At 73.9% G+C, this 50,305-nt stretch carries 48 protein-coding genes (1 of these 48 cut by a window edge); 27 read left to right on the forward strand and 21 right to left on the reverse strand.

The genetic code is table 11. From position 1 onward, the window contains the following. A protein-coding gene (locus ACFVFQ_RS23390; protein ID WP_383419140.1) for a 2-oxoadipate dioxygenase/decarboxylase family protein crosses the window boundary here: on the reverse strand, nucleotides 1-741 show its 5' portion. 678 nt of this gene lie to the left of the window's left edge; the window shows 741 of its 1,419 coding nt (coding positions 1-741); the start codon lies at nucleotides 739-741; its stop codon lies beyond the left edge, outside the window. A gap of 22 nt (nucleotides 742-763) precedes the next feature. Next, a complete protein-coding gene (locus tag ACFVFQ_RS23395; RefSeq protein ID WP_383419142.1) occupies nucleotides 764-1,960 on the reverse strand; it encodes an NAD(P)/FAD-dependent oxidoreductase in 1,197 nt (398 codons plus the stop codon). A 211-nt stretch (nucleotides 1,961-2,171) separates the two neighbouring features. On the opposite strand from ACFVFQ_RS23395, the gene ACFVFQ_RS23400 reads away from it, so the two are divergent. Continuing rightward, nucleotides 2,172-3,146 (forward strand): LysR substrate-binding domain-containing protein, encoded by a 975-nt coding sequence (locus ACFVFQ_RS23400; RefSeq protein ID WP_383419144.1) that lies wholly within the window; start codon nucleotides 2,172-2,174, stop codon nucleotides 3,144-3,146. A 21-nt stretch (nucleotides 3,147-3,167) separates the two neighbouring features. Here ACFVFQ_RS23400 and ACFVFQ_RS23405 read toward each other — a convergent pair whose 3' ends face one another. Continuing rightward, complete coding sequence (locus ACFVFQ_RS23405; RefSeq protein ID WP_383419146.1) at nucleotides 3,168-3,578, reverse strand: STAS domain-containing protein; 411 nt, start codon at nucleotides 3,576-3,578, stop codon at nucleotides 3,168-3,170. Nucleotides 3,579-3,915: 337 nt separating this feature from the next. Here ACFVFQ_RS23405 and ACFVFQ_RS23410 point away from each other — a divergent pair, with 337 nt between their 5' ends. From ACFVFQ_RS23410 to ACFVFQ_RS23425, 4 genes are all read left to right on the forward strand, one after another. After that, complete coding sequence (locus ACFVFQ_RS23410) at nucleotides 3,916-4,677, forward strand: DeoR/GlpR family DNA-binding transcription regulator (RefSeq protein WP_383419148.1); 762 nt, start codon at nucleotides 3,916-3,918, stop codon at nucleotides 4,675-4,677. Between the two features lie 102 nt (nucleotides 4,678-4,779). Next, nucleotides 4,780-6,165 carry an ABC transporter substrate-binding protein gene (locus ACFVFQ_RS23415; protein WP_383419150.1) on the forward strand — a complete coding sequence of 462 codons (1,386 nt, stop codon included), beginning with the start codon at nucleotides 4,780-4,782 and terminating at the stop codon, nucleotides 6,163-6,165. Continuing rightward, nucleotides 6,146-7,057, forward strand: a complete 912-nt coding sequence (locus ACFVFQ_RS23420) for a carbohydrate ABC transporter permease (RefSeq protein WP_383419152.1) — start codon at nucleotides 6,146-6,148, stop codon at nucleotides 7,055-7,057. Before ACFVFQ_RS23415 ends, ACFVFQ_RS23420 begins: the two co-directional genes overlap by 20 nt. Beyond that, nucleotides 7,054-7,902 carry a carbohydrate ABC transporter permease gene (locus ACFVFQ_RS23425; protein WP_383419154.1) on the forward strand — a complete coding sequence of 283 codons (849 nt, stop codon included), beginning with the start codon at nucleotides 7,054-7,056 and terminating at the stop codon, nucleotides 7,900-7,902. Before ACFVFQ_RS23420 ends, ACFVFQ_RS23425 begins: the two co-directional genes overlap by 4 nt. Nucleotides 7,903-7,958: 56 nt before the next feature. Here the strand turns inward: ACFVFQ_RS23425 and ACFVFQ_RS23430 are convergent, their stop codons facing one another. Both ACFVFQ_RS23430 and ACFVFQ_RS23435 read right to left on the reverse strand, forming a co-directional pair. After that, entirely contained in the window at nucleotides 7,959-8,453 is a 495-nt protein-coding gene (locus tag ACFVFQ_RS23430) for an NUDIX domain-containing protein (RefSeq protein ID WP_383419156.1), read from the reverse strand. A gap of 8 nt (nucleotides 8,454-8,461) precedes the next feature. Then, nucleotides 8,462-9,997, reverse strand: coding sequence for an ATP-dependent DNA ligase (locus ACFVFQ_RS23435; protein WP_383419158.1), 1,536 nt, complete (start codon nucleotides 9,995-9,997; stop codon nucleotides 8,462-8,464). Nucleotides 9,998-10,080: 83 nt separating this feature from the next. Between ACFVFQ_RS23435 and ACFVFQ_RS23440 the strand changes: the two genes are divergently transcribed. Together ACFVFQ_RS23440 and ACFVFQ_RS23445 are read left to right on the forward strand one after the other, a co-directional pair. After that, nucleotides 10,081-10,791: a histone deacetylase gene (locus ACFVFQ_RS23440; RefSeq protein WP_383419160.1), complete on the forward strand. Its 711-nt coding sequence runs from the start codon at nucleotides 10,081-10,083 to the stop codon at nucleotides 10,789-10,791. Nucleotides 10,792-10,877: 86 nt separating this feature from the next. Continuing rightward, a complete protein-coding gene (locus ACFVFQ_RS23445; protein ID WP_383419162.1) occupies nucleotides 10,878-12,197 on the forward strand; it encodes a phosphoribosyltransferase family protein in 1,320 nt (439 codons plus the stop codon). A gap of 100 nt (nucleotides 12,198-12,297) precedes the next feature. Here ACFVFQ_RS23445 and ACFVFQ_RS23450 read toward each other — a convergent pair whose 3' ends face one another. Then, nucleotides 12,298-13,413 (reverse strand): chemotaxis protein, encoded by a 1,116-nt coding sequence (locus ACFVFQ_RS23450; protein WP_383419164.1) that lies wholly within the window; start codon nucleotides 13,411-13,413, stop codon nucleotides 12,298-12,300. Between the two features lie 348 nt (nucleotides 13,414-13,761). On the opposite strand from ACFVFQ_RS23450, the gene ACFVFQ_RS23455 reads away from it, so the two are divergent. Beyond that, on the forward strand, nucleotides 13,762-14,196 hold the full coding sequence (locus ACFVFQ_RS23455) for a CBS domain-containing protein (protein ID WP_383419166.1): 435 nt from the start codon (nucleotides 13,762-13,764) through the stop codon (nucleotides 14,194-14,196). Nucleotides 14,197-14,323: 127 nt separating this feature from the next. Here ACFVFQ_RS23455 and ACFVFQ_RS23460 read toward each other — a convergent pair whose 3' ends face one another. After that, complete coding sequence (locus tag ACFVFQ_RS23460) at nucleotides 14,324-15,190, reverse strand: 3-hydroxybutyrate dehydrogenase (RefSeq protein ID WP_383419169.1); 867 nt, start codon at nucleotides 15,188-15,190, stop codon at nucleotides 14,324-14,326. 159 nt (nucleotides 15,191-15,349) lie between these two features. Between ACFVFQ_RS23460 and ACFVFQ_RS23465 the strand changes: the two genes are divergently transcribed. Further along, nucleotides 15,350-15,886, forward strand: coding sequence for a hypothetical protein (locus ACFVFQ_RS23465; RefSeq protein WP_383419171.1), 537 nt, complete (start codon nucleotides 15,350-15,352; stop codon nucleotides 15,884-15,886). A 40-nt stretch (nucleotides 15,887-15,926) separates the two neighbouring features. Here the strand turns inward: ACFVFQ_RS23465 and ACFVFQ_RS23470 are convergent, their stop codons facing one another. The 3 genes from ACFVFQ_RS23470 to ACFVFQ_RS23480 form a co-directional block, all read right to left on the reverse strand. After that, on the reverse strand, nucleotides 15,927-16,421 hold the full coding sequence (locus ACFVFQ_RS23470; RefSeq protein WP_383419173.1) for an NUDIX domain-containing protein: 495 nt from the start codon (nucleotides 16,419-16,421) through the stop codon (nucleotides 15,927-15,929). A 51-nt stretch (nucleotides 16,422-16,472) separates the two neighbouring features. Further along, nucleotides 16,473-17,087, reverse strand: coding sequence for a hypothetical protein (locus ACFVFQ_RS23475; protein WP_383419175.1), 615 nt, complete (start codon nucleotides 17,085-17,087; stop codon nucleotides 16,473-16,475). A gap of 66 nt (nucleotides 17,088-17,153) precedes the next feature. Beyond that, nucleotides 17,154-17,951 (reverse strand): glutamate racemase, encoded by a 798-nt coding sequence (locus ACFVFQ_RS23480; protein ID WP_383419177.1) that lies wholly within the window; start codon nucleotides 17,949-17,951, stop codon nucleotides 17,154-17,156. Between the two features lie 135 nt (nucleotides 17,952-18,086). On the opposite strand from ACFVFQ_RS23480, the gene ACFVFQ_RS23485 reads away from it, so the two are divergent. Next, nucleotides 18,087-19,235, forward strand: a complete 1,149-nt coding sequence (locus ACFVFQ_RS23485) for a glycosyltransferase (protein WP_383419265.1) — start codon at nucleotides 18,087-18,089, stop codon at nucleotides 19,233-19,235. Between the two features lie 31 nt (nucleotides 19,236-19,266). Here ACFVFQ_RS23485 and ACFVFQ_RS23490 read toward each other — a convergent pair whose 3' ends face one another. Further along, nucleotides 19,267-20,694, reverse strand: a complete 1,428-nt coding sequence (locus tag ACFVFQ_RS23490; RefSeq protein WP_383419179.1) for a TerD family protein — start codon at nucleotides 20,692-20,694, stop codon at nucleotides 19,267-19,269. A gap of 254 nt (nucleotides 20,695-20,948) precedes the next feature. Here ACFVFQ_RS23490 and ACFVFQ_RS23495 point away from each other — a divergent pair, with 254 nt between their 5' ends. From ACFVFQ_RS23495 to ACFVFQ_RS23520, 6 genes are all read left to right on the forward strand, one after another. Continuing rightward, nucleotides 20,949-21,401, forward strand: coding sequence for a DUF6643 family protein (locus tag ACFVFQ_RS23495; RefSeq protein ID WP_383419181.1), 453 nt, complete (start codon nucleotides 20,949-20,951; stop codon nucleotides 21,399-21,401). Nucleotides 21,402-21,442: 41 nt separating this feature from the next. Beyond that, complete coding sequence (locus ACFVFQ_RS23500; RefSeq protein ID WP_383419183.1) at nucleotides 21,443-22,267, forward strand: MOSC domain-containing protein; 825 nt, start codon at nucleotides 21,443-21,445, stop codon at nucleotides 22,265-22,267. A 119-nt stretch (nucleotides 22,268-22,386) separates the two neighbouring features. Further along, nucleotides 22,387-22,968 (forward strand): MEDS domain-containing protein, encoded by a 582-nt coding sequence (locus ACFVFQ_RS23505; RefSeq protein ID WP_383419185.1) that lies wholly within the window; start codon nucleotides 22,387-22,389, stop codon nucleotides 22,966-22,968. Continuing rightward, nucleotides 22,962-23,420, forward strand: a complete 459-nt coding sequence (locus ACFVFQ_RS23510) for an ATP-binding protein (RefSeq protein WP_383419187.1) — start codon at nucleotides 22,962-22,964, stop codon at nucleotides 23,418-23,420. Before ACFVFQ_RS23505 ends, ACFVFQ_RS23510 begins: the two co-directional genes overlap by 7 nt. A gap of 233 nt (nucleotides 23,421-23,653) precedes the next feature. Further along, the gene (locus tag ACFVFQ_RS23515) at nucleotides 23,654-24,256 is read left to right on the forward strand and encodes a hypothetical protein (RefSeq protein ID WP_383419189.1); all 603 of its coding nucleotides are present in this window, start codon (nucleotides 23,654-23,656) and stop codon (nucleotides 24,254-24,256) included. Nucleotides 24,257-24,422: 166 nt separating this feature from the next. After that, complete coding sequence (locus tag ACFVFQ_RS23520; protein WP_383419191.1) at nucleotides 24,423-26,849, forward strand: right-handed parallel beta-helix repeat-containing protein; 2,427 nt, start codon at nucleotides 24,423-24,425, stop codon at nucleotides 26,847-26,849. Here ACFVFQ_RS23520 and ACFVFQ_RS23525 read toward each other — a convergent pair. Beyond that, nucleotides 26,819-29,239: a hypothetical protein gene (locus tag ACFVFQ_RS23525; protein ID WP_383419193.1), complete on the reverse strand. Its 2,421-nt coding sequence runs from the start codon at nucleotides 29,237-29,239 to the stop codon at nucleotides 26,819-26,821. The two genes, ACFVFQ_RS23520 and ACFVFQ_RS23525, sit on opposite strands and share 31 nt — an antisense overlap. A 257-nt stretch (nucleotides 29,240-29,496) precedes the next feature. On the opposite strand from ACFVFQ_RS23525, the gene ACFVFQ_RS23530 reads away from it, so the two are divergent. Both ACFVFQ_RS23530 and ACFVFQ_RS23535 read left to right on the forward strand, forming a co-directional pair. After that, nucleotides 29,497-30,345 (forward strand): DeoR/GlpR family DNA-binding transcription regulator, encoded by an 849-nt coding sequence (locus ACFVFQ_RS23530; protein WP_383419195.1) that lies wholly within the window; start codon nucleotides 29,497-29,499, stop codon nucleotides 30,343-30,345. Between the two features lie 80 nt (nucleotides 30,346-30,425). Then, the gene (locus ACFVFQ_RS23535) at nucleotides 30,426-30,899 is read left to right on the forward strand and encodes an SRPBCC family protein (RefSeq protein ID WP_383419197.1); all 474 of its coding nucleotides are present in this window, start codon (nucleotides 30,426-30,428) and stop codon (nucleotides 30,897-30,899) included. Nucleotides 30,900-30,927: 28 nt separating this feature from the next. Here the strand turns inward: ACFVFQ_RS23535 and ACFVFQ_RS23540 are convergent, their stop codons facing one another. Further along, the gene (locus ACFVFQ_RS23540) at nucleotides 30,928-32,034 is read right to left on the reverse strand and encodes a PLP-dependent cysteine synthase family protein (RefSeq protein ID WP_383419267.1); all 1,107 of its coding nucleotides are present in this window, start codon (nucleotides 32,032-32,034) and stop codon (nucleotides 30,928-30,930) included. A 297-nt stretch (nucleotides 32,035-32,331) separates the two neighbouring features. Here ACFVFQ_RS23540 and ACFVFQ_RS23545 point away from each other — a divergent pair, with 297 nt between their 5' ends. Both ACFVFQ_RS23545 and ACFVFQ_RS23550 read left to right on the forward strand, forming a co-directional pair. Further along, nucleotides 32,332-32,619 carry a hypothetical protein gene (locus ACFVFQ_RS23545; protein WP_383419199.1) on the forward strand — a complete coding sequence of 96 codons (288 nt, stop codon included), beginning with the start codon at nucleotides 32,332-32,334 and terminating at the stop codon, nucleotides 32,617-32,619. A gap of 175 nt (nucleotides 32,620-32,794) precedes the next feature. Then, nucleotides 32,795-33,295, forward strand: coding sequence for an ATP-binding protein (locus tag ACFVFQ_RS23550; protein WP_383419201.1), 501 nt, complete (start codon nucleotides 32,795-32,797; stop codon nucleotides 33,293-33,295). Nucleotides 33,296-33,307: 12 nt separating this feature from the next. Here the strand turns inward: ACFVFQ_RS23550 and ACFVFQ_RS23555 are convergent, their stop codons facing one another. Beyond that, the gene (locus ACFVFQ_RS23555; RefSeq protein ID WP_383419203.1) at nucleotides 33,308-33,637 is read right to left on the reverse strand and encodes an SHOCT domain-containing protein; all 330 of its coding nucleotides are present in this window, start codon (nucleotides 33,635-33,637) and stop codon (nucleotides 33,308-33,310) included. A gap of 225 nt (nucleotides 33,638-33,862) precedes the next feature. On the opposite strand from ACFVFQ_RS23555, the gene ACFVFQ_RS23560 reads away from it, so the two are divergent. The 3 genes from ACFVFQ_RS23560 to ACFVFQ_RS23570 are packed head-to-tail and all read left to right on the forward strand — an operon-like array spanning nucleotide 33,863 to nucleotide 36,146. Next, complete coding sequence (locus ACFVFQ_RS23560) at nucleotides 33,863-34,507, forward strand: TetR/AcrR family transcriptional regulator (protein ID WP_383419205.1); 645 nt, start codon at nucleotides 33,863-33,865, stop codon at nucleotides 34,505-34,507. A 23-nt stretch (nucleotides 34,508-34,530) separates the two neighbouring features. After that, a complete protein-coding gene (locus ACFVFQ_RS23565; protein ID WP_383419207.1) occupies nucleotides 34,531-35,118 on the forward strand; it encodes a DUF4865 family protein in 588 nt (195 codons plus the stop codon). Beyond that, nucleotides 35,115-36,146, forward strand: coding sequence for a phosphotriesterase (locus ACFVFQ_RS23570; protein ID WP_383419209.1), 1,032 nt, complete (start codon nucleotides 35,115-35,117; stop codon nucleotides 36,144-36,146). The genes ACFVFQ_RS23565 and ACFVFQ_RS23570 overlap by 4 nt, the downstream gene beginning before the upstream one ends. A gap of 366 nt (nucleotides 36,147-36,512) precedes the next feature. Here ACFVFQ_RS23570 and ACFVFQ_RS23575 read toward each other — a convergent pair whose 3' ends face one another. Next, nucleotides 36,513-37,067 carry a phenolic acid decarboxylase gene (locus ACFVFQ_RS23575; protein ID WP_383419213.1) on the reverse strand — a complete coding sequence of 185 codons (555 nt, stop codon included), beginning with the start codon at nucleotides 37,065-37,067 and terminating at the stop codon, nucleotides 36,513-36,515. A gap of 104 nt (nucleotides 37,068-37,171) precedes the next feature. Here ACFVFQ_RS23575 and ACFVFQ_RS23580 point away from each other — a divergent pair, with 104 nt between their 5' ends. Further along, nucleotides 37,172-37,603 (forward strand): MarR family winged helix-turn-helix transcriptional regulator, encoded by a 432-nt coding sequence (locus tag ACFVFQ_RS23580; RefSeq protein ID WP_383419216.1) that lies wholly within the window; start codon nucleotides 37,172-37,174, stop codon nucleotides 37,601-37,603. Between the two features lie 722 nt (nucleotides 37,604-38,325). On the opposite strand, the gene ACFVFQ_RS23585 is transcribed toward ACFVFQ_RS23580, so the two are convergent. From ACFVFQ_RS23585 to ACFVFQ_RS23595, 3 genes are all read right to left on the reverse strand, one after another. Next, nucleotides 38,326-39,723 carry a transposase gene (locus tag ACFVFQ_RS23585; RefSeq protein WP_383419218.1) on the reverse strand — a complete coding sequence of 466 codons (1,398 nt, stop codon included), beginning with the start codon at nucleotides 39,721-39,723 and terminating at the stop codon, nucleotides 38,326-38,328. Nucleotides 39,724-39,866: 143 nt separating this feature from the next. Continuing rightward, a complete protein-coding gene (locus tag ACFVFQ_RS23590) occupies nucleotides 39,867-40,556 on the reverse strand; it encodes a hypothetical protein (RefSeq protein WP_383419220.1) in 690 nt (229 codons plus the stop codon). A gap of 386 nt (nucleotides 40,557-40,942) precedes the next feature. Beyond that, nucleotides 40,943-42,154 carry an ROK family protein gene (locus ACFVFQ_RS23595; protein ID WP_383419222.1) on the reverse strand — a complete coding sequence of 404 codons (1,212 nt, stop codon included), beginning with the start codon at nucleotides 42,152-42,154 and terminating at the stop codon, nucleotides 40,943-40,945. A gap of 17 nt (nucleotides 42,155-42,171) precedes the next feature. On the opposite strand from ACFVFQ_RS23595, the gene ACFVFQ_RS23600 reads away from it, so the two are divergent. Both ACFVFQ_RS23600 and ACFVFQ_RS23605 read left to right on the forward strand, forming a co-directional pair. After that, nucleotides 42,172-43,539, forward strand: coding sequence for an MFS transporter (locus ACFVFQ_RS23600; protein ID WP_383419224.1), 1,368 nt, complete (start codon nucleotides 42,172-42,174; stop codon nucleotides 43,537-43,539). A 161-nt stretch (nucleotides 43,540-43,700) separates the two neighbouring features. Further along, nucleotides 43,701-44,450 (forward strand): maleylpyruvate isomerase family mycothiol-dependent enzyme, encoded by a 750-nt coding sequence (locus tag ACFVFQ_RS23605; RefSeq protein WP_383419226.1) that lies wholly within the window; start codon nucleotides 43,701-43,703, stop codon nucleotides 44,448-44,450. Between the two features lie 492 nt (nucleotides 44,451-44,942). On the opposite strand, the gene ACFVFQ_RS23610 is transcribed toward ACFVFQ_RS23605, so the two are convergent. The 3 genes from ACFVFQ_RS23610 to ACFVFQ_RS23620 all read right to left on the reverse strand — a co-directional run bounded on the left by ACFVFQ_RS23610 (nucleotide 44,943) and on the right by ACFVFQ_RS23620 (nucleotide 48,248). Next, nucleotides 44,943-45,608, reverse strand: a complete 666-nt coding sequence (locus ACFVFQ_RS23610; protein ID WP_383419228.1) for a response regulator — start codon at nucleotides 45,606-45,608, stop codon at nucleotides 44,943-44,945. Beyond that, nucleotides 45,605-46,852 (reverse strand): sensor histidine kinase, encoded by a 1,248-nt coding sequence (locus tag ACFVFQ_RS23615; RefSeq protein WP_383419230.1) that lies wholly within the window; start codon nucleotides 46,850-46,852, stop codon nucleotides 45,605-45,607. The genes ACFVFQ_RS23610 and ACFVFQ_RS23615 overlap by 4 nt, the downstream gene beginning before the upstream one ends. A gap of 112 nt (nucleotides 46,853-46,964) precedes the next feature. After that, nucleotides 46,965-48,248 (reverse strand): geranylgeranyl reductase family protein, encoded by a 1,284-nt coding sequence (locus ACFVFQ_RS23620; protein ID WP_383419232.1) that lies wholly within the window; start codon nucleotides 48,246-48,248, stop codon nucleotides 46,965-46,967. Nucleotides 48,249-48,428: 180 nt separating this feature from the next. On the opposite strand from ACFVFQ_RS23620, the gene ACFVFQ_RS23625 reads away from it, so the two are divergent. Further along, a complete protein-coding gene (locus ACFVFQ_RS23625) occupies nucleotides 48,429-49,784 on the forward strand; it encodes a dipeptidase (RefSeq protein ID WP_383419236.1) in 1,356 nt (451 codons plus the stop codon). Nucleotides 49,785-50,305 lie beyond the last annotated feature (521 nt).

Consider the following 50,305-nt stretch of genomic DNA (forward strand, 5'->3'; position numbering starts at 1 on the left):
GTCGATCATGGTGATGCCGCGCTCCCCCATCCGCCGGTAGAGGGCGTCGATGTCCAGGACGCGGGGCGTGAGGTGGTTGATGTGGGTGCTGGTGACCCCGCCGATGTCGGCGGCGACCGCGGAGATCCGCTCCAACTCGGCGTACCAGGCGCGGTCCACGGGCTCGGTGGCGAGGGTGAACGCGTCGACGGCGAGGGCGAGGAAGCGTGCGGCGTCCGACTCGGCCAGGCCGCCCTCGCGTTCGGCCCGTTCGGCGAGCCGGAGGAGTTCGGGCGGGAAGAGTTGCCGACGGGCGAGGAAGGCGGTCAGCCGGGCCTGAAGCTCCGGGTCGAAGAAGCGGCGGTCGCCGGTGGTGAGGAGGGAGGTGAAGACGCGGAAGGGGTTGCGGTCGAGTTCGACGGGGTCGGTGGGGCGGAAGGCGGTGGAGACGACGGGGACCGCGCCGATGTCGCCGTCCCGCAGGTCGTAGAAGCCGACGGGGTGCATGCCGAGGGCGGCGAAGATCTGGGCGGCCTGGCGGAGTTCGGCGGGGGTGCCGACGCGGATGGCGCCGTGGCGTTCGGCGGTGACCCGGTCGATGCTGCCGAGCCGGCCGGCGTCCGGGTCGCGGCGGGCGACCTCGTCGTTGATCTGCCCGGCGACCTCCAACAGCGTGGTGTAGGCGGGGACTTCGGTGCCGTACATGGCGGAGAGCCGGCGGGCGAAGGCGGCGCGCAGTCGCCAGGTGGGGACGTGGGGCATGGGTCGCTTCCTTAGGGGCGGGTCAGATGATGTGGGCCTCGGGGCGGGCGGCCGGGCGGCCCTCGAAGCGGGTGGCGGCGAGCGGGCCGACGTCGAGGAACGGTTCGCGGCGCAGATAGAGGTCGCGGACGATCTCGCCGACGGCGGGGGCCTGGAGGAAGCCGTGGCCGGAGAAGCCGGTGGCGTAGAGGAAGCGGCCGGGGTGCGGGGCCTCGCCGATGAGGGCGTTGCGGTCGGGGGTCATCTCGTAGAGGCCGGCCCAGCCGCCGGTGATCGGCGCCGTTGCGAGTTCCGGGGCCCGGCGGGCCGCGGCGGCACGGAAGGGGGCGAGCCATTCGCGGCTGAACTCGCGGTCGAAGCCGGGGGGTTGGGCGGGGTCGGAGAGGCCGAGGAGCAGGCCGTCGGCGCCGTCGTTGTGGAAGTAGAGGGTGGAGGCGTAGTCGAGGGTGAAGGGGATGCGGGGCGGGCGGGGGCGCAGCGGGCCGGTGAAGGCGATCTGCCGGCGCAGCGGGGTGACCGGGAGGGCGACCCCGGCCAGCGCGGCGACCTGCCCGGACCAGGCGCCGGCACAACAGATCACGGTGCGGGTGCGGACGGTGCCGTGCGGGGTGCGGACGGCCTGGAGATGGCCGTCGTCGGTGACGTCGAGGGCGGTGACCGGGCAGCGGGTGCGGACGGTGACGCCGAGCCGGCGGGCCGCGCGGAGGTAGCCGTTGACCGCGGCCTTCGGTGTGGCGTAGCCGTCGGTGGGCGAGAAGGCGGCGGCGACGAGGGTGGTGGGGTCGAGGTAGGGGCAGAGGTCCTGGGCGGCCCGCGGGGTGATCAGGCGGCTGGGCACGCCGTGGGCGTTCTGGATCTCCACGCCGCGGGCGAAGGTGTCGCGTTCGGTCTCGCTGCCGAGGAGGAAGAGGTAGCCGACCGGGTCCAGTCCGACGTCGGCGCCGGGGCGGCGGGCGAAGTCCCGCCAGGCGGCCAGACTGCGTTGCCCGAGGCGGATGTTGAGCGGGTCGGAGAACTGCGCGCGGACGCCGCCGAGGGGCTTGCCGGAGGAGCCGGACGCCGGCAGGTCGCGCTCCAGCAGCAGTACCCGGCCGGCGTCCGCCTCGGCCAGGTGGAAGGCGATGCTGGCGCCGATCACCCCGCCGCCGATGACCACGACGTCGGCGGAGGCGGGGAGCGGGACGGGCGGGGGGTCGGTGACGGGGGGAGCCGAAGTCATGGGGTGGGCCATCCGGGCCGCCTTCCCTGTCGCGTCGACGCGTGGGACGTCCGGCCTCGGCAAGGCCGCCGGGCCGGTGCCCTTCGATGGTGACCGTCGGGCCGTCGCCCGTCCATGCAGCGTCGTTGGAGGTGATCTATCAGGAGGTGTGCGGCCGCGGGGGTTTGCGGCGGCGGGGATGGCTTCGGCGAGGGGTGGGTAGGGTCCCGCCGTGGAATTGCCGGGGGTGCAGCTGCGGACGCTGTTGGAGCTGACCCGGAGCCGCACGATGACGGCCGCCGCGGTCGCGCTGGGCTACACGCCGGGCGCGGTCTCCCAGCACGTCGCCGCGCTGGAGCGGGCCACCGGCACCGAGTTGGTCCGCCGGGCCGGCCGCCGGATGGAGCTGACGGACGCCGGGCAGACGCTGGCGGAGCACGCCGAGCGGATTCTGGGGGCGCAGGCCGAGGCGGTGGCGGCGCTGGAGCGGTCCCGCGGGAAGGTGGCCGGGCGGCTGCGGCTGGGCGTCTTCGGGACGGCGGCGGCGATGCTGCTGCCGCCGGCCCTGCGGCGGTTGGCCGCGCAGCATCCCGCGGTGCGGGTGGTGGGCCGCGAGGTGGACGTGGACCAGGCGTACGGGGAGGTGCGGGCGGGGCGGGTGGACGTGGCGCTCGGCCTCGACTACCCGGACGCGCCGCTGGACCGGGATGGCGCGGTGGAGTTGGTGCGGCTGCGGTCGGAGCGGTTCTCGCTGGCGGTGCCGGCCGGGCGGGCGCCCCGGGAGGGGGAGCGGCTCCCGCTGACGCTGGCCGGGGCCGCGGGGCACGACTGGATCCTGCCGCCGGCCGACTCGTATTACGGGCGGGCGATCCGAACGGCCTGCCGGCGGGCGGGCGGTGAGCCGCGGGTGGTGCACGAGGTGACGGACACCGCGACGTCGCTGGCGATGGTGGGGGCCGGTCTGGGGGTGGCGCCGCTGACCGCGCTGATGCTGCGGCTGCGGTCGGAGGGCATCGTGGCGGTGCCGCTGCGGGAGACCGTCGAGCGGCACATCGTGGTCGCGGTCGGCGCGGCCGCGCGGGGCCGGCCGTCGGTGACGGCGCTGATCGCGGCGCTACGGGCGGAGGCGGAGCCGGGGACGGGCGCGGGGAACGTCACACGCAGGAGTCAGACCGGCCGGTCGGCGGCGCTTCGCTCGCAGGCGTGAGTCCACGGCTCGGTGGCCGGGTCAGTCCGCGACGTCGGCGTCCTGGGCCGGTGGCCACGCGGGGCGGCTGGCGGCGGGGACCGCGGCCAGCGCGTGGCCGACCGTCGGGTAGCAGGAGAAGACCCCCAGCGACTGCGTGCCGACCAGCAGCTTCAGCATCCGTACGCCCAGGGACGCCAGCAGCAGCCGGCCCTCCAGGCGCCGGCAGAGCCACTCCAGGGCGAGCAGGCAGCTCAGGCCGCGGGAGTCGCAGAACCGCAGCGCGGTCAGGTCCAGCACGAGGAAGCGGTGCCCGGCCGAGACGACGGACCGGGCCTCGGCGAGGAACGTCTGCTCGGTGCGGAGGTCCAACTCCCCGCTGACCCGCAGCACCGCGCACTCGTCCTCCTGGACGAGTGCGGTGACCGCCAACGACCGCATCTCCGAGCTCATGGCGTCCAGCCTAAGCGCCGTCGTACCCCGCACCACCGGTGTGGCACCGGCGTGCGCTGGCCGGCCCGGGGCGCGGCGACGGGCGCACGCAGGGGCGGAAACGGGCCCGGCACCCGCGCCGGGGCCCGCAAAACGGCCTTCGGAAGCGGGCAAAAACGGGCGGCTTTGGTTCCGTAACGGGCGGCGGCGGGCAGGTGATCTGTTGCTATAAACCTGGCTGCGGGCAGAAACGGGCGCCGCTGTGACCGAACGGAAAGCGATCCGCACAGGACGCGACCGTTCGGAAGCGGGCGGACGGAGCGCGGCGGGCGGATCCCGCCAGGGGCAGGAGTGAGCGATGAGGGCCGAGGAACGCCAGAGCCGCCTGCTGGTGCTCGCCCGGCAGTCCGGGCGCGTGGAGGTGGCCGAGGCGGCCGAGGCGTTCGGGGTGGCCCGCGAGACCGTCCGGCGCGATCTGCGGGAGCTGGAGCGGCGCGGGCTGGTCCGGCGCACGCACGGCGCGGCCTACCCGGTCGAGAGCGCGGGCTACGAGACCACGTTGGCGCGGCGGGAGACCCAGCAGGTGCCGGAGAAGCGGCGGATCGCGGCGGCCGCGGCGCAGCTCGTCGGCGAGGCGGAGACGGTCTTCGTCGACGAGGGGTACACCCCCGAGCTGGTCGCGATGCTGCTGCCGACGGACCGGCCGCTGACCGTGCTGACCGCCTCGCTGCGCACCGCCTCGCTGGTGGCGGCGTCCGACACCACGACCGTGTTGCTGGCCGGCGGGCGGGTGCGGGCCGGGACCCAGGCGACGGTCGGGCCGTGGTGCCGGGACATGCTCGCCGGCTTCGTGGTCGACCTGGCCTTCCTCGGCGCCAACGGGATCTCCCGCGAGCACGGCCTGACCACGCCCGATCCGGCGGTCGCCGACGTGAAGGCGCAGGCGGTGCGCTCGTCGCGGCGGCGGGTGTTGGTCGGGGTGCACAGCAAGTTCGGGGCCAGCAGCTTCTGCCGGTTCGCCGCGATCGGCGACGTCGACGCGATCGTCACCGACACCGGGCTCTCCGCGCCGGAGGCCCACCGCTACTCCCTCCTGGGGCCGCAGGTGCTCCGGGTCTGACTCCGACACCCCTCCCCCCTCACCGCCGCCGGCCCGGCCGGCAGCACATCTGGCATGCCCATGCCCGTCCCTCGGGCCGAACCACCCGGAAAGGCAGGAGCCGTGCGCGCACGATCCCCCGGAGCCCCCGGCGGCGCGGGCCGCCGCCTGAGGCGGCTGGCCGCCCTCGCGGCCGCTCTGTCGCTGACCGCCACCGGCTGCTACCGCGGCGCCGGCGGCACCGACGACGGCGGTCCGCACACCCTCAACGTGCTGATGGTCAACAACCCGCAGATGGTGGACCTCCAGCGGCTCACCGCCGAGCACTTCACCAAGGAGACCGGCATCCGCGTCCACTTCACCGTGCTGCCGGAGGACGACCTCCGCGACAAGATGAGCCAGGACTTCTCCAGCCAGGCCGGACAGTACGACGTGGCCAGCCTCAGCAACTACGAGACGCCCATCTACGCCCGCAACGGCTGGCTCACCCCCTTGGGCAAACTGGCCGCCAGGGACCGGGAGTTCGACCAGAAGGACGTCCTCGCGCCGGTGCGCTCCTCGCTCACCGCCGCCGACGGCGAGGTCTACGCGGAGCCGTTCTACGGCGAGTCGTCGTTCCTGATGTACCGCAAGGACCTGCTGAAGGCGGCCGGGCTGACCATGCCCGCCCGGCCGACCTGGACCCAAGTCGCCGCCCTGGCCGCCAGGTTGGACGGCTTCCACAAGGGCCTGAAGGGCATCTGCCTGCGCGGACAGCCCGGTTGGGGGCAGCTCACCGCGCCGCTGACGACGGTGGTCAACACCTTCGGCGGCACGTGGTTCGACAAGAACTGGAAGGCCGGGGTGGACAGTCCACAGTTCGCCCGGGCGGTCCGCTTCTACGTCGACCTGGTCCGCGCGCACGGCGAACCGGGCGCGCCCCAGGCCGGCTACACCGAGTGCCTCAACGCGATGCAGCAGGGCAAGGTCGCCATGTGGTACGACGCGACCGCCGGCGCCGGGTCGTTGGAGAGCGCGGACTCCCCCGTCGCCGGCAGGATCGGCTACGCCCCGGCGCCGGTCGAGCGGACCCGCAGCGCGGGCTGGCTCTACACCTGGGCCTGGGGCATCCAGAAGGCCAGCACGCACCAGGACGCGGCCTGGAAGTTCGTCCGCTGGGCGTCCGGCAAGGGCTACGAGCAGTTGGCGGGACGGGAGTTGGGCTGGTCGCGGGTGCCGGGCGGCAAGCGGGCCTCGACCTACCGCGACCCGGCGTACCGCAGGGCGGCCGGGGCGTTCGCGGCGGCGACCGAGCGGGCGATCACCTCGGCGCGGCCCAACGCCCCGGGGGTGCAGCCGCGGCCGGCGCCCGGCATCCAGTTCGTGGGCATACCGGAGTTCTCGGACCTGGGGACCAAGGTGTCACAGGAGATCAGCTCGGCGATCGCCGGCAAGCAGAGCGTCGCCGACGCGCTGCGGACCGGCCAGCGGCTGGCGCGGGAGGTGTCCGATGCGTACACCGCGCGCTGACCGGGCCGGGAACTGGGCCCGGCGGGCCCCGCTGCTGCCCGCCCTGGTCTTCCTGATCGCGGTCACCCAACTCCCGTTCGTGGCAACGGTGGTGATCTCCTTCCTGCGCTGGAACGCGCTCGCCCCCGACCACCGCGGATTCGCCGCCCTGGACAACTACCGGGCGGTGGTCACCGACCCGGCGCTGCGCGCGTCGATCGCCACGACGGTGCTGCTGACGGTGTCGGTGGTGCTGACCAGCCTGCTGCTGGGGCTCGGCCTGGCACTGCTGCTGGACCGCAGGTTCCGCGGCCGGGGCCTGGTCCGTACCCTGCTGATCACCCCGTTCCTGGTGGTGCCGGTGGCCGCCGCGCTGCTGTGGAAGCACGCCCTCTACAACGCCTCGTACGGGCTGCTCAACGGCGTACTGACGTGGGTGTGGCGCCTGTTCGGCGCCGGCGACCCGCCGCAGCCGGACTGGATGACCAACTCCCCGCTGGCGGCCGTCGCGTTGTCACTGGTCTGGCAGTGGACGCCGTTCATGATGCTGATCCTGCTGGCCGGCCTGCAGAGCCGGCCGGCGGACGCGGTGGAGGCGGCCCGGATGGACGGGGCGTCCGCCTTCGGCATCTTCCGCCACCTCACCCTGCCGCACCTGCGGCGCTACCTCGAACTCGCGGCGCTGCTGGGCACCGTCTACATCGTGCAGAACTTCGACGCGGTGTTCACCATCACCTCCGGCGGACTGGGCACCGCCAACCTCCCCTACACCATCTACCAGACCTTCTACCAGGCCCACGACTACGGCCGGGCGTCCGCGCAGGGCGTCGTGGTGGTGCTGTGCTCCCTACTGGTGGCGAACTTCGCCCTGCGCACCGTGTCGTCCCTGCTGCGCGAGGAGATCACCCGATGACGCGAGGAGAGAGCCGGGCCGGGCGGCGGACCCGGGGTGTGCTGGGGCTGGTGGCCTGGCTGTGCGGGCTGGCCTTCTTCCTGCCGGTGGCGTGGATGGTGCTGACCTCCTTCCACCGCGAGACGGACGCCGCGACCAACCCGCCGAGCCTGACCGCGCCGCTCACCCTGCACGGATATCAGGAGTTCTTCGGCGCGGGCGGCGCGGGGGTGAGCCCCTGGCCGCCGCTGCTCAACTCGCTGACCGCCTCGGTGGCTTCGACACTGCTGGTGCTGGTGCTGGCGGTCCCGGCGGCGTACGCGCTGTCCATCAGGCCGGTGCGCAAGTGGCGCGACGTGCTGTTCTTCTTCCTGTCGACCAAGATGCTGCCGCTGGTGGCCGGGCTGCTGCCGCTCTACCTGGTCGCCCAGAACACCCGGATGCTGGACAACATTTGGCTGCTGGTCGTCCTCTACACCTCGATGAACCTGCCGATCGCGGTGTGGATGATGCGGTCCTTCCTGGCCGAGGTGCCGGTGGAGATCCTGGAGGCCGCCTCGCTCGACGGGGCCGGGCTGCCCACCACGCTGCTACGGATCGTGGCGCCGGTCGCCCTGCCGGGCCTGGCCGCGACCGCGCTGATCTCCTTCATCTTCAGCTGGAACGAGCTGCTGTTCGCCCGGGTGTTGACGGGCATCGTGGCCGGCACCTCCCCGGTGTTCCTGACCGGCCTGGTGACCAGCCAGGGCCTGTTCCTGGCGAAGGTGTGCGCGGCGGCCACCGTGGTGTCGCTGCCGGTGCTGGTCGCCGGCTTCGCCGCCCAGGACAAGCTGGTGCAGGGGCTGTCGCTGGGCGCGGTGAAGTGAAGCCGGGGCGGCGGGAGTTAGGGGTGCGATGGGAGTGACGGGGGTGGCCGGACCGGTCAGCCGCCGCCATGGGGCGCGTCGTCGAGGAGCGCCACCAGCCGGTCGACGAACGCCCGTTGGGCCGTGACCAGCCGCTCGCGGGCCTCCTTGGGCGTGCACCAGGCCACCCGGTCGATCTCCGGGAAGCTGCGCAGGACCCCGGAGCCGCGCGGCCACTCCATCTCGAAGGTGCCGGGCACGATCCGGTCCGGATCGAGGTCGCCCGCGACGGCCCAGACCGTCACCACCTTGCCGCCGGACTGCCGGACCTCCCCCAGTGGTACACACCGGCCGTCCGGCGGCGCCGTCCCCAACTCCTCGGCGAACTCCCGCCGGGCCGCAGCCAACGGCTCCTCCGGCGGCAGGTACTCCCCCTTCGGCACGGTCCACGCCCCCGCGTCCCGACGGGCCCACAACGGCCCGCCCATGTGCGCCAACAGCACCTCGACGCCGCCGCCCGCACCCCTGCGGTGCAGCAGCAGCCCGGCACTGCGCTTCCCGGTCCCGGCCATGCGTGCCGTCACCGCCGCCCCGCCAGCACCGTCTCGATCGTGTCGGCCTCCGCCGCCGTCTTGTCCTCCCGGTAACGCACCACGCGGGCGAAGCGCAGGGTGACGCCGGCCGGATAGCGGGGCGAGGTCTGGAGCCCGTCGTAGGCGATCTCCACGACGAGTTCCGGGCGGACCGTCACCACATGGCCGTCGTCCGCCACCGCCCGCTCCCGCAGCCGTTCGGTCTGCCAGTCCAGGGTGGCGTCGGTCAGGCCCTTGAAGGTCTTGCCCAGCATGACGAAGCCGCCGTCCGCGGTCCGCGCCCCGAGGTGCAGGTTGGAGAGCCGGCCGGTGCGCCGACCGTGCCCCCACTCGGCCGCCAGGACCACCAGGTCCAGGGTGTGCACCGGCTTCACCTTGAGCCAACCGGCGCCCCGGCGGCCGGCGTTGTAGGGGGCGTGGAGCGCCTTGACCACGACGCCCTCGTGGCCGCGGCGCAGGGCTGCGGCGAAGAACTCCGCGGCGGCGGCCCGCGCCCCGGCGTCGTCCGGCTCCGCCACGACGAGCCGCCGCACCCGCGCCGACTCCGGTACGAGCGCGGCGAGTTCGGCGGCCCGCTCCGCCCCCGGAAGATCCAGCAGCTCGCGGTCGCCGAGCGCGAGGAGGTCGAAGAAGACCGGGGTCAGCGGGAGTGCCGCGCGGGCCGCGTCGACGTTGGTACGGGAGCCGAACCGGCCGGCGACCCGCTGGAACGGCACCGGCCGCCCGTCCGCCCCGAGCGCGATCACCTCCCCGTCGAGGATGCACCGCGCGGCGTCCAACTCCCGTACGACATCCACGACTTCGGGCAGCCGGTCGGTGACCTCGTCCAGGGTGCGGGTGTGGATCCGCACGTCCGGGCCGTCCCGGTGCACCTGGACCCGGATGCCGTCCAGCTTCTCCTCCACCGCGCAGCGGCCGAGCCGGTCGATCGCCTCGTCGACGGAGCCGGCGGTCCCCGCGAGCATCGGCCCGACGGGGCGGCCGACGGTGAGCCGGAAGCCGGCCAGCGCCGGCGGGCCCTCGGCGAGCAGCGCGGCGGCGACGTCCGGGAGCGAGCCGGCGAGCATCACGGCCCGCCGCACCGCGTCCGCGGGCGCACCGGTGGCCGCGGCGAGCCCCTCGACGGCCAGCGCGTCCAGGGCGCCCTGCCGCACCTCGCCGGTCAACAGCCCGTACAGGAACCGCTGTTCCTGGGCGGTGGCCGCGGCGAACAGTTCCCGGACCAGGCGCCGCCGTTCGGCCTGCGCGCCGGGGCCGGCGACGTGGGCCAGGGCGGTCAGCGCGGCGTCCACCCCGCGGACGGTGAGGGTGGCCGCGGCCGCGGGCGGCGGCGGGTCGCGCAGCACGCTCCAGCCGACCCCGATCCGCCCCTGGGGCAGCCGCCCGGCCAGGTAGGGGATGACCAGCGGGGCGTCCTTAGGGTCGGCGGCCCGGAAGAGCCCGGCCAGCAGCGCGACCTTCCGCGACCGGGCCGAGGCGGCGGCGACCTCCGCCGACACCTGTGCGAGCGCCGCGAGCAACATACGGTCATCCTGCCCCCGCGACGCCCCGACCGCTTCCGCAACGGCCCGGCACCGGGCCCCACCCCGGGCGCTACCGTGAAGAGGTGACCGCGCCCCGCGTCCCGACCCCCCTCGACGCCCCTTCCGACGGCGACGGCCCCACCCCGGCCACCGCCTCGTACGTCTGGTACGCCGCCTACGGCTCCAACGCCCACCCGGAACGGCTCGGCTACTACCTCACCGGCGGCCGCCCACCGGGCGGGCTGCGCGACTTCCCCGGGTGCCGCGACCCCCGCCCGCCGCGGCGCAGCGCACCCCTCCTGCTGCGCGGCCGCCTGTACTTCGCCACCGAGTCGGCGGTCTGGACCGGCGGCCGCGCCTTCTACGACCCCGACGCCGACGGCGAACTCCCCTGCCACGCCTATCTCCTGACGCTCTCTCAATTCTCCGACGTGGCCGCCCAGGAGATGTACCGGGACCCGACCGCGGACCTCGACCTGACGCCGGTCCTCACCCACGGCCGCGACCGACTGGGCCCCGGCCGCTACGAGACGCTGCTCTGCCCCGGCCGGCTCGACGGCCACCCGGTACTGACCTTCACCGCCCCCTGGCACCGCGCGGACGTGCCCCCGAACCCGCCGTCCGCCGCCTACCTCCGCCATATCGCGGCCGGCATCGGCGCCGCCCACGGCTGGCCCCCGCACCGCACCGCGGCCTATCTCGCCGCGTGCCCGGGGGTGCACCCACGGTGGTCGACGGCGGACATCGCGGCCCTGCTCGCCCCGGACCACCCGGGCCCCACCCCCGCCCCGTGACCGACTTGCAGAAGCCCCCGAGCGGCGTTATGCCGGACGTAGGTGTGGACGTGGCTTCTGACTCCCCTGGCTAGGGGGTGCACACTGTGCTGTTCACTGACCGAGCGGACGCCGGACGGCAGCTGGCCGAGGCGTTGCGCCACCTGGAACAGGAAGAACCCGTCGTCCTGGGCCTGCCTCGCGGCGGGGTCCCGGTGGCCTATCAGGTGGCCCAGGCCCTGCGCGCCCCCCTCGACGTGATCGTGGTCCGCAAGCTGGGCGTCCCGTACCAACGGGAGCTGGGCTTCGGCGCGATCGGCGAGGGCGGGGTGCGGGTGCTCAGCGACGACATCATCCGCCGGGGGCGGGTCGGGCCCGAGGACGTCGCCTCGGTACAGCGCGCCGAGGAGGCCGAACTGACCCGCCAGGCCGGGCGCTTCCGGGCCGGCCGGGCGCGCCTGCCACTGGACGGCCGGACCGCGATCGTCATCGACGACGGCATCGCGACCGGTTCGACCGCGGCGGCCGCCTGCCAGGTCGTCCGCGCCCAGGGCGCGGCCCGGGTCGTGCTGGCCGTCCCGGTGGCGCCGCCGGACGCCGCCGAGCGACTGCGCACCCTGGCCGACGAGTTCGTCTGCCTCTCCACCCCGTACGCGTTCTCCGCGGTGGGCGAGTGGTACGAGGACTTCTCCCAGACCTCGGACGACGAGGTGGTCTCCCTGCTGGCGCAGGCCGCGGCCGGCACCGCTCCCCGGGCCGGCGCCCGCGCCCGGACGGCGCGCGGCGCGGGCGAGCCGGAGGAGGTGCGGATCGACGCCGGTCCGGTCCGGCTGACCGGGGACCTGACGCTGCCCGCGCCGGGCGGACCGGTGGTGATGTTCGCGCACGGCTCCGGCAGCAGCCGGCACAGCCCCCGCAACCGCGCGGTGGCCGTGGCCCTGAACCGCGCGGGACTGGGCACCCTGCTCTTCGATCTGCTCACCCCGGCCGAGGAGTTCGACCGGGCCAAGGTCTTCGACATCGACACCCTGGCCCGGCGGTTGGCCGACGCCACCCGCTGGCTGCAAGACCGCGAGTCCGTGCCGATCGGCTACTTCGGCGCCAGCACCGGCGCCGCGGCCGCGCTACGGGCCGCCGCCTACCCGGATGCGGAGATCGGCGCCGTGGTCTCCCGCGGCGGCCGCCCCGACCTCGCCGGCCGCTCGCTGCTCGCCTCCGTCCGGGCCCCGACGCTGCTGATCGTCGGCGGCGCCGACACCCTGGTCCTGGATCTCAACCGCCAGGCCCAGTCGGCACTGACCTGCGAGAACAAGCTCGAAATTGTCCCCGGCGCCACCCATCTCTTCGAGGAACGGGGCGCCCTGGACCAGGTCTCCGCGCTCGCCCGCGACTGGTTCACCCGCCACTTCCACCTGCAGCCGGCGTAGGCGTACCGCACACCTGGACCGCAACGGCGGCCGGCGCCCCGCTCGTTGGGGCACCGACCGCCGCGCACCCGGACCGACGGCTCACACCATCGGACAGACCCTAGTACCGCAACGTCCCCGCGATCCCGCCGACCTCGGCGAGCACACCGTCGGGGACGAACCGCACCTCCGCGCCGGTGTCCAACGACCGCTCCACGATCGAGTCCACGATGTCCTCGACGGCGTCCCGGGCGCCGGGCTCGGCCGGCATGAGGTGGCCGCCGGCCTCCCGCACGGTCTCCCGGTAGTTCTCCTCCACCGCCAGCAGCGCGACCCGGCCCACCTCGGCGTTCTGCCGGAGCTCGTCCACACCGGCCGCGAAGGCCCGGCGACCGCGCGCCCGGTCCAATTCGGCCAGCACATCGGCGACTTCGGCCTCCGCGCGCTTCTCGGCATACGGGCGGATCGCCTGCCACAGCGCGTCCGGCGGGCCACTCGCCAGCCCCGTCTGCGGCACCTGGGTCACCGCGATCTTGGTGCCGGTGCCACCCCGCACGACCGTCCCGGCATCGTCGAACAGCGAGAGCGCCGCCGCCTCGCCGACCACGTACAGCGGCCGCGGATCGGTCCTGACGACGGCCGCGAGCGCGGTGTCCGCGTCCCGCAGGAACCTGCGGGTGTGCTCGTCACGGAAGGTGCTGGGCACGTCGCCCACCTGCAACTGGTCCTCCGGATCGGGGTCCACCAGGCTGCGGGTCAGCGGGAATCCGCCCCGGTGCACCTCGGTGACGCGGTCCACCGCACCGCTCCACAGGCTGACGCGGTCGGCGGAGAGCGCCAGCACCCAGAACGGATGCTCGGCGGCCTGCGCGGCAACCAGGTTGCGGGTGAGGAAGGTGTCCGAGAGCACCACCCGGGCCGGGACCGCACGGCCCAGCGACCACACCTGGTGCTCCCCCGGCGCCGCGAAGACGACCATGCCCTCCTCGGCATGCGTCAGGTCGATCTCCGACGCCGCCCGGTCCAACTGCTCGATGACATCGATCCGTCGCTCCCTGGAGACGTCCGGATCGTCCTGGAGCCGCTCCTTGGCCTCCGCCAGCATGTTCCGCAGCAGGACCGGGTCCTGTGCACTGTCCGGCTCACGGCGGTGCGTGGGCAGCAGCACCGACACGGCCGGATAGGGCCGCTGCCGGCGGAGTTCGGCGAGGTCAGCGGAGCTGAGCGCAGCATGCATCGGAACCCTTCTTTCGGTGCGGGGATTCACGAGGCGGAAGCGGAACCGCAGAGGGGCAGCGGAACCGCGGTACTACGAACGATATGCCCGATTCCCCGGTCGGGCAGCAGGTGCGCAGACCGCCGCATCCCGCCCCCGTGGCCGCGGGATTGCCCCCCGCACAACCGCCTCCCGGCCCCGGAAGCGACCTTGCACCATCCGTGGTGTCATCGAAGAAAAGACGCCCCGCGCACCGCGCGGACGCCATGCGCTGAACGTCCCAGGAGCACTCCCACAACGCTCCCAAGAACGCTCGGTAGCACCCGAAACACCCCCAGAACACCGAACCCTGCGACAGCGGGAGGAATCATGGCCGGCAACCTGCGAGCCCGGGACATCATGACCGGTGGCGTGCAATGCGTCGGCGCGCACCAGTCGTTGAAGGACGCGGCACAGATGATGCGCGATTTGAGGGTCGGCGCACTGCCCATCTGCGGCGACAACAACAAGCTGACGGGCATGATCACCGATCGTGACATCGTCATCAAGTGCTGCGCCGAGGGCATCGACCCGTCGACGGTGCAGGCCGGTTCGCTGCAGAGCAAGATCCACTGGATCGACGCCGACGCGGACGCCAAAGACGTCCTGCGCACCATGGAGCAACACCGGATCAAGCGCCTCCCGGTGATCGACGTCAAGGGCGGTCACCAACTGGTCGGCATGATCACCGAGGCCAATCTGGCCAAGAGCCTCACCGACGCCCAGGTCGCCGAATTCGCCAACCGCGTCTACGCGAGCGCCTGACCCCCACCCCTCACTACGCGGCGCCCGGGACGCGTTGCGCAGCGGCCCGGCCAACGGACGCCGTTGGCCGGTGCGTTGACGCGCCCCACCACGGGCGCACACGGGGTGCCCGGGCCTCTCCGACGACTCAGTGCGCGGTCCACCCGCCGTCCAGGGCCAGCGACGCCCCGGTCATGAAGGACGCCTGCGGGGTGCACAGATACGCCACCGCCTCGGCGACCTCCGCCGGCTCGATGAGCCGCTTGAGCGCCGAGTCGACCAGCAGCACCTCGGTCAACACCCGCTCCTCCGGGATGCCGTGGGCGGCGGCCTGGTCGGCGAGCTGCCGCTCCACGAGGGGCGTGCGGACATAGCCGGGGTTGACGCAGTTGCTGGTCACCCCGTGCGCGGCGCCCTCCAGGGCGGCCGTCTTGGACAGCCCCTCCAGCCCGTGCTTGGCGGCGACGTAGGCGGACTTGAACGGCGAGGCCCGCAGCCCGTGCACGGACGAGACGTTGACGATTCGGCCCCAACCCTGCCCGTACATGTGCGGCAGCGCCCCGCGCAGCAGCCGGAACGGCGCCTCCAGCATCACCGTCAACACCTGGTGGAACACCTCGGGCGGGAACTCCTCGATGGGGCGGACGAGTTGGATGCCGGCGTTGTTGACCAGCACGTCGCAGCCGGCCGCGCTCCGCTCCGCGGCGTCCAGGTCGGTGAGGTCCAGGGGGTGCGGCTCGATGGTGCCGGGGGCGGTGTCGGGCGCCTCCGCCACCAGACCGGCGAGGCCGTCGGCGTCCCGGTCGACGGCGCGCACGGTGGCGCCGGCGGCCGCCAGCCGGTGGGCACAGGCCCGCCCGATACCGCTGGCGGCGCCGGTGACCAGGGCGACCCGGCCACGCAGATCGAGGGAGACCGGCCCCGGCACACCGGGTACGGGAGGGGTGCCCGGGGTAGCGGGCCTGGGAGGGGTGCCCGGCGCGGCCGGCACACCGGGTCTGCTGCTCGCGGTCATCTGCGCATGATCGCAGCGAAGTCCCCGCCGCAACAGCCTCCCGGAGCGGCCTGCGACACTCACCCGAACGGCCGCCCCCGCGTGCCACCGCCACACCCGGCCTCCTAGCGTCGAACGACATGGCGGGCCGACTGCGCACCGCCGCCCTAGGAGGCCGACATGCACAGGTTGCTCGCCGTGCCGACCGTGCTGCTCGCCCTGGCGGCCACCGGCTGCGGGGCCGGAGAGGGCCTGGGGGAGACACCGGCCTCGTCCCCGTCCGCCCCCGGCGCCGGCCCGTACGGCACCCCACAAGCGCCGGCCTCCCCCACCGTCCCGGGCCAGCCGGTGAGCTGCGGCGAGATCGCCGACGCGCTGGGCCAGGCGCACGGCGTCGCGCTGTTCGCGGACCCCGGCGCCGGCGGCACGGTGGGCTGCGGGGAGGTCCGCGCGGTGATGAAGGAGTTCTTCCTGCGGGCGCCACCGCAGTCCCGCAAGCTCCCCGGATCGCTGGCCGTGCGCGGCTGGTCCTGCCACTACGACGGCGGCCCGACCGGCACCTGGGTCACCGAGTGCCGGCGCGGCGAACGGGAGATGCACACCGAGGAGGCCGACCAGGGCGGCGACCCCAACGGCCCGCCGGACGGCTCGGAGCTCCCCAGCGCGCCCGACGAGTCCTCGCTCCCGAACGGCCAACCCTCGACCACCGAGCTGTAGGCGCCCCGACCCCGACCATGACCCATCGGGCAGAAGTGTCCTAGCCCTGGCTCGACTCCGCCTCCCGCATCCCCCGGAACCACGTCGGGCCGGCCTGACGCGCCTTCTCGATACGGCTGCGCGCGTAGTCGTCCAGCTCCGGCAGCGCATCGATCGGGAACCAGCCGACGTCGAGCGACTCGTCGTCGTTGACCCGCGCCTCGCCGCCGACCGCCCGGCAGCGCAGCGTGATGTCCATGAACTGGCACGCGTCCCCGTTCGGATACCGGACCGGTGCCATGGCCTCGACCAGGACCACGCCCTCGGGGACGGCGTGCACCGCGGTCTCCTCGTGGACCTCGCGGACCGCGGTCTCGGCGGGCTGCTCACCGGGCTCGGGGATGCCGCCGATCACCGACCAGCCGCCGGTGTCCGCGCGCCTGGCGAGCAGTACCCGCCCGTCGTCGTCGAAGACCACCGCGCTCACCCCGGGCAGCCACAGCAGCTTGGTGCCGATGTCGGCCCGGAGGTCGCGGATGAAATCGGGGGTTGCCATGCACCGACCCTACGGGACCCGACGATCGGTGCCGCCCGGCCCGTTGACGCCCTAGGCCGCCGACGTCGGCCGGCGCAGTCGGAGCCGTTCTCGGACGCAGGCCACCGCGCCCTGGGCGTCGTCCACGGTGACGGTGAAGGTGCGCCCGTCGCCGAGCCGGAGCACCAGCGCCTCGCCGCGGCGGACGACCACGGCGGTGCCCTGCTCGGGGCGCCAGCGGTAGCCCCAGCCGCCCCAGTGGCGCGGGGTGACGCGGGGCGCGAAGTCGGCGTCGACGACCGTGTCCAGGGGGATCCGGCGGCGCGGCACTCCGATGTGGCCGCAGCGCACCTCCAGGCAGTCCGCGTCGACCCGGACCGCGACGCGGACGAAGGCGAGGGTGCCGAAGAGCACCAGCAGCCCGGCCGCGACGCAGCCGACCACGGCCATCACCAGGGGGGCCAGGCCGGAGGTCCAGGTGCTGTTGACGGCGAGCCCGACGCCCAGCGCCAGGCAGGCCGCGCCGATGCCGGCCAGCAGCCACTGGAAGCGGTTGGTGGCGCTGCCGTGCCAGACCGCGGGGATCTCCGGGTGGGAGCCGCCGGTGGGGCGGACACCGCCCGGGGCGGCGTCCGCGCCGGGGTGCTCATCGGGGGCTGCGGCCCCCTCGTGGGGGTGGTCCCTCATGGGACGCAGCGTACGCGCCTTCGCACCCTGGGGCAGCGCACGGAACGGGCGGTGACGCCCCGTGCGTCAGGCGCTGTGCGGGGCGGCCGGGACGGCGCCGGCGAGCAGCCGACCCTCGGCGTAGGCCAGGACCACCTCGGGCAGCGGGCCCGGGCGGCCGCTGAGCAGCACCTGGAGGGTGCCGGTGGGGGCCGCCGCGGGGGCCGGTTCGGCGCCGGCCCGGCGGAGCGCCTGGGCGGCGACCGCCTCGGCGGAGCCGTGCAGCACCAGGGGCGCGGCGCCGGGCTGTTGGACGGCGGCGCGGATGCGCTCGGCGACCAGCTCGTAGTGGGTGCAGCCCAGGACGACGGCCCGGACGTCGGGCGGGGTGAGCGCGGCGGCCGCGGCCACCGCGGCGTCGATCGCGTCCTCGTCGGCCTGCTCGACAGCGTCGGCGAGGCCCGGGCAGGGCACGCCGGTGACCGCGACGCCCTGCGCGAAGCGGGCGATCAGGTCCTGCTGGTACGGGCTGCCGGTGGTGGCCGGGGTGGCCCAGATGGCGACCGGGCCGCCGCCGGCCGCGGCGGGCTTGATCGCCGGGACGGTGCCGACGACCGGGATGGTCGGCTCCAACTCTGCACGGAGCGCGGGCAGCGCGTGCACGGAGGCGGTGTTGCAGGCGACGATCAGCGCGTCCGGGCGGTGGGCCGCGGCGGCGCGGGCCACGGCCAGGGCGTGCGCGGTGACGTCGTCGGGGGTGCGCGGGCCCCACGGCATGCCGTCGGGGTCGGTGGAGACGATCAGGTCCGCGTCCGGCCGCAGGCGTCGCACAGCGGCGGCCGCCGGGAGCAGGCCGGTTCCGGAGTCCATCAGCGCGATCTTCACCCGGACACTTTACTCAACGGGCCGGCCCGCTTGTCATACCGGGCCGGGCAGGCCGGACCGGGCGGACGCCCGACGGTGCGTGTCGGGCGCCGGTCCGCGGCGGTCCCGGTGGGGCACACTGCGGCCGTGGAAGCGATTGCGTGGATCGGCGCCGGGTCGCTGCTGGCCTGGCTGTGGCTGCTGTTGGGGCAGGGCTTCTTCTGGCGGACCGACGTCCGGCTGCCGGCCCGGCGGGATCCGGACCGCTGGCCGTCGGTGGCGGTGGTGGTGCCGGCGCGCGACGAGGCGGCGGTGCTGCCGGCGAGCCTGCCGACGCTGCTGGCACAGAAGTACCCGGGCCGGGCCGAGGTCTTCCTGATCGACGACGGGAGCACGGACGGCACCGGCGCGCTCGCCCGCGCCCTGGCGGCCGACGGCGGTGGGCTGCCGCTGACCGTCGCCTCCCCCGGCGCGCCCGAGCCGGGGTGGACGGGGAAGCTCTGGGCGGTCCGGCACGGCATCGCGCTGGCGCGGGAGCGCTGCGCACCCGAGTACCTGCTGCTGACCGACGCGGACATCGCCCACGAGCCGGACAGCCTGCGGGAGTTGGTGGCCGCGGCCCGCTCCGGGGAGCTGGACCTGGTGTCGCAGATGGCCCGACTGCGGGTGGCGACGGGCTGGGAGCGGCTGATCGTGCCGGCCTTCGTGTACTTCTTCGGGCAGCTCTACCCGTTCCGGTGGGTCAACCGGCGCGGCGCCCGGACCGCGGCGGCGGCCGGCGGGTGCGTGCTGCTGCGGCGGGAGGCGGCGGAGCGCGCGGGCGTCCCGGAGGCGATCCGGCACGCGGTGATCGACGACGTGGCGCTGGCGCGGGCGGTGCAGCGGGCCGGCGGCGCGGTGTGGTTGGGGCTGGCCGACCGGGTGTCCAGCGTGCGCCCGTATCCGCGGCTGGCGGAGCTGTGGCGGATGGTGTCCCGCACCGCCTACGCACAACTACGGCACCGGCCCGTGGTCCTGTTGGGCACGGTCCTCGGGCTGGCGCTGGTGTATCTGGCGCCACCGGCCGCCCTGTTGGCGGGAGTTGCGGCCGGCGCCCCGTTGGCGGCGGCGCTGGGCGGCGCGGCCTGGGCGGTGATGTGCGGGACGTTCCTGCCGATGCTGCGCTACTACCGGCAGCCGCCGTGGCTGGCCCCGCTGCTCCCGTTCACCGCGCTGCTCTACCTCCTGATGACCGTGGACTCGGCCGTGCAGCACTACCGGGGGCGCGGCGCGGCCTGGAAGGGCCGCACCTACGGGGCGCCCTAGGTGTATTGCCCGCCGGTCACTTGCTCGCTGGTCACTTGCTGGCCGGGGACCACGTCAGGCCCCAGCCGTAGGCGTGGTCGACGGCGCGCTGGGGGCTGACGCCGGGGGCGGGGACGAGGTAGCGGGCCTCGCGCTGGACGACGAGTTCGCCGCCGGTGTTGGTGATCAGGGCCAGCGCGCAGACGGTGGCCGGCACCGTGCAGGCGTCCAGCGCGAACTCCACCGGGGCGCCGTGCTGCGGCTGGAGGGTGACGGTGGCGTCCAGGCCCTCGAAGCTGCGGGCGCCGGCGTAGACCGTCACGAAGATCAGGATGCGGCGGAAGCGGGCCTGATGGTCGAGGTTGATGGTGAGGTTCTCGCCGGTGGCGACGGCACCGGTGCGGTCGTCGCCGTCGAGTTGGATGTAGGGCGGGGCGTGCAGGTCGCCGAAGGCCCCGGCGAGCGGGTGCACCACGCCGGCGGAGCCGTCGGTGAACTCGTAGAGCGCGCACAGGTCCAGGTCGAGGTCGCCGGTGGACGGCAGCAGCGCGCCGCGGGCGCCGAGCGCCGCCATCGCCGTGCGGCCCAGCTTCTTGCCGAGGCGCTTGCCGGCGCCGCCCGCGCGCCAGTTGAGGTTGACCCGCATGACGCCGGAGGTGCCACCCTGCTTCGTCAACGAGACGGCCGGCACCTCCTTCGTCAGGGTGACCTTCGTCAGCCGGACGGGAGCGGGCGCGGGGGCGGGCGCCACGGGGTCGGGCGGGCGCGGAATTGACGCCACCGGTTGACCGGTCGGCGGCGGGGCCACCGGGGGCGCGGGCGGCGCCATGGGGGCGGGCGGCGCCATGGGGGCGGGCGGCGCCATGGGGGCGGGCGGAGCGGGCGGTACGGGCGGCGCCGCCGGAGCCGGCGGGGCGGGCACGGGGGTCGATGCGGGCGCCGGCGCGGGCGCCGGCTCGTCCATGACGCTGATGCCGAAGTCGGTGGCCAGCCCCGCGAGTCCGGTGGCGTACCCCTGTCCCACCGCGCGGAACTTCCAGCCGCCCTGCCGGCGGTAGAGCTCGCCGAGCACGAACGCGGTCTCGGTGGTGGCGTCCGCGCTGTCGAAGCGGGCGAGTTCGGCGCCGCTGCCCGCGTCCAGCACCCGTATGGAGAGGCCGGGGACGGCGCCGAAGCTGCCGCCGTCGGCGGAGGCGGCCAGGACGACGGTGTCGACGGCCGCCTCGACGGCGGCGAGGTCGATGCTCAGGGCGTCCACCAGCGTCCCGTCGACCGGCCGCTTGCCCTCGTGGCGGACCGCGCCCGAGGCGTGCACGGGCTGGTTGTAGAAGACGAAGTCGGCGTCGCCGCGCACCCGTCCGGACGCCAGGAGCAGCGCGGAGGCGTCCACGTCCGGCGTCCCGGGGGCCGGCCGCCAGCCTAGTTCCACCCGCACCGCCGGCGCCGGGACCGGGACGTTGCCGCCCTTGAGCATCGACATCGCCGCATCCTCCTGTCGTCCTGTGGCCTCGTGCACCGTCAGCCGTGGCCCCCACCAACCTACTTGGCCGGGAACGCCCCGAACGCCCCCCTGTTCACCTACGGGAAGCGAGGTCTTTACACGATCCCTACGGGCGATCGCGACCGATTTTCACAACTTCGCTCACATTGGCGACCCACGGCCGTTCCGAACACCTGAAACAACCCCCTTTCCAGGCTCCCCATTCGGCACATCGTGGGCTTAACTTATGAGGCATGACCTCCCCCCGCTCCACTTACAGCGGCGGCTATTACGCATCGCCCTCCTTCCCGGACACCCCCATCTACGACAGCCTCGTCGCAGAGCGGGGCACCCCGCAGATCGCTCCGATCCGGGTGAACCCCTCCCCCTGGGAAACCGGTTCCTCGTTGCCTGCGCTGCCCTCGGCCCTGCCCGCACTCCCCTCGGCGTCCTCGCCGCCGCCCGGGCCCGGCGGGTATCCGGGTGCCGCGGCGCAGCCGGTCGCCCCGTTGCAGCACACCCCGGCGCCGTACATCCCGCAGCAGGCAGGGACCCGCAGCTATCCGCCCCCGCAGCAGCACCAGCGCCCTGCGCCGGGTCCCGGCACGGGGTACGAGGCGATGCGCCCGGCCGCCCCGGTCGCGCCCCGACCCTCCTCGCCGTTCGACGACCCGGGGTATGGCCGCCAGTACCCGCGCGGCTACTGACTCTTCGTCCGCACGTCCGAAGCGACTGGCAGGATGGGTCCATGTCGATGCCACGGGTCCAGTCGCTGCACGTCTATCCGGTCAAGGCCACGACGGCCTTGGACCGGGCCGAAGCGGTGGTCGAGCCTTGGGGGCTGGCCGGGGACCGGCGCTGGCTGGTGGCCGACACCGCGGGTCGGCAGTTCACCCAACGCCAGCACCCGAGGCTGGCGTTGGCCCGTGCCGAAGAGCTGCCGGGCGGAGGTCTGCGGCTGACCGCGCCAGGGGTGGAGCCGCTGGTGGTCCCGGTGCCCGAGCCGGTGACCACGATCCCGGTCGAGGTCTTCGGCAACGTCGTCCAGGCCGTGCCCGCGGGCCCGGAGGCGGCCGCGTGGTGGGCCGCCTACATGGGCGTCGAGTGCCAACTGGTGCACATGGACGCCCCCGACAAGCGCCGGCCCGTGGACCCGCGCTTCAGCGAACCCGGCGACATGGTCAGCTTCGCCGACGGCTTTCCCCTCCTGGTGACCACCAGCGCCTCGCTGGACGCCCTCAACTCGCTCATCGCACAGGGCGATCGGCCCGACGAGGGCCCCCTGCCCATGGAACGTTTCCGGCCCAATGTGGTGCTCGACGGCACCGCCCCCTGGGCGGAGGACGACTGGCGCCGGGTGCGGATCGGCGAGGTGGTCTTCCAGGTCGCCAAGCCCAGCGGACGCTGCGCGGTGACCACCGTCGACCAGCGCACCGCCGCCCGCGGCAAGGAGCCGCTGCGCACGCTCGCCCGGCACCGACGCTTCGGCGACCGGCTGCTCTTCGGCCAGAATCTGATCCCCCGCACAACGGGCACACTCCGCGTCGGCGACCCGTTCGAGATACTCGACTGACGGGGCGCATACGGCGGCCGCCACCCTCATTGCGGGCCGCCCGGCGGCTGCCTACAGTGAGCGCGCACCGCGCCGCCGACGGGACGGGCCTCGGGGGGAGACAGAGAGCTGTTGTGCCGATGCCTGCCAGCCACGCCGCGAGCGGACGCCTCATCCCCGTTCAGCCCCTGCGGCCCAGAGACCATGCCTTCGTCGGCTACGGCGACGACGAGGTGCGGTGGGAGGCGGTCACGGCGTGCGTCCGGCTCGGGCTGGCCCGCGGCGAGAAGGCCCTGGTGCCGCCGTGCCCGGGGGTGCCGACGGACGAGGTGTTGGCCCGGATCGACCTCCCGAACCGCAGCCCGGCCCGGGCCCGCGAGCGCGGCCAGCTGGTGATCGCCACGATGCGCGAACTGATCCGCCCGGACGCCGAGTTCACCGCCGCCCGGCAACTGGCGCGGCTGCGGGCGTTCAGCGACATGGGCCGGGTGGCCGACCTCGGGGCCGGCGGGGTGCTGTGCTTCGTCGGCGAGGCGGACGCGGCCAACCGGGCCGCGTGGTTGCGGTCGTTGGAGGGCGCGCTGGCCCGGGGCGCGGCGGGCCACGAGCGGGTGGAGGTGCGCTGCGACCGCGGGCGGCACCGGAGGGTGCGGCGGCTGGGCGTGGCGGCGGTGCCCCGACGGGCGCCGATTCGGACCGAGGGAGGAGCGCGGCCGTGCTGAACCCGGAACCCACGGGTCACGGTGGGGCGGAGGGCCCGGCGGAGGAGCCGGGCCGCCGCTTGTTGCAGCGGCGCTTCACCGCGCGGCTGCTGCCGCAACTGCGGCTGCTGGTCGAGGAGTGCGCCGCCCGCGAGGGGCTCAACGAGCCGCGGCGCGGGGAGTTCGTGCTGGCCGTGGACGAGATCGCCGGGAACGCCGTGGAGCACGCCGGCGGCGCGGGACGGCTGGTACTGCGGCGGGTGGGCGACGAGTTGGAGTGCCGGATCAGCGATGCCGGCCCCGGTTTCAGCGAGACGGTGATCCCGGAGCTGCTGCCGGGTCTGGACGGCGCGCCCAAGGGGCGGGGGCTGTGGCTGGCGCGGCTGGTGACGGACCGGTTCGCGGTCACTCCGGGCACCGGCACCGCGGACCGGCAGGGCGCGGTGGTGACGGTGGCGGTCAGGCTGCACTGACCGTGCCGCCGCACGGGGGCACGATCCGGCCGACTCGGCGGGACGGCGCAACTGCACCAAAATGCCGCCAACTTCCGCATTAACAGCGAGAGTTCGGGGGCGCATGAGCCTGCTGGGGCGTGCGATACCCGAACCGCCCGCCCACCGCGCGGCGCGATGTCGCCGCCCGCCTCCCTGGCCGCGCGCATCGACGCCGCTCCGTGCGGTATGCACAGACACGGAAAGGGGGCACGATGCGGGCGATCAGGGGCATCTGGCACTGGCGGGGCAATCCGCTCCGGCGCCGCACCGACCGGTGGGAAGCCTGGCTGGCGCTGGGCGCCGCGCTGCTCATCGCCGTCGGGGCGCCGACCGCCGGCTGGTTCGCCGGACGGGCCGCGCACGGCGCCCTGTTGGCGACCGTACAGCTCCAGCGCCACGAACGCCGGCCGGTGTGGGCGACGGTGGCGCGACCGGCGGCCGGCGCCAGGGTCGTCCCCGACCCGGACACCTCCGTACCGCACAGCGGGCACCCGCGGGTGCTCGCCCGTTGGGCCGGGCCGGACGGCGAGCCGCGCAGCGGGGAGGTGGCCGCGCCGCGGCCGGTGCGGGCCGGCGAGCAGTTCCGGCTGTGGACCGACACCCACGGGCGGCCGGCGCCGCCGCCGATGGACGAGTCCACCGCGGCCACCCACGCGGGGCTGGCCGCGGTGGGCACCGCGGTGGCGTTCGGGGGGCTCGTCGAGGGCGCCCGACGGCTGGCGGTGCGACAGCTGATGGCGCGTCGGTACCGGTGCTGGGACGCGGCGTGGGAGCGCGCCGGACAGGACTGGGGCCGTGCCGACGCCGGGAGTTGAGCGCGGCTGACCAGGCGACGGACCGTGGCAACCACCACCCCTCAGGCGCGCTACGGTGGTGCCTCCAGCCTGACGGCTGGGGCCCCGCAGACCTCAAAGCGGACATCCGCGGACGGATGACTGCCGGGCCGACATCCGCCGTACGAAGTGGGGACACGACACCGCCATGGCACAGGGCTCGGTCCAGGTGACGCACTCCGGAACGTCGCGTTGGCGGCGCCGCACCGGCGAGTACAGCTCGCTCGCCGCCGCCCTGGAGGCCGCCGGGGACGGTGACGTCCTGACCGTGCCGGCGGGGACGTACCGCGAAAACCTGGTGCTGCAACGGGCGGTGACGCTGCGCGGCCCGGAGGGGTCCCGCGGTTCGGTGCGGATCGCGCCGGCCGACGGGGTCGCGCTGACCATACGCGCCTCGGCCACCGTCCACGACCTGCACCTGGAGGCCACCGACTCGGCGGCGCCGGCGCTGCTGGTGGAGGACGGCGCCCCGGAGTTGGCCGACATCCGCGTGGTGACCCGGTCCGCGGCCGGGATCGAGGTGCGCGGCGGGGCGCGTCCGACGGTGCGGCGGTGCACGGTCGACAACGCCGGCGGGGTCGGCATCAGCGTCCTGGACGGCGCCGGCGGGGTCTTCGAGGAGTGCGAGGTGATGGCCGCGGGGCAGGCCGGGGTGGCGGTGCGCGGCGGCGCCCACCCGCGGTTGGAGCGCTGCCGGATCCATCACGCCTCGGGCGCCGGGCTGTCGCTGTCCGGCGAGGGCAGCGCGGTCGAGGCGGTGGGCTGCGAGCTGTACGAGATCAAGGGCGCGGGCGTCCAGGTGGCGGCGCGGGCCGCCGGTCACCTCACCGACTGCACGGTGCACCGCACCACCGCGGACGGCGTCACCCTGGACACCGACGCGGTGCTCACGCTCGCCGACTGCGACATTCACGACATCCCGGAGAACGCGGTGGACCTGCGCTCCCGTTCGGTGCTGACGCTGACCCGCAGCACGGTGCGGCACTTCGGGCGCAACGGCCTGTCGGTGTGGGACCCGGGCACCCGGGTGGACGCCAACCAGTGCGAGATCCACGACAGTACGGGCGACTACCCGGCGGTCTGGGTCAGCGACGGGGCGACCGCGGTGCTGGACTCGACGCGGGTGCACGACGTTCCCGACGCGCTCTTCGTGCTGGACCGGGGCTCCCGGGCCGACGTGGTCGACTGCGACCTGGCGCAGGTCCGCAACACCGCGGTGTCGGTGAGCGACGGCGCCACCGTCCAGTTGGACGACTGCCGGATCCGGGAGTCCTCGACCGGCGCCTGGTTCCGCGACCACGGCAGCGGCGGCACGCTCGCCAACTGCACCATCGACGGGGCGCAGACCGGGGTGATCGTCACCAAGGGCGCGGACCCCACCGTCGAGGGCTGCACGGTCAGTTCGCCGACCGAGGCCGGGGTCTACGTCTCCGCGGAGGGCCGCGGCACCTTCCACGGCTGCCGGGTCACCGGCAGCTCCGGCTTCGGCTTCCACGTGATCGACGGCTGCCGGACGACGCTGACCCGGTGCCGCACGGAGCGGTGCGCCCGCGGCGGCTACGAGTTCGCCGACGCGCTCGGCAGCGGCGGCGGGCCCACGGTCGAGGACTGCACCAGCGACGAGAGCCGCACCACGCAGATGCCGACGGTGACCGCGCCGCCCGTCCAACAGGCCACCCAGACGGCCGGGTTGCTGGGCAACGTCCCCAGCGCGCGCCCGGCGCCGACCGCCACCGCGGCCCCGGAGACGGCGCCGACGCCCGACCGCCCCTCCGAGGAGGTGCTGGGTGAACTGGACACCCTGGTGGGGCTGGACAGCGTCAAACGGGAGGTGCGCACCCTGATCAACATGATCGAGGTGGGCCGCCGGCGGCAGGAGGCCGGTCTGAAGGCCGCATCGGTCCGCCGCCACCTGGTGTTCACCGGCTCCCCCGGCACCGGCAAGACCACGGTGGCCCGGCTCTACGGCGAAATCCTGCACGCCCTGGGGGTGTTGGAGCGCGGCCACCTGGTCGAGGTGTCCCGGGTGGACCTGGTGGGCGAGCACATCGGCTCGACCGCGATCCGCACCCAGGAGGCGTTCGACCGGGCGCGCGGCGGGGTGCTGTTCATCGACGAGGCGTACGCCCTGGCCCCCGAGGACTCCGGGCGGGACTTCGGCAAGGAGGCCATCGACACCCTGGTGAAGCTGATGGAGGACCACCGGGACGCGGTGGTGGTGATCGTGGCCGGCTACACCGCGGAGATGGAGCGTTTCCTGGCCACCAACCCCGGTATCTCGTCCCGTTTTTCCCGCACCATCAGGTTCGGCGACTACGCCCCGGAGGAGCTACTGCGGATCGTCGAGCAGCAGGGCGAGGAGCACGAGTACCGCCTCGCCGAGGGCACCGGCGAGGCCCTGCTCAAGCACTTCACGGCGCTGCCCAAGGGACCGTCGTTCGGCAACGGGCGCACCGCCCGGCAGACGTTCGAGGCGATGGTCGAGCGGCACGCGGGCCGGGTCGCCAAGCTCACCGACCCGAGCACCGACGACCTGACCCTCCTCTACGCCGAGGACCTGCCCGAACTCCCCTGATGCGGCAGCTCGTCGGCGCGTTGGCCCGGTGTTCCTGGTTCCAGCCGGGCGAGCAGGTCGGCGCGCACCTGGTCGAAGACGGGGTCGGCCTGGTAGTCGCCGTGGCCCAGGATCTGGGCCGGCAGCGGGTTTTGCAGGGTGCGGCCGAAGGCGAGCGGGTCGCGCAGCGGGCCCTCGTCGACGGACCGGCCGTCCTCACAGGTGAGCCGGATCGGTCCGCCGATGGGGTCGGTGAAGCGCCAGAGATTGCGCCAGTCGTCCATCTCGCGGTGCAGGCCGGTGAGGAGCGGCGGGCCGAAGTAGGCGGGGAACCAGCGGCCGTAGAGGCGCTCCAGTGGGCTGCCGTAGGTGAGCAGCGCGACCCGACTGCGGGTGACCAGGTCCAACTGCCATACCGCGGCGGCGGCCAGCACGCTGCCCTGGGAGTGGCCGGAGAGCACCAGCCGGCCGTCGAACTGCTCGGTCCATGTGGCCATCCGCCAGGTCAGGTCGGGCACGGCGCGCTCGGCGTAGCAGGGCGGGGCGAAGGGGTGCGCGGCGCGCGGCCAGAAGGTGCCGACGTCCCAGAGGATGCCCACGGTGCGGCGGGCGGACTGGTCGCGGTAGGCGCGCCGACCCATGGTGAGCAGCAGGACCACGCCGGCGCCCATCAGCCAGGAGCCGAGGGATTCGGCGGTGTCGGCCGCGGCGTGCACGAACGGCGGGGCGCCCGCGGTGGCGCGGCCCGGGGCCAGGTCGGTGAGCCAGGCGCCGACCACCGCGCCGGCGCCCAACAGCAGCGTGACGGTGGCGATCGCGGCGACCAGAACGGGCGCGGCGTCGGTGAGGCCGGCGCGGGCGATGGTGCCCGCGATGCGTTCGGTGCGCAGCACGTCGGGCCGCTCACGCGGGTCGTACAGGCCGGGGACGTCCTTGGCGACCCGCTTGCGGACGACCAGCACCCGGATACCGGCCAGCGCGGCGATCGCGGCGACCACGACCAACAGCGCGGGCAGCACCGACGCCTGCCAGGACAGCAACACCGGCGGCCCCGGTACGGCGGCGTGGTCCTGGCCGGGGGTGGCGGCCCCGTCGATCCAGTCCGCGAACCGCTGGGCCACTCCCCCGGACAGCACCCCGCCGAGCGCGCAGGACAGCAGGGCGACGGCCGGGCCGCCCATGCCGCGCAGCGCGGTGCGGGCCTCGCCCCGGGCGGCGCGCTGGAGGAACCACGCGGTCACCGCCAGGCCCAGCACCAACGCGCCCTGGATGACGGCGATTCCGCCGAACGTCGCGACGCCGGGCAGCGCACCGTGGCTGCGCGCCGCCGGCCGCGCCCAGGCGGCGTAGCCGGCGGTGAGCGCGAGCGCCGTCAGCGCGGCGATCGGCAGCGCCCGTACGGTGCGGCGGTCGGACTCCTCGTCCCGGTCCGCCTCGCTCCGGGCGGTGCGCCAGACGACGGCCAGGGTGGCGGCGGCCAGCAGCACGAGCAGGCCGGCGAGGGCCTGGCCGACGGCGGTCAGTTCGGCGGCGCCGGCCCGCCGGTCGGTCCGCAGGGAGGCGACCAGCAGCGCGGCGGCGATGATCAGCACGCCGGCCGCGGTGTGCGCGGCGCGCAGCCGGGCGACGACCCGGCGGCCGTACCAGAAGCCGTCCAGGCCCAGCGCGGTGCGCTCGTGGGCGGGGGTGTCGCGGGAGGCGCCGGGGCGGCGCGGCGGCGGGGAGGCGGACTCGTAGGCGCTCCAGGTGCGGTGCGAGAGCCACCACAGGAAGCCGACGACGGCCAGCGGCAGCGTGGCGCCGAGGACCAGGCGGCGCCCCGGGGCGCTCCACCAGCCCCCGTCGGCGGGGTCGAGGAAGCCCAGCCAGGACTTCCCGGCGGTGCAGGCCGGGGTGCCGGCGCACTGCCAGGCGGTGAGGTCGAGGGCGACCTCGCAGGCCGCGGCGGCCAGCAGGACGGTGAGGCTGAGGGCGAGCAGCCGCACCAGGAGGTCGTAGATCCGCTGCCCCCGGTGGTCGGGCGGGGCGGCCGGGCGCATCCAGTGGGCGAGGTTGGCGACCATGAACGGCAGCAGGACCAGCCAGAGCGCGCGGGCGCCGTTGCCGGAGGTGAGGTTGGACCAGCAGTACGCCTCGCGGACCGGGCGGGTGCGGTAGTCGTCGGGGCGGCGCTCGGCGTCCGCGTCGTCGGTGCGGCGGTAGCAGGCGGCGGTGTCGTCGCCGGTGATCCGTTGGACGCGCGGGTCGCCGAGCATCTTCTCGGGCGTGGTGCCGCCGACGCCGTGGACCAGCAGTTCCAGGGCGAGCTGGGGCCGTTGCGGCGCGGTGACGGGTGCGGTGGCTGGTGTGGCGGCGGCCGCCGGGCGCGGTTGTTTCGCGCGGGCGGGTGGTGGTGTGGCGACGGTCTCCACTGGCTTCCCCCGATGTCAGTGCGTGCGGTGTGAACGGGCGGGCGGGTGTGCCGCACCGGATTGTCCCTGTCTTCTGGGAGCGCCCGCACCCCCGTTGTGGTTCCCGGGGCGCCGGTTGCGCTTTCCCTGGCCGTCGTTCACCCGGACCGGGGCCGCTGTCAGACCCACGTGCGAGGATGAGGAACGAAAGTGCCAGGGCGGCGAACAGCCGGCTAAGGGACCCGGGGTGGAGAGCCGGGCGGAAGGGACGGGCCGCGGTGGGCGACAACCAGAATCTGCTCGCGGAGCAACGGCGGGCCCTGATCCTCGACGAGGTCAGACGGCGCGGCGGCGTGCGGGTCAACGAGCTCACCCGGCGCCTGAGCGTCTCGGACATGACGGTCCGTCGCGATCTGGACGCGCTGGCCCGCCAGGGCGTGATCGAGAAGGTGCACGGCGGCGCCCTCCCGGTGAGCGAGCCCAGTGCGCACGAGCCGGGCTTCGAGGCCAAGTCGGGGCTGGAGCTGAGTGCCAAGGCCGAGATCGCCAAGGCGGCGGCCGAGTTGGCGGTGCCGGGCAGCGCGATCGCGCTGGCGGGCGGCACGACGGCGTACGCGCTGGCGCAGCGGCTGGTGGAGGTGCCGGAGCTGACGGTGGTGACGAATTCGGTGCGGGTGGCCGATGTGTTCTACGACGCCCAGCGGGCCGCGGCCAGTGGCGGCGAGGGCCCCGCGCCGGCGAAGGCGGCGACGGTGGTGCTGACGGGCGGCATCCGCACCCCGTCGGACACCCTGGTCGGCCCGGTGGCGGACGCCGCGATCCGCTCGCTCCACTTCGATCTGCTCTTCCTCGGTGTGCACGGCATATCGGTGGAGGCCGGGCTCTCCACGCCCAACCTCGCGGAGGCGGAGACCAATCGGCACTTCGTCCGCTCCGCGCGGCGGGTGGTGGTGGTCGCGGACCACACCAAGTGGGGCACGGTCGGCCTGAGTTCGTTTGCCGCCCTGGACGAGGTGGACGTGCTGGTGACGGACGCCGGGCTGTCCGCCGAGGCCCGGGCGGAGTTCGGCGACCGGTCGACGGAGCTGGTGGTGGCGGGCGAGACACCCCCCGAAGCGGACGACTGACACCCCGTCAATTGGCGTGCCTGCCCCGTCGCACGGGCCGCCGCCCCACCAATCCCATCGCCCCCAGGAGGTGTTCGCCCATGTCCCGGCGGCTCCGCCCCGTCGTGCTCGACTTCGCCGCCTCGGCGCCGCTGCGACTGACGTTCGCCACCGAGGTCGCGGCGCCGCCCGGGGCCGTCTACGCCGCGCTGGCGGACGACGTCCCGGGCCTGCCCGAGTGGTTCGCGGCGGTGTCCCGGGCGGTGCCGACGCCCGACGGCCGGGGCCGGGAGATCACCCTCACCGGCGGCGTCCGCTTCGCCGAGACGCTGCTGGCCACCGAGCCCGGCGCGCGCTACGCCTACCGCATCGACACCACCAACGCCCCCGTGCTGCGGGCCCTGTTGGAGGACTGGCGGCTGACGCCGGCCGGCGCCGGCACCCGGGTGCGGTGGACGTTCGCGGCGGACGGCCCGGCGGCGTTCCGCTGGCTGATGCCGCTGGCCCGGCCGGCCCTGGGCCGCGCCTTCCGGGACGCGCTGCGGGCCCTGGACCGCCGGCTCGCCGCGGGCTGACGAGGCGGCCCACCCGACGGGCGGGCCGTCAGCCGTCCCAGGACCCGCTGGCGAGGAAGCGCTCGATGGTTTGGGCGTAGGGCGCGATGTCGAGCCCCTGGGCGGCCAACCAGTCGTCGGAGTAGTACTTGTCGAGGTAGCGCTCGCCCGGGTCGCACAGCAGCGTCACCACGGACCCGGTGCGCCCCTCGGCGACCATCTCCGCGACGATCCGCAGCGCGCTCCACAGCCCGGTGCCGGTCGAGCCGCCCGCCTTGCGGCCGATCGCCCGCTCCAGCGCGCGCACCGCCGCGATGCTCGCCGCGTCCGGCACCTTCATCATCCGGTCGATCGCCCCGGGCACGAAGCTGGGCTCCATCCGCGGCCGGCCGATGCCCTCGATCCGGGACGCGGTGGCGCAGTCGGTCCCCGCGTCGCCGGTGCGCCAGCCGTCGAAGAAGCAGGAGTTCTCCGGGTCGGGGACGCAGATCCGGGTGTCGAACTGCATGTAGTGGACGTAGCGGGCGATGGTCGCGGAGGTGCCGCCGGTGCCGGCGGTGGCGACGATCCAGGCGGGCTCGGGATAGCGCTCCAGCCGCAGTTGCTGGTAGATCGACTCGGCGATGTTGTTGTTGCCGCGCCAGTCGGTGGCCCGCTCGGCATAGGTGAACTGGTCCATGTAGTGCCCGCCGGACTCGGCGGCCAGCCGCGCCGAGACCTCGTAGACGGTCCGCGGGTCCTGCACCAGATGACAGGTGCCGCCGTGGAATTCGATCAGCCGGGTCTTCTCCCGGCTGGTGGTGGCCGGCATCACGGCGATGAACGGGACGCCGATCAGCGAGGCGAAGTACGCCTCGGAGACGGCCGTGGAACCGCTGGACGCCTCGATCACCGGCTTCCCCGGGCGAATCCAGCCGTTGCACAGCCCGTAGAGGAACAGCGAGCGGGCCAGCCGGTGCTTGAGGCTGCCGGTGGGGTGCGTCGACTCGTCCTTGAGGTAGAGGTCGATGCCGCACCGCTCGGGCAGCGGGAAGCGCAGCAGATGGGTATCGGCAGTGCGGTTGGCGTCCGCCTGGACCTTGCGGACGGCTTCTTTCAGCCAGTCCCGGTAGTCCGGATCCGAGCGGTCCACATCGATGGTCGGCAGGACCGGGATCCGGGTCGTTCCCTGGTCACCGGGCCGGCCCTGCGGTTGTTGTGCGGTGCTCACCGGCGCGCTCCTCAAGGGTCTACGGGCCCGCCGGAAAGGCCGGCCGGGTAACGACTATAACCACCCGGCGCACGCTTCTCACCTGCATAAACATCGCTTTGAGCGGCCCCAAGAAGGGCCTGGGGGAAGGGTGTTGTGCGCCTCTGCGCCCCGTACGGCACTGGTGTACCGCGAGCGATGTCGGCAAAATTCCCTCAGGGGGGCGGCGGACCGTACCGCCCATAGCATCGGGGAGTGGTAACGATGGCGGACCAGGAGTACAACGCGACCGGCGTGCGGATCGAGCGCTCGCTGCGGTCCCTGACAAGGGCCGGACAGATCCGCATCAGCGGGGGGCGGCTTGCCCTTCTGACCAGCTACGGAAGGGAAATCGACAGCGCTCCGCTCGGCGCCGTCGAGGCGCACAAGCCGCTCTTCGCGGCCCGCGACCGGGCGCTCGCCACCCTCAACGGCAACCGCTACTCGCTGACGTTGGGCACCCGGGACCGCTTCCTCAAGGCCATCGAAGCAGCACGTCAGCCACGCGCGTGAACGCCGCCCGCGGCTGAGGCGGTGCGGTTGCGACGGTGCACCGCCTGCCTGACCCTGGACACGTATCACCGAGGGTTCAACAGCGGTGACGCTGTGGTGCAGCCGGCATCGCTGGTTCCGATCTTCGCCCCTTCCCGGTACGAGGGGCGCCCGACCTCATCAGGGAGTCGCGGTCGTGATCAGGCAGCCCAGCAGACACTGCACGGTGGAGCTCCAGGCCCTCCCGGCCCGCATCGGGCACGTGCGCAGGATCGTCACCGCGCAGCTGCGCTACTGGCAGCTCGACGCCCTGATCGACCCGGCCGCACTCGGGGTGACCGAACTCCTCGCCAACGTCCACCGGCACGCCCGGCCCAGCAAGCAGTGCACGGTCGAACTATGCGTGCTGCTCGACCAGTTGACGGTCTCGGTGCACGACCTCGACCCCCGGCTGCCGCGGCTGCGGACGGCCGGCAGCTGGGAGACCTCCGGCCGCGGGCTGGCGCTGATCGCGGCGCTCAGTGAGAGCTGGGGGGTGCGCCCGCACGACCCGGGAAAGATCGTCTGGTTCACCCTCCCCGCTCTCACCACCGCCCCCGCGGAGGCCCGCGCGCGGCACGTCGGGTGGGACACCGCGCCGCTGACGGAGCCGGCCACCGGCCCCCGGCCCCGCACCCGGAGCGCACAGGTCGGCTGAAATCCCCGCCCGTCAGGCCGCCTTGCCCTTGGGGCCGGCGCCGAAGTGCTCCTCCAGGACGGACAGTCGGCGCCAGTACTCCTCCTCGTCGATCTCGCCGGCGGCGAACCGGCGCCCGAGGACGGCGATCGGCGTGGGCGCGTCCCCACCGCCCGTGGGCCGGCCCCCCGACCACGGGCCGCGGAAGGCCCGCCCGGGTCCGCCGTGCCGCCACCCGGTGCGACGCAGCAGCGTCACCACGCCGAAGACGACGGCCGCCCAGACCAGCGGGACGAACAGGACCCAGGGGCCCGGCCCACCGCCGGACCAGTGCTCCGCCAGCGCGTTCGCGGACGTACTCATGGCTGCATTCACGGAAGTCAACTCCTCGACGGGACGCCCCGGATGCACAACCGCCCGCGGATCGGCCGGCCCCTCCGGGTACGCCTTCGAGGCTCCCTCCCGAAGCCCCGCACGTCGTCGTACGCGCGGCGACAGTGGCGGTACGACGGGAGGCGTAGGAGGCCAGCAGGCAGTCGCCCACCTCCCTCCTTGATCTCTGTAACTACTGGTATGTAAAGTCGCGGTATGAGCAGCAGCGCGCAGAACGGGGCGGCGACCGCGTCGCAGGCGCCCCCGGCCAGCACCCGGGAACGGCTCGTCACCAGCACCCAGGAACTCCTGTGGGAGCGCGGCTATGTGGGCACCAGCCCCAAGGCGATCCTCCAGCGCGCCGGGGTGGGCCAGGGCAGCATGTACCACCACTTCGCGGGCAAGTCCGACCTCGCGCTGGCGGCGATCCGGCGCACCGCCGAGGACATGACGGCGGCGGCCGAGGAGATCTTCGCCGGCCCCGGCACCGCGTACGACCGGGTCGCGGCGTATCTCTTGCGGGAGCGGCGGGTGCTGCGCGGCTGCCCGATCGGGCGGATGACACAGGACCGCGACGTGGTCCAAAACCCCGAACTGCGGGCCCCGTTGGACGAGATGTTCGGCTGGCTCCAGGGCCGGATCGCCGAGGTCCTCGCCGAGGGCCGGCGGCGCGGCGAGCTGTCCACCGGCCTCGATCCGGCCGCCACCGCGGCGAGCGTGACCGCCGTCGTCCAGGGCGGCTACGTCCTGGCCCGGGCGGCCGAGGACACCGCGCCGTTCGACGCGGCCGTGCACGGCCTGCTGGCGCTGCTGGCCGCACAGCGCACGCCGGGCCACCCCGCCGCGCCCGACGCCCCCTGACCGCACGCCCTCCCGGAGTCACCATGCACGCCATGCAGTACCGCATCACCCTGCCCGCCGACTACGACATGGGGATCATCCGCCAACGGGTCACCACCAAGGGCCCGTTGCTGGACACCCTCCCGGGCCTCGGCCTCAAGGCGTACGGCGTCCGCGAGCGCGGCACCGACGGCTCGCCGGTCAACCAGTACGCGCCCTTCTACCTCTGGGTCGACCAACAGGCGATGACCCGCTTCCTGACCGGCGACGGGTTCCGCGGCCTCTCCGACGACTTCGGGCGCCCCGCGGTCCACAACTGGCAGGGCCTGTACCACCGTTCGGGCCCCGCCGCCGGACACACCCCCGGCGCCTACACCCGGCGCACCGAACCCCTCCCGGAGGACGTCGACCCGACCGCCGCCATCGAGAACGCCCTAGTGGCACACGAGAAGTTGGCGACCACGGACGGCGTCCACTCCACCGCCCTCGGCCTCGACCCCCGGCACTGGGAACTGGTCCACTTCGCCCTGTGGGCCTCCCCCGCCCCCGAGTCCGCGGACGGGGAGCGCTATCGGGTGCTGCACCTGTCCGCCCCGGGGGTCGCCCTGTTGGGCACCGGGCGGCAGTGGTGAGCCCGTCTGCCGCCGCGACGCCCGGCCCCACCGGGGGCGGCGCCCCCGTCATCCGCACCGTCCTCGGCGACCTCGCCCCCGAGCGGCTCGGCGTCTGCAACGCGCACGACCACCTGTTCCTCTCCAGCCCCCAACTGCCGGGCCAGGAACTGGCCGACGCCGACGCGGCCGCCGCTGAACTCCGGGCGTTCCGCGACGCCGGCGGGGCGGCGGTGGTCCAGTGGACGCCGTACGGCATGGGCCGGCACGCCGCCGAACTGCCGCGGCTGGCCCGCGAGTCGGGCGTGACGATCGTGGCCGCGACGGGCCTCCACCAGGAAGCGCACTACGCCCCCGAGGTCCTGGCGAACCTCCCGACGGACCTGGCCGCGCTCTTCGTCGCGGAACTCACCGAGGGCATCGGGAGCGTGCGCCCCGGCGGCGGGACTCATGACGACGCCGCCGGGGCCGACGAGGACCGCCCCGAGCCCCGTCCCCGGGCCGGCCTGATCAAGGTGGCCGGCGGCTTCCACGGGCTGGACCGGCACGCCCGGCGCACCATGACGGCCGCCGCCGAGGCCCACCGGGCGACCGGCGCGGCCATCGGCGTCCACCTGGAGCTCGGCACCGGGGCGCTGGACGTACTCGACCTGCTCTGCGGCGAGTTGGCGGTCCCGGCGGACCGGGTGATCCTCGGCCACCTCAACCGCTCGCCCGACCTCACGGTCCACCGACTGGCCGCCGAGTCCGGCGCCTACCTCGCCTTCGACGGGCCCTCGCGCGCCCACCACGCGACGGACTGGCGCCTACCGGATGCGGTGGCGGCCCTCTGCGACGCGGGGTTCGCCGACCGCATCCTCCTCGGCGGCGACACCACGACGGCCGCCGCACGCGCGGTGAACGGCGGTCCTGGCATGCCGAATCTGCTCCGCAGTTTCAGCCGACGGCTGAGGCTCGCCGTGGGCGAGCCGTTGGTACGACGGATGGTGGTCGCCAATCCTCTCTCCGCGTTTGGCCTGCGGCCGGCTGCCTCCCACGTTGTTGGCTGACCCGCCGTGGGCCTGCGGCCGGCTGTGCCCCACGTTGTTGGCTTTCCCGCCGTGCGGGGTGCTGTTGTTTGCGCCTTGCGGCGCGGGCTTGTGTCCGCTGCGCGGGGCTGTTGGGTGCGGTGACGGGCCGGAGGGGTGGGGGTGCCAGACTGCTTCGCTTTACGTCTGGCACCCCCACCCCTCCGGCCCGTCACCTCCCGTGGGTGGGTGGGAAAAAACGGGTGGGTGCCACGTCCTGCCGGTGGGCCAACTCAGGCCGCTGGGTTGAGTGGTGGCCGTAAGTGGCTGTTGTTGTTCCGATCTTGCCGAAGGGGGCATGGCCTGCGGCCGGGCTCGGTGCCGCCGGTGACGTGGTCGCGGCGGCGGTCAGTTGGTGCGGTCGGACCAGCCGGCCGGGAGGTCGCCGGGGGCGACGGAGATGACGGACTCGTCGTCGGTGCCGACGTATTCGAAGAGGGTGATCTTCGCGAACTCGGGGACGACGTAGATGGGGTAGGTGGGGCCCTGGTCGCGGTAGCGGCGCATGTCGTCCAGGTGGTCGTTCTGGAAGCAGACGGTGCGATCGCCGTGCTGCTCGACCCAGTACGGGAAGAAGATGACGCCGTGCAGGCGGCGCTTGCCGGGCATGACGTTGACCGCGACCGAGGTGCCGGTGGGCTCGTTCCAGGAGACCTTGTAGCTGTCGTCGTCCAGCTGGACGAGGTCGACATGCTGGTCCTTGACCCAGCGGCCGCCGACCATGCCGGAGTGGATCCGGTAGTCGATCGTGTGGTCGTTCTTCACGTACATCTCGTACTGCCAGCCGTTGGCGTAGGTGTAGATGAAGCGGTGGCCGGCGATCTTGGACAGGTCCTGCGGTGGGACCGGCTGCTCGACGGTGGTCCGGAAGGCCCCGTTGCTGGTGGTGTCGTCGTTTGTCATGGGTGACCTCCTTGGGTGGTGCTCGCCGGCGTGGTGCGTCCGGCCATTCCAGTTTGCCACAAAACTATTTTGCAGCAAAAGGATCTGCCTGAGAGAATCGCCCCATGGACACCGCTACCGAGTTCGGCCGCCTCATCGGCCCGCTACGCCGGGCCCTGCTGCGCACCCGACGCGCCGCCGATCTCCCCGATCTCCCCGAGGCCCAGATCGAGTTGCTCCGGGCACTCGCCGAAGCCGGACCGCTGTCACCGCGCCAGGCCGCCGACCGACTGCGTCTGGCCCCCTCCACGATCAGCAACCTCGTCCGCACCATGACCACCACCGGTCTGGTCGAGCGCAAACCCTCCGCGACCGACCTGCGCACCGTCGACCTCATCGCCACACCGACCGCGCTGGAGATGCTCCACACCTACGACCGCACCAGCACGGCCGCCCTGCACCGCGCCCTGGCCAACTTGGCCCCGGACAACCGCGAAGCGATCGAGCACGCCCTACCCGCCCTCGCCGAGCTGCTCACTGCCCTTGAAGCCGACTAGCTGAAGCGTGTTACAGAAGGCTGCGAGGCGGGCGTTTCGTGCCGATCGGCGTGAATGTCCCTGACGGTCGAGGGGCGGCCTCAGTCTCGGCCGAGCAACTGACGAGTACCGGATCGAGCTGCCGGCGCGGCGGCCAAAGGCGTTGTTCCGATGCTGAAACGGTGCCGGTCGAACGGGAGCCCCGAGCGGGTGGCTTCGGTCGTTGCGGCTCACCGATTCGGAATCGCCGCCGACCGCGGGGTGCGCGAGCGCCGCTACCCCACCGACATGTCGGACGGTGACGGGCCGCCGTCCGGTCACTGCTGCCAGCGCCGAGCTGGCCGCGAGGCCGCGGCAGGCAGCCGGAGGCATACCTGTCATCGGACGATGCTGGACGCGGTCCGCTACCTGGCGGACAGCGGCATCAAATAGCGCGCCATGCCGACCAACTTCCCGCCATGGGGCCGGGCATACGCATTCCTCCGCCGCGGGAACGACCTGGGCCTGATCAAGGAGTTCCACGACCGGCTGCGCGCCAAGGCCCGCACCTTGCCAACCCGAAAGCGGGTGATCACCCCCAGCCCTGCTCGGCCTCGGCCAACTCGGCCTGGATACGGTCGACTTCCTCCCGCAGTTCGTCCACACGACAGGTCAACCACTCCCACGGGACCGCCGGCCCTACGCCCGACCAGCGAAAACGCAGACCTCAAGCCCGGAAAGACAACAACCTCCAAGCTTGTTTTTTATGGTTTGTGAGCTTTGAGTTGATTACGTTCCGCGATGCTTTCGGGCCGTCTGGTCGTCTTGCCCACGTCGTAACGGGTGGTGGGCCGCCGGTTCTTGGAGCCAAGCGGGCGTCCTGGGCCTGGAGTTGACGGTTTGGGTGCACGGGCCGGATTGTGCAGGTGGGGGCAGATGTTCCTGAACCCGCGGCGGACGCGGGCCGGGGTGAGCCGGGCGGGCTCAGCTGGTTTCTCCCAGGGGCGGCGGAGGTCGGCCGCGGCTTCGCGGGTGAGCCTCAGCTGGGTGTGTGCGGCGATGACGATCCACGTCCACCGGTCCGCCGCCTCGGGAGTACGGAGTCTGGGACGCGTCCAGCTGAGCGTCTGCTTTTCAAAGCAGAAGGTGTGTTCCAAATCGAAGCGGCGGAGGAATCCTTGCCAGCGCCGGTCGACGTCTTCGCTGGTCAGGCCAGTCTTCGAGGACCACAGCCACAAGGGCAGCGGCTCACGGCCACCGGGCACGTGGTCGACCTTCAGCCGGATCAACGTTCCCTCGATAACGGGGAGTTCGCCGTCGTGGTCGATCCACGCGGAGCGAGTGATGAGGCGGGGGTGGATGCGGTCCCAGGCCATCGCCTGTGCGGTGCCGTACCGGTCGTGACCTACACGGTCTCCGCGTCGACCTCGCCCCAGGTGTCGGGCCTGGCGAAGCGGAACTCCCTGCCGCGCTTCGGCGGTCGCCCGCCCTGGGGATAGGCCAGGGCGTACTCCTTGAGGGAGGGCACCGGACGGCGCCACCCGGTCCGAACGCATCCGCCCGAGGACCTCGACGGGCAGTCCGGTAAGGAGGTAGGCCATGCGAGGGGCGTCGTAGCCGGCGTCGAAGACCACCAGGATGTCCGGGTCCCCTGCCTCCCACTGGCCCTGGCCGATCAGGTCGGTGACCACGCGGCGGACCTGGGCGGCGGTAACCTCGGCGACATCGTCGTCGGGCCCGAGCCGGACCGCGTCCAGCAGCTGGCACCACGACGTCCGCCTGGTCTCCAGCGCGGCGACGAACGAGTACGGCCAGCCGGGGATGAACTGGTCGCTGGAGCGTCCCGAGCGTCCGTAGACGTGGCAGAACAGGCGGTTGTCGGCGGCCTTGGGCTGCGGCAGCATCGCCAGGGCCTTGCGCAGTCTGGCCGCGTCGATGCGGCCCTGGTTGAGCGCGTCGTACATCGCGCCGTGCCCACGCCGGTGCTTGGCCAGCAGCGTCAGGTCGACCGGCGAGGTCACCGGCCCGTCCTCACACAACATGGCGTCCGTGAGCTCGAACAGGGTGCCATCGCGCCGGGTCAGACACGCGTAGAAGTCCTCCCGAAAGTGGGACGTGAAGTCGAATGCCTCGTCCCGGGCGTCGTACTGCACCAGACTCACCCCTGCGGCCTTCGTATGAGCGCGGTTCTGTGACGGAACGCATGCTCATGCGAGGGCCGTCCGCATGTCTGGCGAATGCCCGGGTGGGTGAGCCCGTACGAGGTGCTGTTCGAGCCCAGGGGCCCGGTGAGATTCGCGTGGGTTCAGCTGGTGGGCTCGTGCCATTGAGCATGATTGCCCTGAACCTCGGCGATGCTCGGGTGGCGTACGGCATCGAGCCTGCCGTCGGTGAGAAGGTCGGCGATCAGGGCTGGGGGGCCGAAGACCTCGGTGGCGCTCAGGTCCCAGTCGGTCAGGACGAACCAGGAGCCTTCCAAGGGCCACCAATGTGCGGGGAACTGGGTCCTTGCGGTCCGATCGGGCCGTGCGCAGGCGTCGTGGTGGGTGAGTGCCTCATCAAGTCGGCCCCGGCGGGCCGGAACCGGGCGGCCCATGTCCTCGATCGCTGCCTGGGCCCAGTAGCACTCCGTGTGCAACCCGTCGGGGCTGTGGCGGGCGAGAACCCCGACCAGACGGGCCAGGCTGTCGCGGTCGATTTCCCCCAGGTCCGGCTTCTCAAGGTCGACGGGCAGGTCCAGTCCCTCGAAGACCCTGAACGAGGGTGTGTACTGCCAGTCCTCCAGACGCTTGCCGGCACCAGCCAGTACGTCGTTCCACCGAACCTTCCGCCCTCTCACAGTGACGGTGTGCAGAATCCAGCAGCGATCCGGGAAGCCCTCCTGGGGCTCGTACCCCAAAACGGCCTCGTCCCCGTCCAGGAACGGACGCATACCGCCCAGTGAGTCGTCATCCGGCACAAACTCCAACTCGAAACCCCTCGACACTTCGATCATGTATGTGGCGCTCTGTAATCAATCGAGGTTAATCGACAAGCTAAGAGGACGAGGACGCGTGAGTCTCGTGTGGTGACCGTCAGAGAACGGGCGGCCCCAGGCAACGGGCAACGACCGTCAGAGGACCACAAGGGCCAGCCCCAACTCACCTGTTTTTCCACCCACCCACGGGAGGGGACGGGTCGGAGGGGGCGGTAGGCCAGACGTAAAGCGAAGCAGTCTGGCCTACCGCCCCCGGAGGCCCGTCACCGCACCCCGACAGCCCCGCGCAGCGGACAACAAGCCAGCGCCGCAGGCGCCACGGCGGGAAAGCCAACAACGTGGGAGGCGCGCCAAGCGCAGCGGACCGGCAACCCCCACGGCGGGAAAGCCGACAACGTGCGGGGTCATACCAGCAGCGGATCGTCCAAAATCGGCTGCCAAGCCAACTCCGCCGCGCCCACCAGGCTGCCGTGGTCCAGGCTGCAGGGGAGGATGGGGACCCCGCCGCTGCGTCCCCAGAGGCTGCGGTCCGCGACGACCGCTCGTAGGCGTTCGGGGTCGGCCTCCAGGAGAGCGCGGTGGAGGCCGCCGAGGATGATGCGGTCCGGGTTGAGGATGTTGACGAGGCCGGCGAGGCCCAGGCCGAGGCGGTCGATGAGCAGGTTGGTGGCGGTGCGGACGCCGGGGTCGGCGTGCTCGGCGCGGAGCAGTTCGACGGCCTGGTGCAGGAGGGAGACCTCCGGGCCCGGTTCGCGGCCGGCGGCCACGAGGAAGGCGAGCGGGTCGGCCTCGACGTCCAGGCAGCCGCGGCTGCCGCAGTGGCAGGGCGCGCCCTCGGGGTTGACGGTGAGGTGGCCGACCTCCAGGGCGAGGCCCGAACTGCCGCTGTGCAGGCGGCCGTCTAGGACCAGCGCGCCGCCGACGCCCCGGTGGCCGGAGGCCACGCACAGCAGGTGGCGGGCGCCGCGGCCGGCCCCGTGCCGGTGTTCGGCGAGCGCGCCGAGGTTGACGTCGTTGCCGGTGAAGCCGATCTTCTCGGTGACGCCGGGGATCTCCGCGTCGGCCAGCGCGCGCAGGAACAGTTCGCGCACCGGGGCGCCCGAAGGCCAGGCGAGGTGGAGGGGGTTGAGCGCCTCGCCGTCCGGTTCGGCGACCGCGGAGGGCACCGCGAGGCCCGCACCCAGGCAGCGGCGCCCGGTCTCGCGGAGCAGGGCGGCGCCGGCCTCGACGACCTCGGCGAGGACGTGGGCGGGGTCCGCGGGGATGATGCCGCAGCTGGGCGTGGTGGCGACGATCCGGCCGCCGAGGCCGACCAGGGCCGCGCGGTAGCCGTCGGCGTGGATCTGCGCGGCGAGCACGACCGGGCCGTCCTCGTTGATGGACAACCGGTGCGAGGGGCGCCCCTGGGAGCCCGCGGAGGCGTGCGGCCGGGAGTCGACGGTGATCAGGCCGAGCGCTTCGAGCTCGGCGGCCACCGCTCCCGCGGTCGCCCGGGTCACGCCGAGTTCGGAGGTCAGGACGGCGCGGGTGGGTGCGCGTCCGGTGTGTACGAGCTCCAGTGCGGGTCCGAGGGCGCCGCGGCCCCGCTCCAGCCTGGTTGTCCGAGTCTGGGTCACGCCTCTATTCTGGCTTTGTGCCGACGCTAAACAAAATACGCACGGTCTTCACCCGCCATCGGCCCTCTCTCTCCTCTCGATCTTCAAATCCCCCAAGGGGGGCGCATATCGGAACGACGGCCGCGGCTTCGGGCGCGCCCGGTCACCCGCTGGCCCGCCGGCGCGCCGCGATCACCGCGTTCTTCGCCATGGACGGCTTCCTCTTCGCCGGTTGGGTCGTCCGGATCCCCGCCATCAAGGCGCAGACCGGCGCCAGCGCGGGCGCCCTGGGGCTGGCGCTGCTCGGCGTCTCCGTGGGGGCGGTGGCGTTCATGATGCTCACCGGGCGGCTGTGCCGACGCTTCGGCAACCACGCCGTGACGGTCGTCTCCGGCACCGCGCTCGCGCTGAGCATCCTGCTGCCCCCGCTGGCCCGTTCGGCCACCGCGCTGGGACTGGTGCTCCTGGTCTTCGGCGCCGCCTACGGGTCCCTCAACGTCGCCATGAACAGCGCCGCCGTCGACCTGATCGCGGCGCTGCGCCGCCCGGTGATGTCCAGCTTCCACGCCGCCTTCAGCCTGGGCGGCATGCTCGGCGCCGGCCTCGGCGGACTGGTCGCCGGGCGGCTGTCCCCCGTCGCGCACCTGTCGGGATTGGCGGTCTGCGGCCTGCTGGTGACGGCCGCCGCGGGCACGGCGCTACGACGCGGACGGGAGTCGGGGGGCAGGCAGGAGCAGCCCGCCACTCTGGACGGCCCGCCACGCCACCCGGAGGAGACGGACCGCCCGCACCCCGGCTCCCGTTACCTCCCCCTCGTCCTCGTCTTCGGCGTGATCGCGCTGTGCACGGCGTACGGCGAGGGCGCGATGGCCGACTGGGGCGCCCTGCACCTCTCCCAGGACCTGGCGGCCTCGCCGGGGCTCGCGGCCGCCGGCTACGCGGTGTTCGCGCTGGCGATGACGATCGGACGACTCTCCGGGACCGTGCTCATCGAGCGCCTGGGACCCGTGCGGGCCCTGGTCGGGGGCGGCGGCACCGCGGCGGTCGGGATGCTGCTCGGGGCGCTCGCGCCGACCGCGTGGGCCGCCTGCGCCGGGTTCGCGGTCGCCGGTCTGGGGCTGGCCAACATCTTCCCGATCGCCATCGCGCGGGCCGGGGCGGCCGGCGGCGCGGGCGGGGTCGCGGTGGCCTCCACGATCGGCTACGGCGGCATGCTGCTCGGTCCGCCCGCCATCGGCTTCCTCACCGAGCTGTGGAGCCTGCCCATCGCGCTGACCACGGTCGCGCTGCTGGCCGCGGTGGCGGCGCTGATCGCACACCTGACGCGCGGGGCGCACCGCAACGGTGTGGACGGGGCCGTCCCTGCGTCCCCCTCCAAGGGAACATCCCCCTCACGGGGAAATTGAGGGGTAGTCAAGTTCCCTTGTGACACTGCCTGGTGGAGTGTGCCGAGGGGTAGCGTCGCTGGTCAGCGGGGCGTCGACGGTTTCCGGCGGCGCCGTGGGCCGGGCCGGCGGCGGTGCCCCGACGACGTCGGTTGTCAGTGGTGGCTGGCACACTCGGACGCATGGAGATCACTGAGTTCGTCGAAACCCTGCGCCTGGACGGTGGGCTGCTCGCGGACGCCGCCGACGAGGCCGGCCCCGATGCCCCGGTCCCGACCTGTCCCGACTGGCGCATGCGGGATCTGGTGCTGCATATGGGGCGGGTGCACCGCTGGGCGACGGGATTCGTGACCGAGCCCCAGGAGACGCCGGGCAGCTTCCCCGAGTCGCCCGATGTGACCGACGACGAGCTGGTCCCCTGGCTGCGCGAGGGGCACCACCAGCTCGTGCTGGCCCTCCACACCGCCCCGGCCGACCTGCGGACGTGGACGTTCTTCCCCACCCGGTCCCCGCTGGCCTTCTGGGCGCGCCGCCAGGCCCACGAGACGTCGGTGCACCGCGCCGACGCCCAGTTGGCCGCCGGCGTCCCGCTGACGCCGCTGCCGGCGCGCTTCGCGGCGGACGGCATCGACGAGCTCCTGACCCGATTCCACTCCGGCGACCGGAGCCGACTGCGCCCGGACGCCCCCCTGACCCTCCGCCTGCACGCCAGGGACACCCCCGGCGCCGACTGGACGGTCCACCTCACGCCCGACGCACCGCCGCGCACGGTCTCCACGCCGACGGGCGACGACGCCAAGCCCGACTGCACCGTCGAGGGCCGCGCCGAGGAGCTCTACCTGACGCTGTGGAACCGCCTCCCCTGGGGCGGCCTGACGATCTCCGGCGACGCCTCCATTGCGGCCCTGTGGCAGGAGCGCGGCGGCATTTGATCGACCGGGCCCCGGCCAGCGAGCCGGCCGGGGCGACAACGGCCCGCCGGCTCGGCGCCCGCCACCGTGAGCGGGCGCCGACCCTTCGCGGGCCCAACACCCCATCGAGGGCGGCGCGTTCACCTGTCCGTTCGGGGACGGCCTCCGGCCAGCGGTGGGCTCAGCTGCTCACCGAGCCCGCGAACGCCGGTGCGCCCGGCGGGATTGCCGAGCCCGCGGACGGTCGGCGTTCGGCCGGGCCCGCCGGTTGATGGCCCGGCGTCCGGGTGCGGGTGGGGGTGGGATCCGGCCGTTCGCGGCTCTACCCGGACCGGAGCGCTCCGTTCGTGGGTCGGACTGCCGGCACCGAACGGCTACCGCACGCCGCCCCGGTGCCGGCCGGCCGAGGGCCCAGCGGGCAGCGACGGGCGGCAGGCACCCCGGCGGCCGGCCTCGGGCGGGCAGCAACCCCACCGCCGCCCCACCCGCGTCGGCGCACGGCAGACCGCGCCCTCACCCCAGCCACCCCGGCCGCACCAACCCCGACTCGTAGGCCAGCACGACCAGTTGGGCGCGGTCTCGGGCGCCCAGTTTGACCATCGTGCGGCTGACGTGGGTCTTGGCGGTGAGGGGGCTCACCACCAGGCGGCGGGCGATCTCCTCGTTGGAGAGGCCGAGGCCGACCAGGGCCATCACCTCGCGTTCCCGGTCGGTGAGGGCGGCGAGTTCGGCGGTGGGCGCCGGGGTCTTGGAGCGGGCGGCGAACTCGGCGATCAGGCGGCGGGTCACGCCCGGCGAGAGCAGCGCATCGCCGGCCACCACCGCGCGCACCGCCCGCAGCAGTTCCTCCGGTTCGGTGTCCTTGACCAGGAAGCCGGAGGCCCCGGAGCGGATCGCCTCGAAGACGTACGCGTCGAGTTCGAAGGTGGTCAGCATGACGACCTTGACGTCCGCCAGGGCGGGGTCCTCGGTGATCTTCCGGGTGGCGGCCAGGCCGTCGAGCAGCGGCATCCGGATGTCCATCAGGACGGCGTCCGGCCGGCGCGCCCGTACGGCGGCCAGCGCCTCCTGGCCGTCGGCCGCCTCGCCGACCACCTCGATGTCGGGCTGGGCGTCCAACAGCGCCTTGAAACCGGCCCGGACCAGCAGTTGGTCGTCGGCGAGCAGTACCCGGATCACGACTCCTCCTCGGTGGTGCGGGCCGCGGTGGTGAGCGGCAGGCGCGCGTGGACCCGGAAGCCGCCGTCCGGCCGCGGGCCCGCCTCGATGGTGCCGCCCAGCGCCGCGGCCCGCTCCCGCATGCCGGCCAACCCGTTGCCACCGCCGACCAGTTCGCCGGTGCCGGCGGTGGCCGGCCCGTCGTCGTCGACCCGGATCTCCAGCACGCCGGGGGCGTAGCGGAGGAGGACCCGCGCGGTGCGCGAGCCCGAGTGCCGGACGATGTTGGTGAGCGCCTCCTGGACGATGCGGAAGGCGGCGAGGTCGGCGCCGGGCGGCAGCGGCGCGCGGGTGCCCTCGGTGGCGATGTCCACGGCGAGGCCGGCGCGGTGGGCCTGTTCGGCGAGTTCGGGCAGCCGGTCCAGGCCGGGGGCGGGGGCGCGCGGGGCGTCGTCGGGGGCGCGCAGGGTGTCGAGCACCTGCCGGACCTCGCCGAGCGCCTCCTTGCTGGCCGCCTTGATGGTGGTCAGAGCGGTTCGCGCCTGCTGCGGGTCGGAGTCCAACAGCGCCAGCCCGACGCCGGCTTGGACGTTGATGACGGAGATGCTGTGCGCGAGCACGTCGTGCAGTTCGCGGGCGATCCGCAGCCGCTCCTCGTCGGCGCGGCGGCGCTCGGCGGCGGCCCGTTCCGCCCGCATCCGGGCCAGTTGCTCGCGGCGGACCCGGGCGAGTTCGGAGGCCGCCAGGACGGCCACCACCCAGGCGGTGATGACGAGTTCCTGCCCCCAGGGCGCGGGCCCGAGGTACGGGGGCAGCCAGGGGTAGAGCCAGTGCGCGACCAGGAGGTGGACCAGCCACACCCCGCCCACCGCACACCAGGCAACCACCCGGTGGCCGGCGACGATCGCCGCGTAGGCGCCCAGCGCGAGGGTGCCGAAGACCGGCCCGTAGGGGTAACCGGCGGCGAAGTAGGCGGCGCAGCAGGCGGCGGTGGCCAGGGCCGTGGCCCGCGGGTGGCGGTGCCGGAACAGCAGCAGCACCGCTCCGGCGACGAGCAGCGCATGGCCGAGGGGGTCGAGCGGGACGCGTCCGTGCTGCCCGTGGGCGGCGGCGTTGGTGCCGACGGTGACCAGCACCAGCACCAGCAGCGTCGAGCGCCAGGGCAGCCGGCCGCCGGCCCGTCCTCCCGGCTCCGGGGCCGTCGGCCACCACGCCTGCGGCCGGTCGGGGCGGCGCCGCGCCCACGGCGGCCGTGCGTTGTCCATGGTGGACACGCTAGACGGCGGCGGGCCCGGGCGGCGTCCGCCCGGTGAGGGGTCCGCGGCTACTCCCCGGGGAGTAGCCGCCCAGCCGGTCGCCCCGGCCGCTCCCCGTCGCTCAGCCCCGCTCGGCCACCGGCTCCGCCTCGCCGGCCTCGTCCGGTCGGCCGTCGGCGGGCGCGGTGCCCGCGGACGCCTCCGTGCGGTCGACGGCGTCCAGCGCGCGCCGGGCCAACGGGTGGGTGCGGACCAGCTCGCCGAGGGTCGTGGTCCCGCGGGTGATCTTCGCGAACGCCCGCCAGACGGGCCGGAATCCGGTCAGCGCGGCGTGGAACATCCCCGGGCGGCGCGCGAACAGCGCCAGCATCCGGCGCCCGACGCCCATCTCCACGCCCAGCCCGGCCTTGATGGCGAAGGCGTAGTTCAGCGCCTGGCGGCGGGCGTCCACCGCGTCGTGCGCCTCGGCGATCCGCACCGCCCACTCGCCCGCCTGCCGCCCCGAACGCAGCGCGAACGAGATGCCCTCCCGGGTCCACGGCTCCAACAGGCCGGCCGCGTCACCGCAGACCAGCACCCGGCCGCGGGACAGCGGGGAGTCGTCCGCGCGGCAACGGGTCAGATGCCCGGAGGAGATCTTCGGCTCGAAGCCGGCCAGGCCGAGCCGGCCGATGAAGTCCTCCAGATAGCGCTTGGTGGCCGCGCCCTCGCCGCGGGCGGAGATCACGCCGACGGTGAGGGTGTCGCCCTTGGGGAAGACCCAGCCGTAACTGCCGGGCATCGGGCCCCAGTCGATGAGCACCCGCCCCGCCCAGTCCTCGGCGACCGTCTCCGGCACCGGAATCTCGGCCTCCAACCCCAGGTCGACCTGGTCGACCTTCACACCGACATGCGCGCCTATCCGACTGGCGCTGCCGTCCGCGCCGACCACCGCCCGGGCCAGCACCACCTCGCCGTCGCCGAGCACCACCGCGACGGTCCGCCGGTCCGGGACGTTGACGCCGTGCTGCTCGACCCGCGAGACGGTGACGCCGGTCCGGACCCGGGCACCGGCCTCCTTGGCCGACTCCACCAGCGCGGCGTCGAACTCGGGGCGGTTGATCAGCCCGAAGAGCATGTGCTTGGAGCGCCGGGTGCGGGCCAACCTGCCGTTGAGTGAGAACGTCACCGCGTGCACCCGGTCGCGCAGCGGCAGTTGGAAACCGGGCGGCAAGGAATCCCGGGACGGGCCGATGATGCCGCCGCCGCAGGTCTTGTAACGGGGGAGTTCGGCCTTCTCCAGGAGCAGCACCCGGCGTCCCGTACACGCCGCGGCGTGCGCCGCCGAGGCGCCGGCGGGCCCTCCGCCCACCACCACGACGTCCCACACCTGCTGGTTGCCCTCGGCCGCCTGCTCGCTGCTCACCTGTGCTTCCGCTCCCGTCCGATGCCTGGCTGCGCGTACCGCCGCATCCTACGGGCCGCGTCCGAACAGACTGCCTGTGGGAAGATCGGGGCACGCACATCCGTACGCCCGGGCCTGCCCGGCCCACCCCCGCCGGACGTGGCCCACGTATCCGACACCGCGCCCACAAGGAGCGTTTTCATGTCTGACAGCCCGCTCGCCCAGACCGTCGCCGCCCTGCAACCGCGGGCCAGGGCCGAACTCGCCGAGTTGGTGGCCTTCAAGTCGGTCGCGGACTTCGCCCAGTTCCCCAAGAGCGAGAGCGAGGGCGCGGCCCGCTGGATCGTGGACGCGCTGCGGGCCGAGGGCTTCGAGGACGTCGCGCTGCTGGACACCCCCGACGGCACCCAGTCCGTCTACGGCTACCTCCCCGGCCCGGCCGACGCACCGACCGTGCTGCTCTACGCCCACTACGACGTGCAGCCCCCGCTGGACGAAGCCGCCTGGATCTCCCCGCCGTTCGAGCTGACCGAGCGCGACGGCCGCTGGTACGGGCGCGGCACCGCCGACTGCAAGGGCGGCGTCATCATGCACCTGACGGCGCTGCGGGCGCTCAAGGAGCACGGCGGCGTCCCGGTCAACGTCAAGGTGATCGTGGAGGGTTCGGAGGAGCAGGGCACCGGCGGCCTGGAGCGGTACGCCGAGGCGCACCCCGAACTGCTGGCCGCCGACGCCATCATCATCGGCGACTCCGGCAACTTCCGCCCCGGGCTGCCCACCGTGACCGCGACGCTGCGCGGCATGACGATGGTGCAGGTCCAGGTGGACACCCTGGAAGGCAACCTGCACTCCGGCCAGTTCGGCGGCGCCGCCCCGGACGCGCTGGCCGCGCTGATCCGCACCCTGGACTCGCTGCGCGCCGAGGACGGCTCGACCACGGTGCGCGGCCTGGCCGCGGACGCCACCTGGGAGGGACTCGCCTACTCTGAGGCCGACTTCCGCAAGGACGCCAAGGTCCTCGACGGCGTCGAGCTGATCGGCAACGGCGCGGTCGCGGACCGGCTCTGGGTCCGCCCCGCGGTGACGGTGCTCGGCATCGACTGCCCGCCGGTGGTCGGCGCCACCCCCTCCGTCCACGCCTCGGCCCGCGCCCTGGTGAGCCTGCGGGTGCCCCCGGGCACGGACGCCGCCGAGGCCACCAAGCTCCTGAAGGCGCACCTGGAAGAGGCCACCCCCTGGGGCGCCCGCATCACGGTCGAACAGGTCGGCCAGGGCCAGCCGTTCCGCGCCGACACCACCAGCCCCGCGTACGCCTCCATGGCGGAGGCGCTGCGCGAGGCGTACGACGGCCAGGAGATGCAGACCTCCGGCCTGGGCGGCTCCATCCCCCTCTGCAACACCCTCGCGGGGCTCTACCCCGACGCGGAGATCCTCCTGATCGGCCTCAGCGAGCCGGAGGCCCAGATCCACGCGGTGAACGAGAGCGTGTCCCCGGAGGAACTGCGCCGCCTCTCGTTGGCCGAGGCGGAGTTCCTCCGGAGGGTTGCCGCCCGCTAGGGGTGCTTCCCACGTTGCTGGCTCTCCCGCCGCGCGGGTTGCTGTTCTTTGCGCCTTGCGGCGCGGGCATTGTTGCCGCTGCGCGGGGCTGTCGGCTGCGGTGACGGGCCTCCGGGGGCGGTAGGCCAGACTGCTTCGCTTTACGTCTGGCCTACCGCCCCCTCCGACCCGTCCCCTCCCGTTGAGGGGTGGATTTCTGTGGGTGGGGGCTGGCCCTTGTGGTCCCCTGACGGCCCACCGCCCGGTGGCTAGGGCCGTCTGTCCTCTTACGGTCACCGCCCGGTGTGGCTGGGGCCACCTGTCCTCTGACAGTCACCACGCAGGCTCACGCGTCCTCGTCAGCTGACCATCACCACTCAACCCACCAGCCCGAGTTGACCCACCGGCCCGAGCTGGCCCACCGGCCGGACGTGGCAACCACCGTCTTCACCCACCCCCACGGGAGGGGACGGGCCGGAGGGGTGGGGGTGCCAGACGTAAAGCGAAGCAGTCTGGCACCCCCCCCCCCCCGGACCCGCACC

Origin of the sequence: Streptomyces sp. NPDC057743, assembly GCF_042798755.1 — a bacterium.
In the GTDB taxonomy this organism is placed as follows: domain Bacteria; phylum Actinomycetota; class Actinomycetes; order Streptomycetales; family Streptomycetaceae; genus Streptomyces.

What these genes read in the sequence shown, in the direction of transcription:
- ACFVFQ_RS23395 (WP_383419142.1), bottom strand. Translation starts at nt 1,960, where the DNA reads ATGACTTCGGCTCCCCCCGTCACCGACCCCCCGCCCGTCCCGCTCCCC.
- ACFVFQ_RS23405 (WP_383419146.1), bottom strand. Translation starts at nt 3,578, where the DNA reads ATGAGCTCGGAGATGCGGTCGTTGGCGGTCACCGCACTCGTCCAGGAG.
- ACFVFQ_RS23410 (WP_383419148.1), top strand. Translation starts at nt 3,916, where the DNA reads ATGAGGGCCGAGGAACGCCAGAGCCGCCTGCTGGTGCTCGCCCGGCAG.
- ACFVFQ_RS23420 (WP_383419152.1), top strand. Translation starts at nt 6,146, where the DNA reads ATGCGTACACCGCGCGCTGACCGGGCCGGGAACTGGGCCCGGCGGGCC.
- ACFVFQ_RS23425 (WP_383419154.1), top strand. Translation starts at nt 7,054, where the DNA reads ATGACGCGAGGAGAGAGCCGGGCCGGGCGGCGGACCCGGGGTGTGCTG.
- ACFVFQ_RS23430 (WP_383419156.1), bottom strand. Translation starts at nt 8,453, where the DNA reads ATGGCCGGGACCGGGAAGCGCAGTGCCGGGCTGCTGCTGCACCGCAGG.
- ACFVFQ_RS23435 (WP_383419158.1), bottom strand. Translation starts at nt 9,997, where the DNA reads ATGTTGCTCGCGGCGCTCGCACAGGTGTCGGCGGAGGTCGCCGCCGCC.
- ACFVFQ_RS23450 (WP_383419164.1), bottom strand. Translation starts at nt 13,413, where the DNA reads ATGCATGCTGCGCTCAGCTCCGCTGACCTCGCCGAACTCCGCCGGCAG.
- ACFVFQ_RS23455 (WP_383419166.1), top strand. Translation starts at nt 13,762, where the DNA reads ATGGCCGGCAACCTGCGAGCCCGGGACATCATGACCGGTGGCGTGCAA.
- ACFVFQ_RS23460 (WP_383419169.1), bottom strand. Translation starts at nt 15,190, where the DNA reads ATGACCGCGAGCAGCAGACCCGGTGTGCCGGCCGCGCCGGGCACCCCT.
- ACFVFQ_RS23465 (WP_383419171.1), top strand. Translation starts at nt 15,350, where the DNA reads ATGCACAGGTTGCTCGCCGTGCCGACCGTGCTGCTCGCCCTGGCGGCC.
- ACFVFQ_RS23470 (WP_383419173.1), bottom strand. Translation starts at nt 16,421, where the DNA reads ATGGCAACCCCCGATTTCATCCGCGACCTCCGGGCCGACATCGGCACC.
- ACFVFQ_RS23475 (WP_383419175.1), bottom strand. Translation starts at nt 17,087, where the DNA reads ATGAGGGACCACCCCCACGAGGGGGCCGCAGCCCCCGATGAGCACCCC.
- ACFVFQ_RS23490 (WP_383419179.1), bottom strand. Translation starts at nt 20,694, where the DNA reads ATGTCGATGCTCAAGGGCGGCAACGTCCCGGTCCCGGCGCCGGCGGTG.
- ACFVFQ_RS23495 (WP_383419181.1), top strand. Translation starts at nt 20,949, where the DNA reads ATGACCTCCCCCCGCTCCACTTACAGCGGCGGCTATTACGCATCGCCC.
- ACFVFQ_RS23500 (WP_383419183.1), top strand. Translation starts at nt 21,443, where the DNA reads ATGTCGATGCCACGGGTCCAGTCGCTGCACGTCTATCCGGTCAAGGCC.
- ACFVFQ_RS23505 (WP_383419185.1), top strand. Translation starts at nt 22,387, where the DNA reads ATGCCTGCCAGCCACGCCGCGAGCGGACGCCTCATCCCCGTTCAGCCC.
- ACFVFQ_RS23515 (WP_383419189.1), top strand. Translation starts at nt 23,654, where the DNA reads ATGCGGGCGATCAGGGGCATCTGGCACTGGCGGGGCAATCCGCTCCGG.
- ACFVFQ_RS23520 (WP_383419191.1), top strand. Translation starts at nt 24,423, where the DNA reads ATGGCACAGGGCTCGGTCCAGGTGACGCACTCCGGAACGTCGCGTTGG.
- ACFVFQ_RS23535 (WP_383419197.1), top strand. Translation starts at nt 30,426, where the DNA reads ATGTCCCGGCGGCTCCGCCCCGTCGTGCTCGACTTCGCCGCCTCGGCG.
- ACFVFQ_RS23545 (WP_383419199.1), top strand. Translation starts at nt 32,332, where the DNA reads ATGGCGGACCAGGAGTACAACGCGACCGGCGTGCGGATCGAGCGCTCG.
- ACFVFQ_RS23555 (WP_383419203.1), bottom strand. Translation starts at nt 33,637, where the DNA reads ATGAGTACGTCCGCGAACGCGCTGGCGGAGCACTGGTCCGGCGGTGGG.
- ACFVFQ_RS23560 (WP_383419205.1), top strand. Translation starts at nt 33,863, where the DNA reads ATGAGCAGCAGCGCGCAGAACGGGGCGGCGACCGCGTCGCAGGCGCCC.
- ACFVFQ_RS23565 (WP_383419207.1), top strand. Translation starts at nt 34,531, where the DNA reads ATGCACGCCATGCAGTACCGCATCACCCTGCCCGCCGACTACGACATG.
- ACFVFQ_RS23575 (WP_383419213.1), bottom strand. Translation starts at nt 37,067, where the DNA reads ATGACAAACGACGACACCACCAGCAACGGGGCCTTCCGGACCACCGTC.
- ACFVFQ_RS23580 (WP_383419216.1), top strand. Translation starts at nt 37,172, where the DNA reads ATGGACACCGCTACCGAGTTCGGCCGCCTCATCGGCCCGCTACGCCGG.
- ACFVFQ_RS23590 (WP_383419220.1), bottom strand. Translation starts at nt 40,556, where the DNA reads ATGATCGAAGTGTCGAGGGGTTTCGAGTTGGAGTTTGTGCCGGATGAC.
- ACFVFQ_RS23605 (WP_383419226.1), top strand. Translation starts at nt 43,701, where the DNA reads ATGGAGATCACTGAGTTCGTCGAAACCCTGCGCCTGGACGGTGGGCTG.
- ACFVFQ_RS23615 (WP_383419230.1), bottom strand. Translation starts at nt 46,852, where the DNA reads ATGGACAACGCACGGCCGCCGTGGGCGCGGCGCCGCCCCGACCGGCCG.
- ACFVFQ_RS23625 (WP_383419236.1), top strand. Translation starts at nt 48,429, where the DNA reads ATGTCTGACAGCCCGCTCGCCCAGACCGTCGCCGCCCTGCAACCGCGG.